Genomic DNA, 56227 nt, shown 5'->3' with positions numbered 1-56227 from the left:
CTGAGATCTCCCGTGTGCTGAAGCCGGGTGCTCGGGCTGTGATGGTGGTAGGGAACTCGACGATAAAGGGGACCTTCGTCGACAATGCTGGGGTGACTCGTCGAGCCGGCGTCTTGCATGGACTCAGTGTTGAGGCAATCAGCGAAAGAGAGCTTCCAGCGGGTAGGCGATACCTTCCCCCGCCCTCAGCTAATGGAGCATCCATGGATAGCAGAATGCGAACTGAGGTCGTTCTGGAGTTGGTTAAGCCGCGCACGATCTGACGCCGACCGCCCCAGCCACAGAGGGTGTCTCCCACTTCATGACCGCAGCTCGCCAGCGCGGCTGCCGGGCGCGGCCAGCCGGGGCGCAGACAGGGGGCAGCCCGCGCCGTGCGCGGGCCTTCATCAGGTAGAGAAATTTCCACGCCCTCCTGTTCGCCTACTCGTGAGGCAGATCAGATCGGAAGTCGCCTCCGGCTCCTACGCCCGCTGAGAGGTCGGCTTCGCCGACGGAGCTGTAACACCCCGGGGTGTTACAGCCATCTGTGACCGGACAGCCCGGACAGCGGTCCTTTGACCTGTCCGGCCCGTTTGTGCAGTTGAGAGGCCTAACCGGACAGCCGGACAGCTGGGACACGCCGCCAGCACGGGTGCTCGTGGGAAGCTGGAAGCGACGGTGTCCGAAGGAGGAATGCGTGCCGAGCCCCAGCCCACGCGGGACGTATCAGGTGATCTCTCAGGCGTTGCGCGAGCGGATTGCCGCTGGGGCCTACCCCGACGGGTTGCCGTCCGAGGCCGAGATCGGGCGCGAGTTCGGGGTGGCCCGTACGACGGTGCGGCGTGCTCTGCATGCCCTCGAAGAATCGGGGGACATCAAGACCGTTGCTGGCGTTGGACGCAGTGTCGCCGGGAGCGCTGGGACCGCACCGTACGAACAGATCATGGCGGACTTGTTGGAGCAGATCCGGAAGGGCGACCTGCCTGCGGGTACGCGCCTTCCGAGCGAAGCGGACCTCGTTGAGAAGTACGGGGTGTCTCGCGGCACGGTTCGCCGCGCCGTGCGTGAACTGGAGACCGCCGGCCACGTCGAGGCGCGGCACGGTGTTGGTCGGTTCGTCAGCTCTCCTTCTTGAACTCCCGATTGTCTCGGAGGCAATGGAAAATGCAACTGGTCAAGTGGGCCCACGACCTTGCTGAGTCGCTGTTGGCCGACAGCCTGCCGCGGCGGTGGGCCCACTCTCAGAGGGTCTACTCCCAGGCATTGACCCTGGCACCGGCGCTGGGTGAGGACGCCGAGTTGTTGGCGGCCGCCGCCATCGTGCACGACGTCGGGTATGCCCGGGCCGCCGTCGATACTGGACAGCACATGATCGACGGGGCCCGGTACTTGCGCGACGAAATGGGGGCTGACCCGCGGCTGTGCAGCATCGTGGCCTTCCACACGTCCTCTCCGTGGGAAGCATCTGAACTTGGGCTGGACGAAGCGCTCACCGAGTTTGGGCCCGCCGAGCCTGAGTTGGTAGACGCGATCACCTATTGCGACCTGACCAGTACTCCGGCCGGAGATCTAGCGGACCCTGCCGAGCGGCTCGCCGAGGTCCTAGAACGGTACGGTCCCGAGCATGTCGTCTTCCGGGCGGTATCCGCGGCCCGGCCCGAACTCATGGCAAGGGTGGCCCGGGTAAAGCGGCGGCGTGCCGAGGTGGTGGAGGCGAAGCTCAACTGATCAACGGCACCTCGTCGTTACGGAACCCCTCTTCGAGGCGTCGACGGGTGGTCGGCGAGACGTCAAGAGAGTCCAGCTCCGCTCTGGGGACCCACCGCACTGCGAAGGACTCCGAACTCACCTTGATCTCGCCACCGAGGGGCCGGGCCCGGAAGCAGAGCGAGAACTCCTGACGCACCTCTCCGTCGGCGAAGGCGATGACGTGTCCGGGGTCGGTGAAGATTCCGACAAGGCCGACCACTTCGACGTGAATCCCTGTCTCCTCCAGAACCTCCCGGGTGACCGTACCGGCGATGTTCTCCCCGACCTCCTGAACGCCCCCCGGCATGCCCCAGCGGCCATTGTCTGAACGTTGCTCCAGGAGGACGTCGCCCGCGTCATTCACGACGAACGCGGTTACCGCGGGCACGATGCTGTTGGCCTTCGGTGCGGCGGGATCGTTGAAGTAGTCGGTGCGGCGACTCATGAGGGCCTTTCGATGGGAACGGCTTCAGACCACACCTTCTCGAAGCTCTGCTGGTACGTCGAGACCAGCTCGGCGCCGGCGACACGGCGGAGGTGGAGCACCGGGGCCATGGGGGCGCTCACGCCGTAGACCTGCGTGTTGATCAGCCACTCGTCGTCGGAGCGGTAGAGGGAGTTGTGGAGGGTTGACCTGTGCATCCGAAACTCGATGCCCGGGACCGAGTACAGCGGACGGTAGAGCTTCATGACCTCGCGCACCTTGTACGCGACGCCCTCACCGATTTCCTCCTCTTCCCCGCGCCGCTGAATCTCTGGACTGTTGGGGTCGCCTACGAGGATCCGGGCCCGTACGCCTGACGACGCCTTCAGCCTTAGTAGCTGGTGCCACCGTGGGTTCTCCGCAAGGAACACGCCTGCGTGGACGAGTACGCCGATCTCCCGTTCAGCGCGGCCGAAGAGCTGCAACCAGAGTTCCGGGGGAACGTAAGAGCGGTGCGGGTACACCTTTAGAACCTCGGCGTCGGCTGCGTCCAGCCGCTGACCGTCGGGAAGGCCGTTCGGCCAGAGATATGTCTCGTCTTCGTGCAGGAATGCGGCGACGGTAAGGCGGTGGCGCCGGTAGGGCGCACGTCCCTGTGTGATCCAGCGCTCGACGGTTTTCGGGTCCACCCCGAGGTGGGTTGCCATGGCGTCGACCGTGATGCCGTGCGTCAACATCGCCGATCGTAAGCGTTCGTTCGCCATCCCAACTCCCGGGGACGTCTGGGGACGTGCATGACCCGCTGAACGCTAGCGAGGACGTCCCAAGTCGTCCAGTGACGTGGTCACTTCGTCCCGCCCCGGAGCGGCAACCTGATGCCACGTCGCAGGGCGACCCGAAACCAGCGAAGGACTTGACAGCCGTAATCGGGCACGCCACTGTGAGAGACATGTTCAAGCATGTATCGCATGTTTGACGGGGCAGCCACGGCTGTCCTGGCCTGCACGACCACTGCCCGGCGGCGGGACTCCCCAGCAAGGTCGCCCGCTGCCGGACTTCTCCCTTCCATCGACCTTCAGGAGAGATCCGTGAGTAGTTCGAGGTTGCGCACGTTTGTGGCGGGCCATGAGGCCCTGAACACGAACGACTTCGTGGAACTGGCCCTCGGCACCCCGGTTGAGCTGTGGCTCGGGGTGGAGGGCGAGAGCGAGATGGAGCGCGAGGCCCGGATGGACGCGGCCCGCGACATCCTCGCCGACAACCCGGACCTGCCAGACGACGTGAGCCGGATCGCCGCTGAGGCGATCGAGGCGTACGCGCCGGAGCTGTTCAACGTCGTCCCGCTGGCCCGTCCCGCCGGCCGCCGCTCGGTGCGCAAGGGGGCGGCGGCATGAGCGAGGACCTGAACTTCCAGGACCGCATGTACCTCGAAAGCCAGGCTGTCTATCAGCGCATCGTCGAGGGCCAGGTGACCGACGTGGAAGCCGAGCTGATGGACGCTCAGCTCCGGGCGTCGCAGGGCGGTGAGGACGCATGAGCGCGCTGGAGACTGGCCTTTCCGCGGCTCACGCGGAGGTGAAGGCGGAGATTGCCCGCACGGACAGCAAGGCTTCGCTGCTGCTGGCGTTCGTCGGCGCGCTGCTGGCCGGCGCGTGGACCGTCGCCAAGGACGTCCCCCTGACCACGCCCACGTGCGTCGCGGGCGGTGCCGGGATGGGGCTGCTGGTCACCGCGGCCGGTCTGCTGCTGCGGTCGGTCCGCCCGAACCTGGGGGGTGGCCGCGGGTTCCCGCTGTGGGCGACGCTCACGGCCGAGGAGATCAGCGCCACCCTGGCCCAGGACCAGGCGGCGGACATCGCGGGCCTGTCCCGTATCGCCGTCGCCAAGTTCACCTGCCTGCGGCGCGCGGTCGACCTGACGTGCGTGGGCGGCGCCCTGCTCATCCTCGCGGCCCTGCTCGCGGCGGGGGGTGCGGCATGACGACGACGCAGACGACCGAGCGGCCGACGGTGCCGCCGCTGACAACGCCGGAACTGTGGCTGTTAGGTGCGGTCGCCGTCCTCGCGGCCGGAGTCGGCGGGCTGGGCCTGGCCTCTTCCTTCGAGGCCGTTTCCGCGGCCGGGGCCCGCTGGGGGTTCGCCTCCCCGTGGATGCTGCCGGTGGGCATCGACACCGCGATCCCGGTGTTCACCGCGGCGTTCCTGCTGCTGATCCGTACGGACATGCCGCTGGGCTGGGTGCGGTTCGTACCGTGGGCGCTGACCGGGGTGACGTGCTGGCTGAACATCGCGGCCGGGCACTCGCTGTCCGCGAAGCTCGCGCACGGCACGATGCCGCTGCTGTGGGTGGTCCTGTCCGAGGTAGCCGCGCACGTTTACGCCTCCCGGATCGGCGCCGTCACCGGGCGCCGGATGGAGAAGATCCGCCGCTCGCGCTGGCTGCTCGCCCCGCTGTCCACGTTCGCCTTGTGGCGCCGCATGACCCTGTGGGAGGTCACCTCCTACACGGACGCCCTGGGACGCGAGCGGGAGCGGCAGCTGGCCCGCGCGCAACTGCGGCAGCAGCACGGCCGCCGGTGGCGCTCTAAGACACCCCGCCCCGAGCGGGTGCTGTTGAAGCTCGGGGAACTGGCCCCGGCCGGCGAGGACATCCCGCCCGCGCCGCCGCAGGATTCGAAGCCGCCGAAGCAGGACGCGCCGAAGCCGCCGCGCAAGCGCACCACCAAGGCCAAGGCCACCAAGGTGCCGCGGACTCCCGCGGAGCTGCTCGCGGAGGCGCGCACGGCCACGGCGGAGTGGACGGACGACGCGATCAACGCGGAGGCGATCCGCACCACGCTGCACTGCTCGGCCGCGAACTCCCGCGTGCTGCGGGACCTACTGCTCAGCGAGCGCGCGGACGGCCGACGCCTGCACCCCATTACCGACACCGGCGAGAGCGGCGAGGGGGCGGCAGCATGAGTACCCCGGCCACCGTCCTACTCTCCGCGCTGGCTCCGGCCGCGGGCTGGGTTGTCCACGCGTGGCGGATGCGCGCCCGCCTCAACACGGCACGGCGCGACCCGCTGACCGGCCTGGTGACCCGCGACGGGTTCACCCGCCGCGCCACCGTCCTGCTCAAGGACCCGCGCGCGGTGGTGGTCCTGGCCGACGTGGACCGCTTCAAGCAGATCAACGACACCCACGGGCATGCCGCCGGGGACGCGCTGTTGAAGGCGACCGCGGACCGCCTCGCCCACCACGTCGGCCGCTCCGGCGTGGCCGGGCGGCTCGGGGGCGATGAGTTCGCCGCCGTCGTCATCGACGACCACGGCACCGCGGGCGATCTGCTCGCCGTGCTCCACGGCGTGCTCGCCCGGCCCGTCGAGGGCCAGGACCCGGCTGTACGGACCACTGTCTCGCTCGGCTGGGTACGCGCCGCGGACTTCCCCGACGACGACCTGTCCGGGCTGCTGCGGCGAGCGGATGAAGCGATGTACGCGGCCAAGCAGGCCCGCGCCGGAATGCGCCGCGCTGGGCTGGGCTGGCTGTTCGCCACCGTCACCGGACGCCGCGCCGGCCGTACCGGGGCCCGCACGAGTGCGCCGGTCGTGGGGGTGGCGGCCTGATGTCCACGGCGTTCAGCAAGTGCTACGACCCCAGCGGCACCCTGTTCGGGGTCCCCACCTTCCCCTGGCGCTTCGCCCCCGACGGCTACGCCACCCGCCGTCAGCTCCGGGACCGCGGGCTGCGACCCGGCGGACAGCCCATCGCCGCGCAGGTGATGCGACGCCACCGGGGCCGGAAGTCCGGGGTGCAGGTCGCCTACCTCTACCGCGTCGACCGTGCCCGACCGGTGCGGCCGATGACCTCCCGCAAGTGGGGTGCGCTCGCTCTGGCGATGCTCGCTCGCCGCACCTGCCCGAATTGCCAAATCACCTACAGCTACTGCATTCCGACCTCGCTCGGGGTGTGCATCCTCTGCGCCTACCCCGCCGAACAGCACGCCGCGTAGCAGCCGCGACGGGTCCGGCCGCCCACCTCTCACAGCGTCGGCCGGACCCGCCCTCCCTCACACCAGAAGTGGAAGGACCCTCAGTGAACCAGCCCGACGACAACGAACTGTTCCACCGGCTCGAAGCCGAGATGACCGCCGACTCCGGCGCTGAGGTGGTCGACCTCGACAAGGCCCGTTCCGCGCGTGACGGGTCGGCCGTCCCGGCTGCCGACCCGCCGCCCGACTCGCGCCCGACCGAGTCGGCCGACTTGGATGATGAGGAGTCGGGCGACTCGGTCGCCCGACCGGTCGACCGGCCCGACCTTCCCGCGCCGGGGATCACCACCTACAAGCGTCGGCCGATCCTGCCGACGTGGCTCACCTCCAAGCCGGGGTTCGTATCGACCGCGCAGCGGGCGACCGGCAACGCCTTCTATGCCACCGCCTTCCACGGCATCCGCACCCCTTGGTACACGCTGCAGCTCACCCTGAACGCGCCGCGCGGTGCGGCCCGTTTCGTACGGGACACCAACCGGTGGGTGTGGGATGCGGAGGGCGCCCCGCTGCGCGCATACGAGGTACGGCGGGAGAACACGGCCGAGTACCTGAAGCTGTCCCGGCAGCGGGACGGACGGGTGCGGCTGCGGGTCCTGGTGTCGGCTGTGGCGCTGGTCTTCGGCGCCGCGTTCGCGCTGACCATGTATGTGATGGCCCCGGCCTGGCTGGGCGTGCTGGCGTCGGCCGCGGTTCTGGCGTGCGGGTTCTGGGGCTCCCCGCAGGACCATCCCGTGATCGGGCCCGCGGTCCTCAAGACCGAGATCCAGAAGCTCACCGGCCCGATCGTGCTGCGCGCGCTGGACAACATCGGCAACGCGAAGCTGTCGGCCGCCATCAAGAAGGGCGGCGACATGAACGGGATGCGCTTCACCTCCGAGATCACCCGGGACGGTCCCGGCTACCGCGCCGACTTGGATCTTCCCTGGGGCGTGACCCCGGAGGACATCATGGAGGCCCGTAAGCCGCTCGCGTCGGGGCTGCGCCGCAAGGTCGGCTGCGTGTGGCCGTCTGCCGACCCGACGGAGCACGAGGGGCGGCTGATCCTGTGGGTGGGCGACAAGCCCATGAACGAGACCACCAAGCCCGCGTGGCCGCTGCTGAAGTCGGGCAGCGTGGACCTGTTCAAGCCGGTCGTGTTCGGCAACGACCAGCGCATGGGCGACGTGGCCGTCACGCTCATGTTCGCGAGCGTGGTGGTCGGCTCCATCCCGCGCATGGGCAAGACGTTCCTGATGCGGCTGTTCCTGCTGATCGCCGCACTGGACCCGCGTGCGGAGCTGTACGCGTTCGACTTCAAGGGCACCGGCGACTTCGGCGCCCTGGAGCCGGTCTGCCACCGCTACCGGGCTGGAGACGAGGACGAAGACATCCTCTACGTCCTCGAATCACTGCGGGAGCTGCGGGCGGAGCTGCGCCGGCGGGCGAAGGTCATCAAGTCCCTGCCGCGCTCACGCTGCCCGGAGTCCAAGGTCACCCCGGAACTGGCCAACGACAAGTCCCTCGGCCTGCACCCGATCGTCGCCGGATTCGACGAGTGCCAAGTCCCTTTCGAGCACGAGAAGTACGGCGCGGAAATCGAAGAGATCAGCACCGACCTGGGCAAACGCGGTCCCGCGCTCGGGATCGTGGCCCTGTTCGGCACCCAGCGCCCCGACGCAAAGTCGCTGCCCACCGGCATCTCAGCGAACGCCGTACTGCGGTTCTGCCTGAAGGTGATGGGCCAGCCCGCCAACGACATGGTCCTCGGCACCTCGATGTACAAGGCCGGATACCGGGCCACGATGTTCTCCCGCACCGACCGTGGCATCTGCTGGATGGCCGGTGAGGGCGACGACCCCCGCATTGTCGCGAGCGCGTTCGTCGACGCCCTCGGCGCCGAGCAGGTCGTCGTCCGCGCCCGCAAGATGCGCGAGGCCTACGGCAACATCACCGGCCACGCCATCGGCGAGACCCCCGAAAGCGGCGAGCCCGCCTTCGACCTGCTCGCCGACATCCTCAAAGTCGTCGCGGCCGACGAGGACAAGGTATGGAACGAGAAGGTCGCCACCCGCCTCGCCACACTCCGGCCGGAGATCTACGGCGGATGGAAGGCCGAGACGGTGACCACCAACCTGCGCCCGCACGGCATCGCCGCGCAGGACGTCTGGGGCACCACCGACAAGGGCAAGGGCACCACCCGCCGCGGCATCGCCCGCGCCGACATCACCACCGCCATCACCCAGCGTGACGGAAAGCGGTCCGGAGACTGACCGCGCACGCCTGCTAGGTCTAGCAGCCTCCGCTGCTAGACCTAGCACCCCCGCTAGCACCCCATACCGGCTCTGATCAGCAACCTCGCACCTAGTGCCCGACCTGCGAGAACGCCGGAAAACCCGCCTGGAAGGCACCCCATGACCCCCCTTCTCCTTGCTTGCGCCTGCCTGCTCATCGTCACTCTTGGTTACGCAAGTCTGTGTGCGGCGAGCCCGTACGGCGACTGCCGCAAGTGCCACGGCTTCGGCTTCGCGACGAAGACCGACCGCAAGGGCCGCACGAAACGCGGCAAGGACTGCCGCCGCTGCAAGGGCCACGGCAAGCGCATACGCGTCGGCCGCCACCTCTACAACCTCTGGCTGCGCGTCGCCCGCGACGGCACCGACACCCTCGCCCCCACCGCTGCCAAGCGGCCCGCCCCGAAGGGATAACCGATGGCCGTCACCGTCTCCCTGGTCGCCCTGTTCGGCCTGGTCCTGTTCTTCCTGCTCCGCTCCAAGACCCTCGGCTACGGCTCCGCGTTCATCGCCGTGATGTTCGGCTTCTACCTCGCCTCCACCGGCGCCTCCGGCCCCGTGACCGAGCTGACTGCCGCCGTTGTCGACGCCCTCGGCAAGATCTAGGAGACCCCCGTGAACGAACAGATCGTGGCCCGCCACTGGCTCGCCATCATCGCCCCCAAGGCCGCGCCCGCCGTAGCGACGTCCACCGTGCTGATCCTGGCCCGCATCTGGAACGCCAACGGCGCCCAACACTCCCTCGGCAACGCCGTGCTGATAACCGCGCTCTCCCTCGCCGCCGCCGCGGCCGGCGTGTGCGCGAGCATCGGCCGCGCCGGAGACCCCGTCATCGCCGGGACCGCGTTCGCCGCCTCCGGCGGGCTCGCCCTCGCAGGCGTCGCCGGATACGCCGACGGCACCTCGCTGCCCCTTCTGCTGTGGGCGCTCGCCACCGCGGTCGCCTACGGGCTCGCCGCACGGTACTGGCGCACCGACCGCCGCGAGCGCGTCGCGTATGAGCGGCACGTGAGTGACCGGCGTGAGGAACGCGCCCACACCGAGCGTGTGGAGACGATCCGCGGCACGACACAGATCGAGGTGGCCCGCACCGGCGCCGCCTACGCCGAACAGCTCGCGCAGGCACTCGTCACCCGCGCCGCGCTGCCCGGCTTCGACCCGAGGGCCCTGGAAGCGGTGGGCCTGCCCGAGCTGCCGACGCACCACCGCGGTGCGTGAACGCGGGCGCGGTGCGCCTGCTGGTCTGGCGCGAGGCACTGCATTTCGACCGCTTCGAAGACCTGCCCTGCGTGCTGTGTGGCAAGTGCACTCCGATGCGCTCGCACGCGGATGAACCCGTCCACAAGGTGTGCGCGGAGCAGTGGAACCACACCCACCCCGCCGCGGCCCGGTACCGGGCCGGAGCCCGCGATCTCGGCACCCGCCGCTTCCACGACGACACCCCCACCCCGAGCAAGCCGACCACCGTGCGGCACCTGTCCCAGCGGCCCGCACCCGAAGCCCAGACCCTGCAACTCCCCAACCCCGAGAGGAAGACCGCATGAGCGCCGCCCTGTGGCCGATCACGGCCCGCATCGTCACCGCCCTGAACACCGCCAACGGCACCGGTGAACACGAGACCGCGATGCGCCTGATGAAGGTGATGGAGGAAGCGGGCGAGGCTACCGCCGCGTACATCGGCATGACCGGCCAGAACCCCCGCAAGGGCACCACCCACACCCGTGACGACGTGGCCGACGAACTGTGCGACGTCATCATCGCCGCCACCGTCGCCCTGCACGCCTTCACCACCACCCCGCCCGCCGCACTGGACACCAAACTGAACGCCGCGGCACGACGCCTGCACGAGAGCGAGCCGTGGCCGACGCAGGCAGACGCCTACGCCACCGCCCCCGACATCACCTGCGAGATCGCCTGGACGGCTGCGATCGCCCGGACGCTCATGGACAAGCCGTCTGACGATGACGCGGACCGTGATTACTGGCTCCGGAAAGCCGCCGTGCTGGACCGCATCGCATTGGACTACGAGGCCGATGGCGTCCACCACCACACGGCCGACATCGCGACCGAAGCCGCCCGGCAGCTCATCGAGATCGACTACGGCGGCGACCCGTACTGGCCGGAGCACCCGGCCATGCTCACCCATCCGCGCGGCTACGTCCGCCAGGAATACGCCCGTTGGGCCAACAACCAGTAGCAACGCCGCGGCGGCGGGACTCCCCAGCAAGGTCGCCCGCCGCCGCGGTTCTCCCTGCCCATCCGAAGACAGAACAGGAACCCCCAGCATGCCGCACACGGACGGCTCTGCCCAGCTCAGCTCAGCGCTCGACGCAGCGTCACGAGGCTGGCACGTCTTCACCCTGATCCCCGGCGACAAGCGCCCCGCCCTCACCGACTGGGAACCCCGCGCCACCACCGACCCGGACCGCATCACCGCCGCATGGTCCGCTGGCGCCTTCAACCTCGGCATCGCCACCGGCCCCTCCCGCCTGGTCGTCATCGACCTGGACCGGCCCAAGCACCCCGACGACACCTCGCCGGCACCCTGGGCCGAACACGGAGTCACCGACGGCGCCGACGTCCTCGCCCTGCTCTGCGAACGCCACCGCCAGCCCTTCCCCGCCGACACGTACACCGTGCGCACGTGGAGCGGAGGCACCCACCTCTACTTCGCCGCCCCCGAGGGCGAACCCCTGCGCAACACCGCCGGGGACAGCGCCCGCGGGCTCGGCTGGAAGGTCGACACCCGCGCCGCCGGCGGACTCGTGGTCGGCGCGGGCAGCACCTTCAACGGACGCCCCTACGAGGTCACCCACGACGCCCCCGCGGCGCCCCTGCCGGGCTGGCTCGCCGAACTCCTGCGCCCCGTCCCGCTGCCCCCACAGAAGCCCATCCGCGTCGCCCTCGCCGGTCGCGGACGGCGCACAGCCTTCCTGCAAGCTGCGGTCAACGGGGAAGTGCAGCGGGTCACCGGTTCCGGCGAGGACCAGCACAACAACGCGCTCTACATCGCCTCCGTCGCCCTCGGCCAGCTCGTTGCCGGAGGAGAGCTGGCCGAAGTCGACGTGACCGGCTGGCTCCTGACCGCCGCACTCCAGGTCGGCCAGGGCGAGCGCGAGGCCTGCCGCACCATCGCCTCCGGGCTGCGGGCCGGAGCCCGGCGCCCCCGGACGGTCGCAGCATGACCGCCAACCCGATCCCGCCCCTGCACCTGTACTCCGTCCCCAGCGACCCGGCGGCGGCCCCGGCACCGCCGCCGAAGCGCGAGCGCCCGCGGACCGCGTGGACGGCGGATCAGCTCATGGCCGCGGACTTCCCCGAGCCGAAATGGGCCGTGCCGGGCATCCTCGCCGAAGGCGTCAGCCTGCTCGCCGGACCGCCCAAGGTCGGCAAGTCCTGGCTGTCCCTCGGACTCGCCCTCGCGGTCGCGGCCGGCGGGCAGGCCTTCGATTCCGTGCCCGTCGAGGGCGGCCCGGTGCTCTACCTCGCATTGGAGGACACCCCGCGCCGTCTCCAGACCCGCATGGGCAAGCTCCTGGGAGGCCAGCCAGCGCCCGCCGGGCTGACCCTCGTGACCGAGTGCCCGCCCTTCCCCCAGGGCGGCACCGAAGCCATCGCACAGTGGCTGGACCGCAACCCCGACGCCCGCATGGTCGTCATCGACGTCTTCGCCAAGATGCGCGGCCAAGCGCCACAGGGGGTGTCTGCGTACGACGCGGACTACGTCTCCGTGGGCTACGCGAAGCGGCTCGCGGATCACTACGGCATCGCCGTCGTCCTGGTCCACCACGTCCGCAAGGCAGGCTCGGACGACTTCCTGACCGAGGTCTCCGGGACCAACGGCATCGCGGGCGCCGCCGACGCCACGCTCGTACTGAAGCGGGCACGCGGGCAGGCGGACGGCATCTTGCACGTCACCGGCCGGGACGTGGATGAGGCCGAGTACGCCCTCAGTTTCCAACCCGCCTCCGGAGCCTGGCACTTGCTGGACGGCCCCGTGACCGACCACATCGTGGGCGACACCCGCGCCGCGATCCTTCGGTACGTCCGAGCCCACCCCGGCGCAAAGCCCAAGGACATGGCAGGCGAGCTGTCTCACGTCGACATCGACACCATCCGCCGTACCTGCGCCCGTATGGCCGAGGCTGGCCAGCTCACCAAGGACGCCGGCGGCCGGTACTACCAGGACACCGAGACCCGGACAGAGGGCGCCCCGGAGGTGTCCGAGCTGTCCGGCTGTCCGGTTACCCCACCTGACCTGCACGGACGACCCGGACAGTCAAAAACGGAGCTGTCCGGACTGTCCGGCCCGATCGATGGCGAAAGGACGGAGCGATGAGCGTCCGCACCGTGGACGAGAAGATGACCATTCCGCAGGTCATCGCTGATCTCAAGGTCGCCCCGTCGACCTTCTACCGGTGGCGCCAACTCGGGAAGGCCCCCCGCGCGATCAAGCTGCCGAACGGTGACGTTCGCATCCGTCGTTCCGAATACGAGCGCTGGCTTGCGGAGCGGGAGGACGCTGCGTGAGCACGACGAACGACACTCCGGCCGGGCGTCCTCGTGGGTCGGCCCGGCCGGGCTACTCCCTCGACATCCGGCTGTGGAAGGTCACGAAGACGGGCCGGAAGTCCCGCCCCTACCGCCTGCGTTGGGTGGTCGCCGGACAGGTACACGGCGACACCTTCGCCACGTCCGCGCTCGCCGACAGCCGGAGGTCGGAGCTGTGGCAGGCCATGCGGCGCGGCGAAGCATTCGACGTTGAATCGGGTCTGCCGGAGTCCGAAGTCCGTGCGGCAGCCGAAGCCGCAGATGCCAAGCCCCCGTTGCGGTGGTTCGAGTTCTGCCGGAAGTACGTTGCCGGACGCTGGCGTACCAGCGCTGCGAAGACACGCGAGAGCATGGCGGACGGGCTTGCTGCTGTGGCCCTTGCCATGGTTCAGCGAGGCGAGGGCGTTCCGGAAGACACGGACCTTCGGCTCGCTTTCCGGTGGGGCATTGTGCCCGCGAGCGCGGGGGAGGACCCGCCGGCGGAGTTGAAGGCCGCGTACGAGTGGCTGACGACATCGGACCGGCCGGTCCTGGACCTGACCGACGCGGAAGTCTTCGAGGACGTGCAGTACCGCCTCAGCTACCGGCTCGATGGCGTACGTGCGGCAGGCGAGACGTACAAGCGGCGCCGCCGCGCCCTCAACACCGCGCTCGAACACGCGGTGGACCGCGGGGAGCTCCCGGAGAATCCGCTTCAGCGGGCTAACAGGAAGCGTGTGGGATCTGACGACGTGGTGGACAGGCGCGTCCTCGTGAACGCCGTACAGGGGCGCCAGTTGCTCACCGCTGTCTCGTATGTCGGGTCATGGGGCCGCAACCGTGGTCGGCGCTTGGTCGCGTTCTATGCGGTGCTGTATTACGCGGGTCTCCGGCCCGCTGAAGCGGTCGGACTCCGTCTCTCGGACTGCCACCTGCCGGGAGCGGGATGGGGCACGCTGACGCTGCGGGAGACGCGTCCGGTCTCCGGCAAGCAGTGGACGGACTCGGGGGAGAGGCACGACCGTCGGGGCCTGAAAGCGCGCGAAGAGGCCGCGGATCGCCCGGTCCCCATACCGCCGGTCCTTGTCGCCACCCTCCGGGCACACCTGGACGAGTTCGGGACCGCCAAGGAGGGGCGGGTGTTCGGGAACGAGCGCGGGGCGGTCGTCGGCTCGTCCACGTACTGGCGCGTGTGGGAGGAAGCGCGGGCATACGCTCTCCCGCCGGACCGCGTCGAATCGCCCCTTGCCGGGCGCCCGTACGACCTGCGACACGCGTGCATCACGCGGTGGCTGAACGCGGGGGTGCCTATCGCTGAGGTGGCCCGGAGAGTCGGCAACTCCCCGGAGGTGATCCACCGTCGCTATCACGGCTGCATCGACGGCCACGAGGAAGCCGCCAATGCCAAGATTGCAAAGGCCCTCGAAGAAGAGGGAGACAACGTGTAGCGATTTGAGCCAGTGCCGGGAGCGGAGGTCACGGCCAGTAAAGGCGAGAGTTCTCTCGCTGAGGCTCCATGTCCTTCGGCGGCTCAACGGTGTAGCCCATCTCCCGGAGCGTCTCGGCTGCGGACTCATGAGCGTCGCGAACCGCAGACTTGAGTTGCAACACCCGCCACTTCCTGAGGTGCCGATCGAGGACAGCCTCCCATCCGTCCGCAACGTCTATGGCGAACTCGCGGACCAGGAGCAATAGCACGTCTTCAAGTGCCGGCCGCAACCGGTGGCCACCTACTGGCAGGTGCATCTCGGATAGGCGGGGTAGCTTCCCTCTCCGCATCATCGCTGCCGGCCGTCCCTTTTTCTTCTCGGCAAGGCGGAGAAGATAGGCCATCTCGTCCCTATGAGCGTGCACCTGCAGGTGGGCGCCAGGAGGATTCTCGGAGTGGCGCAGGTACTCATAGCGAAGTAGTGGATCTTGTACGCCTTCGAAGAAGACGTGTACGTCGGCCCGATCGGCCGCAAGGTACATGTTCGGTCCATCCCAGCAACAGAAGTGCTGAACATGGAGGCTGAGGCACCTTTCGCCGTCGATCTTGACGGGGATGCGCAAACTGCGACCGTCGGCAGCTAGCGGCGCAACCCTGATGCGGTTGCCGACGTTAAGGGCAGAAAAACGCGGGGAGTCCTGGCCAAGGACTCCCCGCGTAAGGTCCGTCAGCGTGTCGGCGAACTCAGCCGCCTTTTCGTCCAGCGTAGCTTCCTCAGCACTCACCGTTGAGAAGGTAGTCGATGCCCTCGATGGTGTGCCAGACGTCGAGTTCGTCGCTGCTCAGACTGTAGTTCTCAGCGCGGTCGCGGAGCTCCTCGAAGGTCATGTGTACCTCTGCGAGCAGGCTTTCCCGTTGAGCTACGAGTTCCGCGGCCGTCGTGCGGATCATGGTCGTCATTGGGGTGCTCCCTCGTGGTGGGCAGAGGCAAAGTGAAGCAGGCACCTCTGACAATCGACGCTAAGGGCTGTCTACCGCTACGCCAAGTGGGCGTTGGTGATGCGATGGGTCTTTCGTGGTGATCTGGGAAGTGCAGGAAGCGCGAGGTGGTGAAAGAGCGGTTCCCCGCCCGGATGAGCCCCCGGAGGATGATCAACGCAGCCGGAGGTGTGTCGGAGGTGTGTCGCGAACAGTGAGAGACAACGAGAAAGAGCGGGAGTCAGTGAGACTGACTCCCGCTCTCTCATGTAGGCATCCGCCCTGGTCAGCTAGTAAATTTACTACCTGAGTGGGCGAGTGCCCCCGGCAGGATTCGAACCTGCGCACACGGCTCCGGAGGCCGTTGCTCTATCCCCTGAGCTACGGGGGCGTGTCGGGCGCGGTGTTCGCGGCGACGGGTAGAACCCTACCAGCTCTTTCGTGGGGGACTGGCATGGGTTTATGCGGGGGCGGGGCGGTGTTCGGGGGAGGGGGAGCGGAGGCGTCCGCGGGGGGCGTCCTTGGGGTGGTTGGGACCCCCGCACGGGGGTGGAAGTGGGGAAAACCCGGACGGCGCGGTGGGCGCGGACCTACTCTCGAGTTGTGCCAGGTGCGTCCGGCCGGGTGCTTGTTGTGGACGACAACAAGGTCATCCGGCAGCTGATCAGGGTCAACCTCGAGCTGGAGGGCATCGAGGTCGTGACCGCGGCCGACGGTGCCGAATGCCTGGACGTCGTGCATCACGTGCGGCCCGATGTGGTGACCCTGGATGTGGTCATGCCTCGGCTCGACGGGTTGCGTACCGCCGCCCGGCTGCGTGCCGACCCACGGACCCGCAATCTTCCCCTCGCCATCGTCAGTGCCTGTACGCAGTACGAGGTCGACAGTGGACTCGACGTCGGCGTTGACGCCTTTCTTGCCAAGCCCTTTGAACCTTCCGAACTCGTGAGGCTCGTAAGGGAGTTGATGGAGCGGCGGGGGAGTGGGGGCGGTGCCTTTGGCGGGGATGCGTTCGGTCCGGAGGAGCTTGGCGCCGAGGAGGTCGGGGCCGAGGAGGCCCAGCGCGCCGGTCATTGAGCGGGTGCCGCGCCGCTGAGTGGTGACGAGGAGTCGGTGGTGGTCGGCCCTCGGTCAGCTGCCCGGTCCGTGTCGGTGATCGGGGTGATCGGCGCTGCTGAGAGTGATGGGAATGCCGTCGCCCGGGATGCGGCCGTCGTGCGGTTCCGCTTCCGGCGGCGGTTCCGGCGGCGGCTCGCCGACATCCCCACACTCCGATCGAGTTGCCTTGCTCCGTACTCCGTCCACGTCGTTACCCCGTACTCCGACCGCGTCGCCCCCGTACTCCGTCCTCGTCGTCGAGGCGTCGGCCGTGGCGGCGGTCACGCGCCGTCCGTCAGTGAGAACACCCTCGCCCTCCCCGCCCCGTCCACATCCCGGACCCTCGCCAAACCGAGTCGCTTACCCACCCCCCTCCTCCCCTACGCTTGTCCCGTGACCCCCGTCGAGCTCTCCCGCACCGTCCTGCGCGCGGTGCGTCGTGCCGTGGACGAGGGAGAGCTGAACGTGGCCGTGCCGGTACGCGCGGTGGTGACCCCGCCGGGGCCGGGTGGGTGTGGGGACTACGCCACGAACATCGCGTTGCAGTTGGCGCGGCCCGCCGGGCGGCCGGCACGGCAGGTCGCCGAGATCCTGCGGCCCCACCTCACCCGCAGCGACGGTGTCGCCGATGTCGCGATCACCGGGCCGGGATTCCTCAACATTCGTCTGGGGGGTGGAGCGGGCGCCTCTCTCGTACGGGAGATCCGGCTCCGGCGTGACGCCTATGGGCACGGCGACGTCCTCGCCGGGCAGACCGTCCCGCTCCGGATCCCGTACGACATCCGGGCCGAGGTCGTCGCCGACGCGCTCGTACGGATCGTGGCCACCCAGGGCGGCCGGGCAGAGGTTCACCACATCCATCCCTCGCACGCCGAGCCCGCAGGTACTGAGCTCTCGCACGCCGAGCCGGCCCGCACCGACCTCTCGCACGCCGACCCCGCAGGTGCTGAGCCCTCGCACGCCGACCCCTCACGCACCAAGGCGCCGCACGCCCACCCCACGCGCCCCCGGTGCACAACCCTCCGCCCCACCCCCGCCCCCGAAGACCCCACCCCCCTCGGCCCCGACGCCGCACGCTGGGCTCTGCTGCTTCCCGCGTCCCACGACCGGCCGCGGGTCAGTGCCGATCATCTGCTTCAGCGGGAGAGCAACCCGCTCTTCCGGGTGCGGTACGCCCACGCCCGCACCAGGGCCCTCACCCGTAACGCCGCCGCGCTCGGCTGCACCGGCGATCCCGGTGACGTACCCGATGGCGTACCCGGCGGCGACGAGCTCGTCGGGGCCCTCGCCGGGTATCCGGCCGTGCTGACGCAGGCGGCCCTGCACCGCGCGCCCGACCGGCTCGCCCGGCACCTCGTCACCACCGCCGACGCCCTCCTCGCCTTCCAGCACACCGTGCTGCCGCTCGGCGACGAGAAACCCTCGGCCGCCCACCGCGCCCGGCTCGCGCTCGCCGAAGCCGCCGGGACGGTGCTGGCCGGCGGCCTGTCCCTGCTCGGTATCAGCGCCCCTGACTATCTGTGACTGTCTGTGAGAGAAAAATGAGCCGTTCCGCACACCCCGCCGGGCCCCGTCACGCCGATGTCCTCCCCGAGGGCCACTACAGCGCCCCGCCCGCCGACCTCAACGCCCTCGACCCCAAGGTCTGGGCGCACACCGTCAGCCGTACGGACGAAGGCGTCGTCAGCGTCGGTGGGATCGAAGTCACCAGGCTCGCCGAGGAGTTCGGCACCCCCGCCTACTTCATCGACGAGGCCGACTTCCGCGAGCGCGCCCGCGCCTGGCGGACCGCCTTCGGGCACGACGCCGACGTCTTCTATGCCGGGAAGGCCTTCCTCTCGCGCGCCGTAGTGCGGTGGCTGCACGAGGAGGGGCTCAACCTCGACGTGTGCTCCGGCGGTGAGCTCGCCACCGCCCTCTCCGCCGGGATGCCCGCCGACCGCATCGCCTTCCACGGCAACAACAAGTCCGAGGAAGAGATCGCCACCGCCGTCGAGGCCGGGGTCGGTCGGATCGTTCTCGACTCCTTTCAGGAGATCGTCCGCGTCGCCCACATCGCGCACTCCCTCGGCAAGCGGCAGCGGGTGCAGATCCGCGTGACCGTGGGGGTCGAGGCGCACACCCACGAGTTCATCGCCACCGCCCACGAGGACCAGAAGTTCGGGATCGCGCTGGCCGACGGGCAGGCCGCGGAGGCGGTGCGGCGGGCGCTCTCGCTCGACGGGCTCGAGCTCGTGGGGATCCACTCGCACATCGGTTCGCAGATCTTCGACATGGCCGGGTTCGAGGTCGCCGCCCGGCGGGTGGTGTCGCTGCTGGCCGCCGTTCGTGACGAGCACGGGGTCGAGCTGCCCGAGATCGACCTCGGTGGTGGTCTCGGCATCGCGTACACGAGTGACGACGATCCCCGTGAGCCGCACGAGATCGCGAAGGCGCTGGGCGAGATCGTCACACGGGAGTGCGAGGCCGCGAGGCTGCGGACGCCTCGGATCTCGGTCGAGCCGGGGCGGGCCATCGTCGGGCCCACCGCCTTCACGCTCTACGAGGTCGGCACCATCAAGCCGCTCGAAGGGCTGCGGACGTACGTCTCCGTCGACGGGGGCATGTCCGACAACATCAGGACCGCGCTGTACGACGCCGAGTACAGCGTCGCCCTCGTCTCACGCACCTCCGACGCCGAGCCCATGCTCGTCCGCGTCGTCGGCAAGCACTGTGAGAGTGGCGACATCGTGGTCAAGGACGCCTTCCTGCCCTCCGACCTGGCCCCCGGCGACCTCATCGCCGTACCCGCCACGGGTGCCTACTGCCGCTCCATGGCCAGCAACTACAACCACGCCCTGCGCCCGCCGGTCGTCGCCGTGCACGACGGCGGGGCCCGGGTGATCGTCCGCCGGGAGACGGAGGAGGACCTCCTGCGTCTCGACGTCGGGTGACCGCCCGATCGGGTCGACGTCGGGTGACCGCCCGATCGGGTCGGAATGGCCGGCTGGTCGTCCTTGGAACGACCGGCCGATCGAGGCCGGTACGACCGGCTGATCGCGGCCGGAACGACCGGCTGATCCAGGTCGGAATGGACGGTCGGCCCAGGTGGAAGATCTCCTGCCGCCGCCTGTCAGAAAAATGAAATAGATGTCTCACGATCCGGACCAGGGATAGAAACTCCCGTCCGGTGAGTGAGACTGGTCCAACCGTAGACGGTATGAGGAAACGAGGTCGGATGATGCGTACGCGTCCGCTGAAGGTGGCGCTGCTGGGCTGTGGGGTTGTCGGCTCAGAGGTGGCGCGCATCATGACGACGCACGCCGACGACCTCGCGGCCAGGATCGGGGCCCCCGTCGAGCTGGCCGGCGTGGCCGTCCGCCGGCCCTCCAGGGTGCGCGAGGGCATCGACCCCGAGCTCGTCACCGCCGATGCCACCGCCCTCGTCAAACGCGGGGACATCGACGTCGTCGTCGAGGTCATCGGCGGTATCGAGCCCGCCCGCTCCCTCATCACCACCGCCTTCGAGCACGGCGCCTCCGTGGTCTCGGCCAACAAGGCGCTCCTCGCTCAGGACGGGGCAGCCCTGCACGCGGCGGCGGAGGCGAACAACAGGGACCTCTACTACGAGGCCGCCGTCGCCGGCGCCATCCCGCTGATCCGGCCGCTGCGCGAGTCCCTCGCCGGTGACAAGATCAACCGCGTGATGGGGATCGTCAACGGGACGACGAACTTCATCCTCGACAAGATGGACTCCACCGGGGCCGGCTATCAGGAAGCCCTCGACGAGGCCACCGCGCTCGGGTACGCCGAAGCCGACCCGACCGCGGACGTCGAGGCGTTCGACGCGGCCGCCAAGGCCGCCATCCTCGCCGGAATCGCCTTCCACACGCGTGTGCGCCTCGACGACGTGTACCGCGAGGGCATGACCGAGGTCACCGCCGCCGACTTCGCCTCGGCGAAGGAGATGGGCTGCACCATCAAGCTGCTCGCCATCTGTGAGCGGGCGGCGGACGGGGGATCGGTGACGGCGCGCGTGCATCCGGCGATGATTCCGCTGAGCCACCCCCTCGCCTCCGTGCGCGGCGCGTACAACGCGGTGTTCGTCGAGTCGGATGCCGCCGGGCAGCTCATGTTCTACGGGCCGGGCGCCGGCGGCGCCCCGACCGCGTCCGCCGTGCTCGGCGACCTCGTCGCCGTCTGCCGCAACAAGCTCAGCGGCGCGACCGGCCCCGGCGACTCCGCGTACACCCAGCTGCCCGTCTCGCCCATGGGCGAGGTCGTGACGCGCTACCACATCAGTCTTGACGTGGCGGACAAACCTGGTGTTCTCGCCCAGGTGGCCACCGTTTTCGCCGAGCACGGCGTATCGATCGATACGGTGCGCCAGCAGGGGAAGGACGGCGAGGCCTCTCTCGTCGTCGTCACCCACCGAGCGTCCGACGCGTCCCTGAACGGGACCGTGGAGGCGCTGCGCAGCCTCGACACCGTGCGGGGTGTCGCCAGCATCATGCGGGTTGAAGGAGAGTAACCAGCAATGACCCACCAGTGGCGCGGAATCATCGAGGAGTACCGGGACCGGCTTCCGGTGTCCGACAGTACGCCGGTCGTGACGCTCCGTGAGGGCGGTACGCCGCTCGTGCCCGCGCAGGTGCTCTCCGAGCGCACGGGCTGCGAGGTCCACCTGAAGGTGGAGGGCGCCAACCCGACCGGGTCCTTCAAGGACCGCGGTATGACCATGGCCATCACCCGGGCCAAGGAGGAGGGCGCGAAGGCGGTCATCTGCGCCTCCACCGGCAACACGTCCGCCTCCGCGGCGGCGTACGCCGTGCGTGCGGGCATGGTGTGCGCCGTGCTCGTCCCGCAGGGCAAGATCGCCATCGGCAAGATGGGCCAGGCCCTCGTGCACGGCGCGAAGATCCTCCAGGTCGACGGCAACTTCGACGACTGCCTGACGCTCGCGCGCTCGCTGTCCGACAACTACCCGGTGGCGCTGGTCAATTCGGTCAACCCGGTGCGCATCGAGGGCCAGAAGACCGCCGCCTTCGAGATCGTGGACATGCTGGGCGACGCGCCCGACATCCACGTCCTGCCGGTGGGCAACGCGGGCAACATCACCGCGTACTGGAAGGGCTACACGGAGTACGCCGCCGACGGCATCGCCGGGCACACCCCGCGCATGTGGGGATTCCAGGCCTCCGGTTCCGCGCCCATCGTGCGCGGCGAGGTCGTCAAGGACCCGTCGACGATCGCCACCGCGATCCGCATCGGCAACCCGGCCTCGTGGAAGTTCGCGCTGGCCGCGCGGGACGAGTCCGGCGGTTTCATCGACGAGGTGACGGACCGTGAGATTCTGCGCGCCTACCGGCTGTTGGCCGCGCAGGAGGGCGTCTTCGTCGAGCCCGCCTCCGCCGCGTCGGTCGCCGGTCTGCTGAAGGCGGCCGAGCAGGGCAAGGTCGACCCCGGCCAGCGGATCGTCTGCACGGTCACTGGAAACGGGCTCAAGGATCCGGACTGGGCCGTTGCGGGCGCCCCGCAGCCGGTTACCGTTCCTGTGGACGCGGCCACGGCGGCGGAGCGGCTCGGACTGGCGTAGGACAAAAGGGCTCGGACCGGCGAACGGCGGGGTGTGCGGGAGTGGCGTAAAGCCGCCTGGCGTACATCCGCCAGAAGCCGTCGGGGCCTGTCAGGGGCCATCCGTGGCAGGCGGAATTCGCCAGAAGTTGGCGAAATCCGGTCGCCGCCAAGGTCATCCCTACCGCAACCCGACAGGGGGTGCACGGGGGGCTTACGACACGCATCGTGCGCCTCCTGTGCGCCCTATGTCGCCACAGAACCTTCCTTCGATAGGCTGTACCGAACCCGCCCGCCGCATATGCCGCGGTGCCGCGCCGTCAGTGCAGTCAGGGCAGTCACTGCGGTCTCCGGGTCTTCCGTACGTATCGCAGTCCCTCTCGCAGTTCATCCGAGTTCATCCGAAGCACGCAGTTCCTCTCGAAGCACATCGAAAATCTCGTACATCACGCAGCTCAAGGAGAGTCATCGAGCGATGGCCGGTCCAGCGTTCCGCGCCGCCGCCGTCCGGGTGCGCGTCCCCGCCACCAGCGCCAACCTCGGGCCGGGCTTCGACGCCTTCGGCCTGTCACTGGGGCTGTACGACGACGTGGTCGTCCGGGTGGCCGACTCCGGGCTGCACATCGACATCGCAGGTGAGGGCAGCGAGACGCTGCCCCGCGACGAGAATCACCTCCTCGTACGCTCCCTGCGCACCGCCTTCGACCTGCTGGGCGGACAACCGCGCGGCCTCGAGATCGTCTGTGCCAATCGCATTCCGCACGGGCGGGGCCTCGGCTCTTCCTCGGCCGCCATCTGCGCCGGAATCGTCGCCGCGCGCGCCGTGACCATAGGCGGCGACAGCAAACTCGACGACACCGCGCTTCTTGAGCTCGCCACCGAGATCGAGGGCCATCCCGACAATGTCGCGGCCTGCCTGCTCGGCGGTTTCACGCTCTCCTGGATGGAGGCCGGAGCCGCGCGGGCGATCAGGATGGACCCTGCCGATTCCATCGTTCCGGTGGTTTTCGTTCCCGGAAAGCCGGTCCTCACCGAGACCGCGCGCGGTCTGCTGCCGCGCACCGTTCCGCACGTCGACGCCGCCGCCAACGCGGGCCGGGCCGCACTGCTCGTCGAGGCCCTCAGCCGGCGCCCCGAGCTGCTGCTGCCCGCCACCGAGGACCGTCTGCACCAGGAGTACCGCGCCCCGGCCATGCCGGAGAGCGCGGCGCTGGTGGAGCGGCTGCGGGCCGACGGCATTCCCGCGGTGATCTCCGGCGCGGGCCCCACCGTCCTCGCGCTGGCCGACAAGGAATCCGCCGACAAGGTCGCTCATCTCGCAGGTCAGGGATGGGCCGCCAATCGGCTGGACCTCGACGAGGCGGGGGCGTGCGTCCTGCCGCTCGCTCCGGCGGGCGTCCATTAAAAGCGCGCGGTTGCCGGATTTGGAGAGGGGGAATGTTTGTTGGATCCGGTAGTGTTAACCTCAAGTCTGCACCCGACCCCACCATGGCGAGGTGCTTCGTGTCCCCGTCCGGGACAACCTTTCTTCCGGGAGCCTCCCAAACTGCTTTGTGCCATGCATTGGGTGCTATGCGCTGAGCAGTGCTGAGCACGCTCCGGAACCGGCGTGACCGTGCCGATGACACCGCAATTCAGTGCCACGGATCCGGAATCGTCATCACCAGATATGTCTTCCGCCTCTTTGGCGGACCACCGCCCCGGCACGGTCCACACAGCAAGGACCAATGCCGGACAGCACAACCGGTCGCCGAGCCAGACAGGCCGACGTCCGCTCCAGGGAAGGACCCTTCGTGAGCGACACCACCGATCTGATGGGCGCACGTGTCGAGGAGACCGCTGCCGCGCCCGCCACGGACGCCTCTGCCGCGCCTGCCTCCGGTGCCGGCTCCCGGCGGCGCCGCGGTACCGGCCTCGAGGGCATGGTGCTGGCCGAGCTGCAGCAGGTCGCGTCCGGCCTCGGTATCAGGGGCACCGCGCGGATGCGCAAGAGCCAGCTGATCGAGGTCATCAAGGAGGCGCAGGCGGGCGGGGGTGCCCCGGCCAAGGCCGAGGCCGCCACCGAGACCAAGCCGAAGCGCCGGGCCACCTCTAAGGCCCGTACCGGCGACGACGCCGCTCCGGCCGCCGAGAAGAAGGCCGCCGAGAAGCCCGCAGCCGAGAAGGCCGTGGCCCAGCAGCAGATCGAGATCCCCGGCCAGCCGGCCAGCGACGACGCCCCCGCGGGCGAGCGTCGCCGTCGCCGTGCCGTGGCCGAGGCCGGCAGCCCCGAGACGGTCACCGCCGAGGCGAAGAGCGAGCCGAAGGCCGCCGCCGTCGAGGCCCCCGCCGAGACCAGGAGCGACGCCGGTGACGGCGTCGACGGTCGGCAGGGCCGTCGGGACCGCCGTGACCGCGGCGAGCGTGGCGAGCGTGGCGACCGCGAGCGTGGCGGCCGTGACCGTGACCGCCGCGGTGGCAAGGGCGACGAGCAGCAGCAGGGCCAGGGCCAGGGCGGCGCCGGCCAGCAGCGCCAGGACCGCCAGGACCGCCAGGACCGTCAGCAGCAGGGCGGCGGCCGTCAGGACCGCCAGGACCGCCAGCAGCGTGACAACGGCCCGCAGGACGACGACGACTTCGAGGGCGGGCGCCGCGGCCGTCGCGGGCGCTACCGCGACCGTCGGGGCCGTCGTGGCCGCGACGAGTTCGCCACCAACGAGCCGCAGCTCGCCGACGACGACGTCCTGATCCCGGTCGCGGGCATCCTGGACATCCTCGACAACTACGCGTTCATCCGTACGTCCGGCTACCTGCCGGGCCCGAACGACGTGTACGTCTCCCTCGCCCAGGTCCGCAAGAACGGCCTGCGCAAGGGTGACCACGTCACGGGTGCGGTCCGTCAGCCCAAGGACGGCGAGCGCCGCGAGAAGTTCAACGCGCTCGTGCGCCTGGACTCGACCAACGGCATGGCCCCCGACTCCGGGCGCGGGCGACCGGAGTTCAACAAGCTGACGCCCCTTTACCCGCAGGACCGCCTCCGTCTGGAGACGGACCCGGGCGTGCTGACGACCCGCATCATCGACCTCGTCGCGCCGATCGGCAAGGGCCAGCGTGGTCTGATCGTGGCCCCGCCGAAGACCGGCAAGACCATGATCATGCAGGCGATCGCCAACGCGATCACGCACAACAACCCCGAGTGCCACCTGATGGTCGTCCTGGTCGACGAGCGTCCGGAAGAGGTCACCGACATGCAGCGGTCGGTGAAGGGCGAGGTCATCTCCTCGACCTTCGACCGCCCGGCCGAGGACCACACCACGGTCGCCGAGCTCGCCATCGAGCGTGCCAAGCGTCTCGTGGAGCTGGGCCACGACGTCGTCGTCCTGCTCGACTCGATCACGCGTCTGGGCCGTGCGTACAACCTCGCCGCCCCGGCCTCCGGCCGCATCCTGTCCGGTGGTGTCGACTCGACGGCCCTCTACCCGCCGAAGCGCTTCTTCGGTGCCGCGCGCAACATCGAGGACGGCGGCTCGCTGACCATCCTCGCGACCGCGCTCGTCGACACCGGGTCCCGCATGGACGAGGTGATCTTCGAGGAGTTCAAGGGCACCGGCAACGCGGAGCTCAAGCTCGACCGGAAGCTCGCCGACAAGCGCATCTTCCCGGCGGTGGACGTCGACGCGTCCGGTACCCGTAAGGAAGAGATCCTGCTCGGCAGCGACGAGCTCGCCATCACCTGGAAGCTGCGCCGCGTGCTGCACGCGCTCGACCAGCAGCAGGCGATCGAGCTGCTGCTCGACAAGATGAAGCAGACGAAGTCGAACGCCGAGTTCCTGCTGCAGATTCAGAAGACGACGCCGATGCCGGGCAACGACTGACGGCATCCGCACAGCTGAGGGCCGCTCCCCGTGATGGGGGCGGCCCTTTGTGCTGCCTGGGACACATGTACGATCGCGCTCTCTTTCAACATGTGAGTCTCAGGGGGGACTTGAGTGGATACGTCCATGTCCGGGCGCGGTCGTCACAGACGCCGGATACGCATTGCGGTGCCCGTCGTGGCGGCGGCCCTGGCGGCGGCCGTCGGGGGTGCGCTCCTGATGTCGTCGGCGAACGCCGCCACCGCGCAGCCGGCTCCGGTCGCCAAGACGACCGGCACCTCGCCCAGCCTGGCCACGCTGCAGAAGCGGATCGCCGGGGCCATGGCGAGTGACGGCACGGCCGGACAGCCGACGACGGCCTCCCCGAGCACGAGCGCCGGCGCGAGCACGGGTACAGGTACGGGTACGGGTACGGGCAGGACCGCGACCACCGGTACGAGCACGGGCACGAGCGCGAACACGAGCGGCGCCTCCGTCGACCCGAAGATCATCGGCGGCACCACGACCACCATCACCACCGCCCCGTGGATGGCCCAGCTCTGGTACCTCGACGACAAGGGCACCAGCGCCACCAGTGACGACTTCGGCTTCTTCTGCGGCGGCTCCGTCGTCTCGCCGACGAAGATCCTGACCGCCTCGCACTGCGTCAAGGACGAGCACGGCAAGAGCTACGACTGGGCAGCCCACGGCGCCGTCGTGACCGGTACCTCCCAGCTTCCCTCGGCAGGCGGCGCCGATCTGCACGGCGGCACCGCCACCGCCGTCCTGCGGCAGTGGAACCACCCCTCGTACAGCGCGTCGACCATCGACAACGACATAGCGGTTCTCACGCTGGACGGGCCCGTCAAGGCCAAGCCGATCCGGATGACGACGTCGGGCGACACCGCCTCGTACGCCTCCGGCACCAAGGCGACGCTCTACGGCTGGGGCCGCACCACCTCCACCACCCAGGACATCTCCGAGACCCTGAAGACGGCCACGCTGCCCATCAAGTCCGACGCCACGTGCGGCGGGTACTACGGCGGCGAGTTCATCAAGGGCCACATGGTCTGCGCGGGCAACCCCGCGACCGGCAGCGACGCCGGCACCACCTCCGCCTGCAACGGCGACTCCGGCGGCCCGCTGATCGTGGGCGGCCGCATCGTGGGCGTCGTCTCCTGGGGCGTGAGGGACTGCGTCGCGAAGGGCGCGTACAGCGTCTTCACCAAGGTCAGCGCGTACGTCGGTGCCGCCTATCCGCGCATCGACGACACGAACCTGAGCGGTGACCACAAAGCCGACCTGTTCGTCCGCAACTCCTCCACCAAGACGCTGTACGAGAAGGACTCCAAGGGCACCTCGTTCGGCGCCCGGCAGTCGTGGGGCGGCTGGAGCGCGTCGAACGTCGTCCTGCAGGCCGACCTCGACCGGGACGGCTACCAGGACGTCGTCGAGCGCCACACGTCCAACGGCGACATCCACTGGTGGCACTACCTGCCGTCCACGGGCAAGTGGGCCGACACCAAGCTCTTCAGCAACTGGAAGACCCGCACCCGCGTCGTCGCCCCGGGCGACGTCACCGGTGACGCCCTGCCCGACCTGCTCTCGGTCGACTCCGGCGGCGTCCTGTGGATCTACCCGGGCAAGGGCAACGGCACCTTCTCGGCCCGCGTCAAGGTGAGCTCCGGCTGGAACCAGTACAACTCCCTGCGTGCCCACGGCGACTTCACTGGCGACGGCAAGGCCGACCTGATCGCGCGCAGCAAGACCGGCTCGTACGTCTATCTCTTCAAGGGCACCGGCAAGGCGGGCTCCGGCGCGTTCTCCAGCCGGATCAAGGTACGCACCTGGGCCGGCTACAACGCCTTCGACGCGGTGGGCGACGTGACCGGCGACGGCAAGGCCGACTTCCTGGCCCGTACGCCCGCCGGCACGCTCTACCTGTACCCAGGTACCGGCAAGGCGACCAGCGAGATCTTCGCCACAGCCATCAAGATCGGCACTGATTTCAAGCAGTACGACATCTTCGGCTGAAGTCGCAGGTGAGCGGGGTTTCCCCGAACTCGCCCGTCACGCACTGTGCCCATCGCGCCACGCGGTGGGCACAGTGCGTTGTGCAACCCTTTCCCGAGTTTCCCCGTCTGACCGTACGGAGTGACCATGAGGCAGTACATGGCGCACCGGACCGGGCTTGGCCCTGAAAGCAGGGGGTAACCGACCGCAACGAGGACAAGAGGAGCACATGCCTGCCGAGAGCATGCCGGAACCCGGTACACCGGGCGAGCCCGGAACGAGCGCCCCGCGTCGCCGCGCGGGGGGCAGCCGCCGCAAGCCGCGCAGCACGCGCAGCACGCGCAGCAAGGCCCTGCTCATCACGGCCTGGACCGCGGCGGGCATCGTGGTGCTGGGGGGCACCGGCGCCGGGTACCTGTACTTCAAGCTCAACGGCAACATCAAGACCGTCGACATCAACCAGGCCCTCGGTACCAACCGGCCGTTGAAGGCCGACAACGGCTCCGAGAACATCCTCGTCCTGGGCTCCGACACCCGCTCCGGCAGCAACAAGGAACTCGGCGGCGGCACCGACGACGGCAGCGCCCGCTCGGACACGGCGATGATCGTGCACATATACGAGGGCCACAAGAAGGCCAGCGTGGTCTCCATACCCCGCGACACCCTCGTCCCGCGCCCCTCCTGCACCGATGCCAAGGGCGTCACCCACGCCGCCGCGACCGGCGTGATGTTCAACTCCGCGTACTCCACCGGCGGGGCCGCCTGCGCGGTGAAGACCGTCGAGTCCATGTCCGGTATCCGCATGGACCACTACATCGAGGTCGACTTCAGCGGCTTCCAGAAGCTCATCGACGACCTCGGCGGTGTCCGGGTGACCACCACCAAGAACATCAAGGACCCCGACAGTCATCTGAACCTGACCGCCGGCACGCACACCCTCGACGGACAGCAGGCGCTCGGCCTCGTCCGCACCCGGCACGGCGTCGGCGACGGCTCCGACCTCGGCCGCATCCAGCTCCAGCAGGCGTTCATCAAGGCCCTGGTCAACCAGGTCAAGCACATCGGCGTGCTGTCCAGCCCCACGAAGCTGTACGACCTCGCCGACACCGCGACCAAGACCGTCACCACCGACTCCGACCTCGGCACGGTCAAGAACCTCGCGTCCTTCGCCAACGGCCTCAAGGGCATCAGTTCGTCGAACATGAACATGGTGACGATGCCGGTCCAGTACGACAGCGCGGACGCCAACCGCGTCCTCGTCGACAAGGCCAAGGCGCGGCTGGTGTGGACCGCCCTGAAGAACGACCGGACGATCCCGAAGGCGGCCACGAAGGGCACTGCCACGGGCGCCGCCAAGGGCGTCGTCAGCTCGGGCTGAGCCGGTACGCAGGCCACGCCGAGGCCCGTACGGGGACCCTATGAGGCCCGTACGGGCCTCCGTACGCAGGCTCGGGAATAGATCATCCATGCCCCCGGTTTTGGGGGATGGCGCCAGTCCTGGCAGACTGGTACGTCGGCTCCGGTTCACGCACCCGCATCCCGCGGCGGCGACCCGGCGCCCTCCCGAAACTAGGAGACACCTTGAAGCGCGACATCCACCCCGAGTACGTCGAGACGCAGGTCAGCTGCACCTGTGGCGCGTCGTTCACCACCCGTAGCACGATCTCCAGCGGCTCCATCCGCGCCGAGGTCTGCTCCGAGTGCCACCCGTTCTACACGGGCAAGCAGAAGATCCTCGACACCGGTGGCCGCGTGGCCCGCTTCGAGGCCCGCTTCGGCAAGGCTGCCGCTGCGAACAAGTAGCGAGCCCACAGCGCCGGTCTTCGGCGTCCCCGGCACGGGGGCGCCGGGACCGGCGCTTTGCGGTGCAGCCCCCATTCGTCTTACCTACGTCCTCAAGCCCATGATGGAGCTGGGGACAGTCCATTGGAGCCGGAGATGTTCGAGGCGGTCGAGGAACTCATCGGCGAGCACGCCGATCTGGAGAAGAAGCTCGCTGACCCGTCGGTCCACGCCGACCAGGCCAACGCGCGCAAGCTGAACAAGCGCTACGCCGAGCTGACCCCGATCGTCGCGACGTACCGCTCCTGGAAGCAGACCGGGGACGACATCGGCACGGCGAAGGAGCTCGCCGCCGACGACCCCGACTTCGCGGCCGAGGTCAAGGAGCTGGAGAAGCAGCGCGAGGAGCTCACCGAGAAGCTCCGCCTGCTGCTGGTCCCGCGCGACCCCAGCGACGACAAGGACGTCATCCTCGAGATCAAGGCGGGCGCGGGCGGCGACGAGTCGGCCCTGTTCGCCGGCGACCTGCTGCGCATGTACCTGCGCTACGCCGAGCGCGTCGGCTGGAAGACCGAGATCATCGACTCCACCGAGTCCGAGCTGGGCGGCTACAAGGACGTCCAGGTCGCCGTGAAGACCAAGGGCGGCCAGGGTGCCACCGAGCCCGGTCAGGGTGTCTGGGCGCGTCTGAAGTACGAGGGCGGGGTGCACCGCGTGCAGCGGGTGCCCTCGACCGAGTCGCAGGGCCGTATCCACACCTCCGCGGCCGGTGTGCTGGTCACGCCCGAGGCCGAGGAGGTCGACGTCGAGATCCACGCGAACGACCTGCGCATCGACGTCTACCGCTCGTCGGGCCCCGGCGGCCAGTCCGTCAACACGACCGACTCCGCGGTGCGCATCACGCACATTCCGACCGGAGTCGTCGCTTCCTGCCAGAACGAGAAGAGCCAGCTGCAGAACAAGGAGCAGGCGATGCGTATCCTGCGCTCCAGGCTCCTCGCCGCGGCGCAGGAGGAAGCGGAGCGTGAGGCCGCTGACGCCCGCCGCAGCCAGGTCCGCACCGTCGACCGCTCCGAGAAGATCCGCACGTACAACTTCCCGGAGAACCGCATCTCGGACCACCGCGTCGGATTCAAGGCGTACAACTTGGACCAGGTGCTCGACGGGGACCTCGACGCGATGATCCAGGCGTGCGTCGACGCCGACTCGGCCGCGAAGCTCGCGGCCGCGTGAGGCGGAACGGCGGACGGCCGAACGGCGGAACGGCCGTACGGCCGAACGCAGCTTTGTGAGGCCGTAGTTGTAAGCCCTGCTCGTCAAGCCGTACGACAACAGCTCAGCCCCGGAGGACCAGCGTGAACCTGCTGCTCGCGGAAGTGGCCCAGGCCACCCAGCGGCTGGCCGACGCCGGCGTGCCCTCGCCGCGCAACGACGCGGAGGAGCTCGCCGCCTTCGTGCACGGCGTGAAGCGGGGCGAGCTGCACACCGTCAAGGACGTGGACTTCGACGCCCGCTACTGGGAGGTGACCGCGCGCCGCGAGGCCCGCGAGCCGCTCCAGCACATCACCGGACACGCCTACTTCCGCTATCTGGAACTCCAGGTGGGCCCCGGGGTCTTCGTCCCGCGTCCGGAGACGGAGTCCGTCGTCGGCTGGGCCATAGACGCCGTCCGCGCGATGGATGTCGTCGAGCCGCTGATCGTCGACCTGTGCACCGGTTCGGGCGCCATCGCGCTCGCGCTCGCGCAGGAGGTCCCGCGCTCCCGCGTACACGCCGTGGAGCTGTCCGAGGACGCCCTCCAATGGACGCGCAAGAACGTCGAGGGCTCCAGGGTCGACCTGCGTCAGGGAGACGCCCTGGAGGCCTTCAGGGACCTCGACGGCCAGGTGGACCTGGTGATCTCCAACCCGCCGTACATCCCGCTCACGGAATGGGAGTACGTGGCGCCGGAGGCCCGGGACTACGATCCCGAACTCGCCCTGTTCTCCGGCGAGGACGGACTCGACCTCATCCGTGGTATCGAGCGCACCGCGCACCGGCTGCTGCGCCCGGGCGGCGTCGTCGTCATCGAGCACGCCGACACCCAGGGCGGCCAGGTGCCGTGGATCTTCACCGAGGAGCGGGGCTGGGCCGACGCGGCCGACCACCCGGACCTCAACAACCGGCCGCGGTTCGCGACCGCCCGCAAGGCGATGCCGTGAGCACGCGCATCGTGATCCCCAGCCAGCAGTACGTGTACGAGGAGGCCCGCTAAATGGCACGGCGATACGACACCAACGACGCGACCGACCGCATCACCGGTCTGCGTGAGGCAGCGTCCGCCGTCCGCCGTGGCGAGCTGGTGGTCCTCCCGACGGACACGGTGTACGGCATCGGCGCCGACGCGTTCACCTCGGAGGCCGTCGCCGACCTGCTCGAGGCCAAGGGCCGGGGCCGCAACATGCCCACCCCTGTCCTCATCGGTTCCCCGAACACCCTGCACGGCCTCGTCACGGACTTCTCCGAGATGGCCTGGGAGCTCGTCGACGCGTTCTGGCCGGGTGCGCTCACCCTCGTCGCCAAGCACCAGCCGTCCCTCCAGTGGGACTTGGGCGACACCCGGGGCACGGTGGCCATCCGGATGCCGCTGCACCCGGTCGCCATCGAGCTGCTGACGGAGGTCGGCCCGATGGCCGTCTCCTCCGCGAACCTGACGGGCCACCCGGCGCCGGAGGACTGTGACGCCGCGCAGGAGATGCTCGGTGACTCCGTCTCCGTGTACCTGGACGGCGGTCCGACCCCCGGCAACGTTCCCTCCTCGATCGTCGACGTCACCGGCAAGGTGCCGGTCCTGCTGCGCGCGGGTGCCCTGTCGGCGGAGGAGCTCCGGAAGGTCGTACCCGACCTCGAGGTGGCGAATTGACAGCCCCTGACGCGGGGCGTGGCATAGGCACGGGGATCACGGGGACCAATGGGTCCCCCAGGGGGTCCTTCCGCATCCTCCACGTCAGCACCGGCAACGTGTGCCGCTCGCCGATCACCGAGCGGCTGACCCGCCATGCCCTCGCGGACCGGCTGGGCGACCCCCTGTGGGGCGGCCTGATCGTCGAGAGCGCCGGCACCTGGGGGCACGAGGGCGCCCCCATGGAGGCCAACGCCGAGACGGTCCTCGCGGACTTCGGCGCGGACCCCTCCGGCTTCGTCGGCCGCGAGCTCCTCGACGACCACGTCATCAGGGCCGACCTGGTCCTCACCGCGACCCGCGACCACCGCGCCCAGGTCATCTCCATGGGCCACTCCGCGGGCCTGCGCACTTTCACCCTGAAGGAGTTCACCAGGCTGGTCCGCGCCATAGACCCGGCGACCCTCCCTCCCTTGGAGGACGGAGTGGTCGAACGCGCCCGCGCCCTGGTGCGGGCCGCCGCCGCTCTACGCGGGTGGCTCCTGGCCCCCACGGCGGAGGCGGACGAGGTCTTCGACCCGTACGGCGCGCCCCTGCCGTTCTTCCGTTCGATCGGCGACGAGATCAACGAGGCACTGGACCCGGTGGTGACGGCGCTCACCGGGGTGCGGGCGCGCGCCTAGGCCGGTGTGGGCGTTTTCTCGCGGGACGCCCGATAGGCCGTAATACCGGGCGTCCCACCGGTCCCGGTTCTACATTGGACGTAGCGCACCCCGCCGAGGCCCGGAGTCCACCATGCCGGTCACACAAACGCTGGAAGCGGATGTTCTGCGTCTGCAGGACCCGGAGCTTGCCGAGATCCTGATAGGGGAGCTGGCGCGGCAGTCGACGACGCTCCAGCTGATCGCGGCCGAGAACTTCACCTCGAAGGCGGTGCTGACCGCCCTCGGGTCGCCGCTGGCGAACAAGTACGCCGAGGGCTATCCCGGCGCCCGCCACCACGGCGGCTGCGAGATCGTCGACGTCGCCGAGCGCCTCGCCGTGGAGCGCGCCAAGGCCCTTTTCGGCGCCGAGCACGCCAACGTGCAGTCCCACTCCGGATCTTCGGCCGTCCTCGCCGCGTACGCCGCCCTGCTGCGGCCGGGGGACACCGTCCTGGCCATGGGGCTGCCGTTCGGCGGCCACCTCACGCACGGGTCGCCCGCGAACTTCTCCGGCCGCTGGTTCGACTTCGTCGGGTACAGGGTGGAGGCGGAGAGCGGGCTCATCGACTACGAGCAGGTGCGGGCACTGGCCCGTACGCACCGGCCGAAGGCCATCGTCTGCGGGTCGATCTCCTACCCCCGGCACATCGACTACGCGCTGTTCCGGGCGATCGCCGACGAGGTCGGCGCCTATCTCATCGCCGACGCCGCCCACCCCATCGGCCTGGTCGCCGGGGGAGCGGCGCCCAGTCCGGTGCCGTACGCCGATGTCGTGTGCGCCACCACGCACAAGGTCCTGCGCGGCCCCCGCGGCGGCATGATCCTCTGCGGAGGCGAGCTGGCCGAGCGGGTCGACCGGGCCGTCTTCCCGTTCACCCAGGGGGGCGCCCAGATGCACACCATCGCCGCCAAGGCCGTCGCGTTCGGCGAGGCCGCGACGCCCGCCTTCATGGCGTACGCGCATCAGGTGGTCGCCAACGCGAAGGTGCTGGCCGAGGGACTGGCCGCGGAGGGGCTCGCCCTCACCACCGGGGGGACCGACACCCACATGCTCACCGCGGACACCGCTCCGCTCGGTCTCGAGGGACGCAGCGCACGCGGCCGTCTCGCCGCCGCCGGAATGGTCCTCGACACCTGCGCGCTGCCCCACGGCGACGCCCGCGGCCTGCGCCTGGGCACGGCCGCGCTGACCACACAGGGGATGGGCGAGGCGGAGATGGCGCAGGTCGCGAAGTTGTTCGCGGCGGTGCTGCGCGACGAGGCCGACAGCAAGCGGGTGCGTGAAGAAGTACGGGATCTGGCCGGGAGATTTCCGCCCTATCCGGACGAGTGAAGGGTACACGCACACGTGTGCACAGCCACTCGTGCAACCATCGTCGCTACCCGGAAGTCCCCAACCATATGCGCGCATCGCTAGGGTGTGGGGCTGAGATGGCCAGCGAGACCTGTGGGGAAGCCCGTGCGTGAATATCTGCTGACGCTCTGCATCACGGCCGCGGTGACGTATCTGCTGACAGGGCCGGTACGGAAGTTCGCGATCGTGGCCGGAGCCATGCCGCAGATCCGGGCACGGGACGTGCACCGGGAACCCACACCGCGGCTCGGCGGCATCGCGATGTTCTTCGGTCTGTGTGCCGGTCTGCTGGTCGCCGACCATCTGCGCAACCTCAACGCGGTCTTCTCGGACTCCAACGAGCCCCGCGCGCTGCTCTCCGGCGCCGCGCTGATCTGGCTGATCGGTGTCCTGGACGACAAGTTCGAGATCGACGCCCTGATCAAGCTGGGCGGCCAGATGATCGCCGCGGGTGTGATGGTCATGCAGGGTCTGACGATCCTGTGGCTGCCCATCCCCGGCGTCGGCCTGGTCGCGCTGACCCAGTGGCAGGGCACCCTGCTCACCGTGGCACTGGTCGTCATCACGATCAACGCGGTGAACTTCGTCGACGGCCTCGACGGTCTCGCCGCCGGCATGGTGTGCATCGCCTCCGCCGCGTTCTTCCTGTACGCGTACCGCATCTGGTACAGCTACGGCATCGAGGCCGCCGCCCCGGCGACCCTCTTCGCGTCGATCCTCATGGGCATGTGTCTGGGCTTCCTGCCGCACAACATGCACCCCGCCCGGATCTTCATGGGCGACTCCGGCTCGATGCTGATCGGCCTGGTGCTGGCCGCCGGCGCGATCTCCATCACCGGGCAGATCGACCCGGACGCGATGAACCTGTTCTCCGGTTCGGAGCGCAACACCGTGCACCAGACGGTGCCGGTCTACATCCCGCTGCTGCTGCCGCTGACGATCATCGCGGTCCCGGCCGCCGACCTGGTGCTCGCCATCGTGCGGCGCACCTGGCGCGGCCAGTCGCCCTTCGCCGCCGACCGCGGCCACCTGCACCACCGCCTCCTGGAGGTCGGCCACTCGCACAGCCGGGCCGTCCTGATCATGTACTTCTGGTCGGCGCTGATCGCCTTCGGAGCGCTCGCCTTCTCGGTGAACTCGGCGTCCATGTGGATCGTGCTCGGCATCGCGGCGCTCAGCGCGGTGGGCCTCGTACTGCTCCTGCTGCCGCGCTTCACGCCGCGTGCCCCGCGCTGGGCCGAGCACCTGCTGCCGCCGCGCTACCGCCGCCGTCGCAGGGTCGCCCTGGCGGCCGAGGCGGAGGCGGCCGTGGCCTGCGTCGCGTACGAGGAGCCGGCGTCCCACGAGAAGGCGGCCCAGGAGCGGGAAGAGGGCGTGCGTGAACACCGTTCCCCGGTCACCACGGGTGTCTCAGGAGTCAACGGAGCGACGGCAATTGGTGCCCGCGCGCGCTTCCTGGAAGGGCGCAAAGCCGAATCTTCACGCTGACGCAAAGTAAGAATCGCGCAAGAAGGATCACCGGCAAACCGCGTCAATACCAGACAAGTTACCCTCGATATTGCACAAACGCGCAGGTTCATTCTCATGTGTGACAGCAAGCACACCTTCTAGGTAAAGACCGCATCAAATAGTTTGTGATACGGTTCACGAGAACCCGGGATAGAGCCGAAGGACCGTCGTGAGACGGGCCCTTGGCGTGAGGTTCTCTCTCAGCCCGGGACTACGCTCGTCCATGACGACACCCTGCCCCCTTAGCAAGCGGAGCTGCCGCCATGCCGTCCAATGACGCCCGGATCCTCCTTCAGGCCACTGTGCCCACAGTTGCCGTCGGCGCGATTGCCGCCGCTGTCAGCGGCGTGGTCGCCGGTGGCAAGGGAGCGATCGGGGCGGTCGTCGCGACGCTGGTCGTGATCCTGTTCATGGGCATCGGCCTCTATGTACTGCAGCGCACTGCCAAATCGCTTCCGCATCTGTTCCAGGCGATGGGCCTGATGCTGTACGCGGCACAGATTCTCCTGCTGTTCATCTTCATGGCCGCGTTCAAGCACACGACGCTGTTCAATCCCAAGGCCTTTGCGATCACCCTGCTCGCCACCACCCTCGCGTGGATCGGTGCACAGACGCGCGCCTACATGAAGGCCAAGATCCTTTATGTCGAACCCGACTCGTCGAAGGGCGACAAGCCCGAAAAGACGGGGCACTCGTCATGAGGGGTAGGGCCGGGATAAATGCGGGTGAGAGAGCCTGCTATCGTCCGATGCCAACTGCGGCATCGCGGGCGCGGGCATCTGAGCTGACGCCTGCTCAATCGCGAGGCTTGATGCCCCACAGCCGCCCCCACATCCGTTACACCAGTCCAGTGCCGAACCGCGGCTGCGCGCCGCGCCGACACAACGAGGTTGCCGTACCTATGCGCCACGCTGAAGGAGCCCGCGGTGAGTGCTGACCCGACGCAGGTGCTCGCCTTCGAGACCGACTGCCACATCTTCGACGGCTGTGGCTTCCCGGCTCCCGGCCTGCACTCGTTCCTGTTCGAACCCATCTGGGGTGACGCGAACAGCAACTTGTACTTCAACAAGACGATGCTGTTGGCGCTGCTCGGCTCGATCATTGTCGTCGGCTTCTTCTGGGCCGCCTTCCGCAAGCCGAAGGTGGTCCCGGGCAAGCTCCAGATGGTCGCCGAGACCGGATACGACTTCGTCCGGCGCGGCATCGTCTACGAGACGATCGGCAAGAAGGAGGGCGAGAAGTACGTTCCGCTCATCGTCTCGCTGTTCTTCTTCGTCTGGATGATGAACCTCTGGTCGATCGTTCCGCTCGCCCAGTTCCCGGTCACCTCGATCATCTCGTACCCCTTGGTGCTCGCGGCGATCGTCTACATCCTGTGGGTCTCGCTCACGTTCAAGCGGCACGGCTTCGTCGGAGCCTTCAAGAACTTCACGGGCTACGACAAGTCGCTCGGCCCGGTGCTGCCGCTGGCCATGACGATCGAGTTCTTCTCGAACCTGATCGTCCGTCCGTTCACGCACGCGGTCCGACTCTTCGCGAACATGTTCGCGGGGCACACTCTGCTGCTGCTCTTCACCATCGCCAGCTGGTACCTGCTGAACGGCATCGGGATCGCCTACGCGGGCGTCTCGTTCATCATGGTCATCGTCATGACGGCCTTCGAGCTGTTCATTCAGGCTCTGCAGGCGTACGTGTTCGTGCTTCTGACCTGCACCTTCATCCAGGGCGCGCTCGCCGAGCACCACTGAGTGGTCGCCCGCTCCCACCCCGCACACGTCCGGTGGCCAACCCCCACCGGTCCTTGAAAGAGAAGGAAGAACTGGCATGACCACCCTTGCCGCTGTCACCGGTGACCTGAAGGCTCTCGGCTCCATCGGTTACGGCCTCGCCGCGATCGGCCCCGGCGTCGGCGTCGGCATCATCTTCGGTAACGGCACTCAGGCTCTGGCCCGTCAGCCCGAGGCTGCCGGTCTGATCCGCGCCAACCAGATCCTGGGCTTCGCGTTCTGTGAGGCGCTTGCTCTCATCGGTCTGGTCATGCCGTTCGTTTACGGCTCCTGATCTCAGGCTCGACCAGCCCATTTAGACGAAAGGCACTGATGTGAACCCCCTGGTTCAGCTCGCGGCGGAGACGGAGAACCCTCTGGTTCCGCCGATCCCCGAGCTCGTCATCGGTCTGCTCGCCTTCGTCATCGTCTTCGGCTTCCTCGCCAAGAAGCTCCTCCCGACCATCAACAAGGTTCTGGAAGAGCGTCGCGAGGCCATCGAGGGCGGTATCGAGAAGGCCGAGGCCGCTCAGACCGAGGCCCAGAGCGTGCTGGAGCAGTACAAGGCCCAGCTCGCCGAGGCACGGCACGAGGCCGCGCGTCTGCGCCAGGAGGCGCAGGAGCAGGGCGCCACGCTCATCGCCGAGATGCGCGCGGAAGGCCAGCGGCAGCGCGAGGAGATCATCGCCGCCGGTCACTCGCAGCTCGAGGCCGACCGCAAGGCCGCCGCGCAGGCGCTGCGTCAGGACGTGGGCAAGCTCGCCACCGACCTGGCCGGCAAGCTCGTCGGTGAGTCCCTCGAGGACCACGCCCGGCAGAGCCGTGTCATCGACCGCTTCCTCGACGATCTCGAGGAGAAGGCCGAGGCGACTCGATGACCGCACACGGAGCAAGCCGCGAGGCCCTCGCTGCAGCCCGTGAGCGTCTCGACGCGCTGACGGACTCGACGTCCGTGGACGCGGTCCAGCTCGCCGACGAGCTGGCCTCCGTCACCACGCTGCTCAGCCGCGAGGTGTCGCTGCGTCGGGTCCTGACCGACCCGGCGCAGCCCGGCGAGGCCAAGGCCGAGCTGGTCCAGCGCCTGCTCGGCGGTCAGGTCGGCGGGCCGACCGCGGACCTGGTGGCCGGCCTGGTGCGCTCGCGCTGGTCGCAGTCGCGTGACCTGGTGGACGCGCTGGAGGAGCTGGCGAGCATCGCCGACCTCACGGCCGCCCAGCGGGCGAACGCGCTCGACGACGTCGAGGACGAGCTGTTCCGCTTCGGCCGGATCGTCTCCTCGAACACCGAGCTGCGCGCCGCGCTGACCGACCGCACCGCCTCGAAGGCGGCCAAGAGCGAGCTGCTGCACAGCCTGCTCGGCGGCCGGGCCAACCCGACCACCGAACGCCTGGTGACGCGCCTTGTGACCGCGCCCCGGGGACGTAGCCTGGAAGCGGGACTCGAGTCCCTGTCCAAGCTCGCCGCCGAGCGCCGTAACCGCATGGTCGCCGTCGTCACCTCGGCGGTCCCGCTGAGCGACGCACAGAAGCAGCGCCTCGGCGCCGCCCTGGCGAAGCTCTACGGCCGCCCGATGCACCTCAACCTCGACGTGGACCCCGAGGTCCTCGGCGGGATCCGGGTGCAGGTCGGCGACGAGGTCATCGACGGCGCCGTCGCGGACCGGCTCGAGGACGCGCGCCGCCGCATCGTCGGCCAGTAGCAACTCAATACGCGTTACCACTTAGTACTTACGGCCCTGGTTGGGCCGTGCAGAGGATTCCTGGGGGCTGACCCCAGACCCCCCAAGAAAACTTCGGGCCCAACAAGGAGAGCAGGGAACCCAGATGGCGGAGCTCACGATCCGGCCGGAGGAGATCCGGGACGCGCTGGAGAACTTTGTCCAGTCGTACAAGCCGGACGCGGCCTCGCGCGAGGAGGTCGGTACGGTCACCGTCGCCGGCGACGGTATCGCCAAGATCGAGGGTCTTCCCTCGGCGATGGCGAACGAGCTGCTGAAGTTCGAGGACGGAACCCTCGGTCTCGCGCTGAACCTGGAAGAGCGCGAGATCGGTGCGGTCGTCCTCGGCGAGTTCAGCGGTATCGAGGAGGGCCAGCCGGTGCAGCGCACCGGTGAGGTGCTGTCCGTCGCCGTGGGCGAGGGCTACCTCGGCCGCGTCGTCGACCCGCTCGGCAACCCGATCGACGGCCTCGGCGAGATCGAGACCACCGGCCGCCGCGCCCTCGAGCTGCAGGCCCCGGGCGTCATGGTCCGCAAGTCGGTGCACGAGCCGATGGAGACCGGCTACAAGGCCGTCGACGCGATGACCCCGATCGGCCGTGGCCAGCGTCAGCTGGTCATCGGCGACCGTCAGACCGGCAAGACCGCGCTGGCTGTCGACACGATCATCAACCAGCGCGACAACTGGCGCTCGGGCGACACCAAGAAGCAGGTCCGCTGCATCTACGTCGCCATCGGCCAGAAGGGTTCGACCATCGCCTCCGTGCGTGGCGCCCTCGAAGAGGCCGGCGCGCTGGAGTACACGACCATCGTCGCCGCCCCGGCGTCCGACCCGGCCGGCTTCAAGTACCTTGCGCCGTACACCGGTTCGGCCATCGGTCAGCACTGGATGTACGAGGGCAAGCACGTCCTCATCATCTTCGACGACCTCTCGAAGCAGGCCGACGCCTACCGCGCCGTGTCCCTGCTGCTGCGCCGTCCGCCGGGGCGCGAGGCCTACCCCGGTGACGTCTTCTACCTGCACTCCCGTCTGCTGGAGCGCTGCGCGAAGCTCTCCGACGAGATGGGCGCCGGTTCGATGACGGGTCTGCCGATCGTCGAGACCAAGGCGAACGACGTGTCGGCGTTCATCCCGACCAACGTCATCTCCATCACCGACGGCCAGTGCTTCCTGGAGTCCGACCTGTTCAACGCCGGCCAGCGTCCGGCCCTGAACGTCGGTATCTCGGTCTCCCGCGTCGGTGGCTCCGCCCAGCACAAGGCCATGCGCCAGGTCTCCGGCCGGCTCCGCCTCGACCTCGCCCAGTACCGTGAGCTGGAGGCGTTCGCCGCCTTCGGTTCGGACCTGGACGCCGCGTCGAAGTCGCAGCTGGAGCGCGGTCAGCGGCTGGTCGAGCTGCTCAAGCAGCCTCAGTACCAGCCGATGGCCACCGAGGACCAGGTCGTCTCCGTGTGGGCCGGTACCACCGGCAAGATGGACGACGTACCGGTCGCCGACATCCGCCGCTTCGAGACGGAGCTCCTGGAGTACCTGCACCGCAAGGAGCAGGGCCTCATGACCTCCATCAAGGAGGGCGCGAAGATGTCGGACGACACCCTCACCGCCATCGCGGACGCCATCGCGGACTTCAAGAAGCAGTTCGAGACCTCGGACGGCAAGCTTCTCGGCGAAGACGTTCCGGCCGCGGCCAAGTGACGTAAGGAAGGGACCTGACTCATGGGAGCCCAGCTCCGGGTCTACAAGCGTCGCATCCGATCCGTCACCGCGACCAAGAAGATCACCAAGGCGATGGAGATGATCGCCGCCTCGCGTGTCGTCAAGGCGCAGCGCAAGGTGGCGGCCTCCGCGCCGTACGCGACCGAGCTCACCCGCGCGGTCACGGCGGTCGGCACCGGCTCGAACACCAAGCACCCGCTGACCACGGAGGCGGAGACGGCGACCCGTTCCGCGGTGCTGCTCCTCACGAGCGACCGCGGACTGGCCGGCGCCTTCAACTCCAACGCCATCAAGGCCGCCGAGCAGCTGACGGCGCGCCTCGAGGCGGAGGGCAAGGAGGTCGACACGTACATCGTCGGCCGCCGCGGTCTGGCCCACTACAACTTCCGCGAGCGCGCGGTCGTGCAGTCGTGGTCGGGCTTCACCGACGAGCCCACCTACGCGGACGCCAAGAAGGTCGCGGCGCCGCTGATCGAGGCCATCGAGACGGCGACGGCGGACGGCGGCGTGGATGAACTCCACATCGTCTACACCGAGTTCGTCTCGATGATGACGCAGACGGCGGTCGACGGCCGCCTGCTGCCGCTGCGCCTCGAAGAGGTCGCGGAGGAGGCGCCCAAGGGCGAGATTCTTCCGCTGTACGAGTTCGAGCCGTCGGCGGAGGACGTCCTTGACGCCCTGCTGCCCCGGTACGTCGAGAGCCGTATCTACAACGCGCTGCTCCAGTCGGCTGCCTCCAAGCACGCCGCCACGCGCCGCGCGATGAAGTCGGCGACCGACAACGCGGGAGACCTGATCACCACGCTCTCCCGTCTTGCCAATGCGGCCCGCCAGGCCGAAATCACCCAGGAAATCAGCGAGATCGTCGGTGGCTCCGCAGCCCTTGCCGACGCGACCGCGGGGAGTGACAAGTAATGACGACGACTTCTGAGACGGCCGTTGCCACGGGCCGCGTCGCCCGGGTCATCGGCCCGGTCGTCGACGTGGAGTTCCCCGTCGACGCGATGCCGGACATCTACAACGCCCTTCACGTCGAGGTGGCCGACCCGGCCAACGCCGGCGAGAAGAAGACGCTGACCCTGGAAGTCGCCCAGCACCTGGGTGACGGCCTGGTCCGCACGATCTCCATGCAGCCCACCGACGGTCTGGTCCGCCAGGCCGCGGTCACCGACACGGGCACGGGTATCACCGTTCCGGTCGGCGACTTCACCAAGGGCAAGGTGTTCAACACCCTCGGTGAGGTGCTGAACTCCGACGAGAAGTACGAGGGCGAGCGCTGGTCCATCCACCGCAAGGCCCCGCGCTTCGACGAGCTCGAGTCGAAGACCGAGATGTTCGAGACCGGCGTCAAGGTCATCGACCTTCTCACCCCGTACGTCAAGGGTGGAAAGATCGGTCTGTTCGGCGGTGCCGGTGTCGGCAAGACGGTGCTCATCCAGGAGATGATCTACCGCGTCGCCAACAACCACGACGGTGTCTCCGTGTTCGCCGGTGTCGGTGAGCGCACCCGTGAGGGCAACGACCTCATCGAGGAGATGTCGGACTCGGGCGTCATCGACAAGACCGCGCTTGTCTTCGGTCAGATGGACGAGCCCCCGGGCACCCGTCTGCGCGTGGCCCTCGCGGGTCTGACGATGGCGGAGTACTTCCGTGACGTCCAGAACCAGGACGTGCTGTTCTTCATCGACAACATCTTCCGCTTCACGCAGGCCGGTTCCGAGGTCTCGACCCTGCTCGGCCGTATGCCCTCCGCGGTGGGCTACCAGCCGAACCTGGCCGACGAGATGGGTCTCCTCCAGGAGCGCATCACCTCGACCCGTGGTCACTCGATCACCTCGATGCAGGCGATCTACGTCCCCGCGGACGACCTGACCGACCCGGCCCCGGCCACCACGTTCGCCCACCTCGACGCGACGACGGTTCTCTCCCGTCCGATCTCCGAGAAGGGCATCTACCCGGCCGTGGACCCGCTGGACTCCACGTCCCGCATCCTGGACCCGCGCTACATCGCGGCGGATCACTACGCCGCCGCGATGCGGGTCAAGTCGGTCCTGCAGAAGTACAAGGACCTCCAGGACATCATCGCGATCCTCGGTATCGACGAGCTCGGCGAGGAGGACAAGCTCACTGTCCACCGCGCCCGTCGCGTGGAGCGCTTCCTGTCCCAGAACACCCACGTCGCCAAGCAGTTCACCGGCGTCGACGGGTCGGACGTCCCGCTGGACGAGTCGATCGCGGCCTTCAACGCGATCATCGACGGCGAGTACGACCACTTCCCGGAGCAGGCGTTCTTCCTGTGCGGTGGCATTGAGGACCTCAAGGCCAACGCCAAGGAGCTCGGCGTCTCCTGAACCTCGCGTACCTGAGGGACTCCGGTTCCTGAGGAACTCGTGTTCGTAAGGGAGGGGGACGGGACCGCACCTCGCGGGGCGCGTCCCGTCCCCCTCCGTACGCCCATTAGACTTTGACCCAACACCCGGCGGCCATGCCGGGTGGTGACCCGAGGAGCCCACCTTGGCTGCTGAGCTGCACGTCGAGCTCGTCGCCGCGGACCGCAGTGTCTGGTCCGGCGAGGCCACCCTGGTCGTCGCGCGTACCACGTCCGGCGACATCGGCGTCATGCCCGGTCACCAGCCGCTTCTCGGTGTGCTGGAGTCGGGCCCGGTGACCATCCGTACGAGTGATGGTGGAACGGTCGTCGCCGCGGTGCACGGCGGTTTCATCTCGTTCGCCGACAACAAGCTGTCCCTGCTGGCCGAGATCGCCGAGCTGTCGGACGAGATCGACGTCCAGCGCGTGGAGCGGGAGCTCGAGCGCGCGAAGGCGGAGGGCGATGCCTCCGCCGAGCGCCGCGCGGACGTCCGTCTGCGGGCGGTGTCGGCGCGCTGAGTCGCCGCGCTGTGTGATGCTTTGCCTCAGCCGCGGCGGGGACCGGATCACTCCGGCCCCCGCCGCGGCTGAGGCAAATGCGGAGGTTTTTTCTTTTCCGTTACCTAGGAGACGAGGAGGTCGGTGTCGATGGTCCTCGCTCTGACTGTGTGCGGATTGGTAGTGGCGCTCGTGGTGGTGGGGCTGTTCGTCTTCGGCCTCCGCCGCCGGCTGATCCAGCGCTCCGGGGGCACCTTTGACTGCAGCCTGCGCTGGGACGTCCCGGAGAAGGGCGACCCCAACGGAAAAGGCTGGGGCTACGGCGTCGCCCGCTACAACGGCGACCGCATCGAGTGGTATCGCGTCTTCTCGTACTCCCCCCGCCCGCGCCGCGTCCTGGAACGCTCGGCGATCGAGGTCGCGGGCCGCCGCACCCCGGACGGCGAGGAGGAACTCGCCCTGCTCTCCGACGCGATCATCCTGGCCTGCGTGCACCGGGGCACCCGCCTGGAACTGGCGATGAGCGAGGACGCGCTGACCGGTTTCCTCGCGTGGCTGGAGGCGGCCCCGCCCGGACAGCGAGTGAACGTGGCCTGAAAGGCCGCATTCACTCGCTGCGTGGGGGTCCCCCCGGACGAAGTCCGGGGGGCGTCAATGTGGCCCGGCGGCTATCCGAGCCCGCTGGTGAGGGCGCTCACCAGTTCGCCGTTGCTGGTGTCTCCGCTGAACTCCCAGAAGAACGCACCGCCCAGGCCCTGGCTCTTGGCCCAGGCCATCTTCGTACCGATGGTCGCCGGGGTGTCGTAGGACCACCAGTTGCTGCCGCAGTGCGCGTACGCCGTTCCGGCGATCGTGCCGGTGGCCGGGCAGGACGTCTTCAGCACCTTGTAGTCCTCGATGCCCTGCTCGTACGTTCCCGCCGCCGGACCCGTGGCCGTGCCGCCCGGTGCGTCCTGGGTGACGCCCGTCCAGCCGCGGCCGTAGAAGCCGATGCCGATCAGCAGCTTGCTCGCGGGCACACCCTTCGCCTTGAACTTCGCGATCGCGTCGGCCGTGGTGAAGCCGGGCGTCGGGATGCCGCTGTAGGAGGTGAGCGGGGAGTGCGGGGCGGTCGGGCCCTGCGCGTTGAACGCTCCGAAGAAGTCGTACGACATCACGTTGTACCAGTCGACGTACTGCGAGGCGCCCGCGTAGTCGGCGGCGTCGATCTTGCCGCCGGAGGTGCCGTCGGCGGTGGTGGCCGCGGTGACCAGGTTGCCCGTGCCGAACTTGGCGCGCAGGGCCTGCATCAGGTTCTTGTAGGCCGCGGCGCCGCTGGTGTCGCAGGACAGACCGCAGGCGTTCGGGTACTCCCAGTCGATGTCGATGCCGTCGAAGACGTCGGCCCAGCGCGGGTCCTCGACCAGGTTGTAGCAGGACTGCGCGAAGGCGGCCGGGTTGGCGGCGGCCTGGGCGAAGCCTCCGGACCAGGTCCAGCCGCCGAAGGACCAGAGGATCTTGATGTTCGGGTACTTGGCCTTCAGCTCGCGCAGCTGGTTGAAGTTGCCGCGCAGCGGCTGGTCCCAGGTGTCGGCGACGCCGCTGACCGACTGGTCGGCGGTGAAGGCCTTGTCGTAGTCCGCGTAGGAGTCGCCGATCGCGCACTGGCCGTTGGTGACGTTGCCGAAGGCGTAGTTGATGTGCGTGATCTTCGCCGCCGAGCCCGAGGTCACCAGGTTCTTGACGTTGTAGTTGCGGCCGTAGATGCCCCACTCGGTGAAGTAGCCGAGCTTGACGGCGTTGCCGGTCGGGGGCGGGGTCGTACCGCCGCCCGTGGTGTGCACGGCGACCGCGCCGCTCACCGGACCGGTCTGGTCGGCGGTGTCACGGGCCTGGACGGTGTACGAGTAGTCGGTGCCGGCGCTCAGACCGGTGTCCGTGTACGAGGTCGTGGTCACGGTGGCGACCTTGGTGCCGCCGCGCAGGACGTCGTAGTTCTTGACGCCCTTGTCGTCGGTGGCCGCGCTCCAGGAGAGCTTCACCGAGGTGTCGGTGATCGCGGAGGCGGTGGGGGTGCCGGGCGCGCTCGGCGGGTTGTCGCCGGGAACGGTGGTGCCGCCATCGCAACTGCCGCCGTTGAGTGTGCAGTTGGTCGGAGAACCCGTGCCGGCGCCGTTGAAGCCGAAGGAGACGGAGGCGCCTGCGGCGAGGGTGCCGTTGTAGGACTTGTTCTTGGCGGTCCAGTGGGTGCCGGAGGAGGTGACGTCCGCGTCCCAGGCCGAGGTGACGGACGTACCGGAGGGGAAGTCCCAGTCGATGGTCCAGGAACTGATGCTGGTGGTACCGGTGTTGGTGACCGTCCACTTGCCTTCGAAGCCGGTACCCCAGTCCTGGGTCTTGGTGTACGTGGCGGTGGCGGAGGTGGCTGCCGAGGCGGGGCTCGCGAGCCCGACGAGGGCGGCGAGCGGAAGCAGCAGAGTGGTGAGCCCTGCCACGGTTCGCTGTCGGACTCTGGTTCTGAAGCGCATGATGCCTCTCCTCGGGGGTGTCGTGGGCATGGCTAAGCGCAGTGCGGCGAGAATAGAAAGGTCTGGACCATAGGTCAATAGGTCTGGACCAGTGCACCCCCGGGGTGAGTCAGACCCCCAACTCCTGCGCCAGCACGGCCGCTTGAACTCTGCTCCGCAGCTCCAGCTTCCCCAGCAGACGGCTGACGTGGGTCTTCACGGTCGCCTCCGCCATGTCCAGCCGGCCCGCGATCTCGGCGTTGGAGAGCCCCTCACCCAGGCAGGACAGCACCTCCCGCTCCCGGCGCGTCAGCGCGTCGAGCACGGCCGGGTCGGCGCTCGGCTCCCGTACCGGCTTCGCGGCGAACTCGGCGATCAGCCGACGTGTCACGGCCGGGGCGATCAGCCCCTCGCCGCTCGCCACCGTCCGCACCGCCACCAGCAGATCCCTCGCCTCCGTGTTCTTCAGCAGAAAGCCGGAAGCGCCCGCGCGCAGCGCCCCGAAGACGTACTCGTCGAGGTCGAAGGTGGTGAGCACGAGCACGTCGGCGAGCCGCTCGGCGACGACCTGACGGGTGGCGGACACCCCGTCGAGCCGGGGCATCTGTACATCCATCAGGACCAGGTCCGGGCGGAGTTCGCGGGCGAGCGCGACCGCCTGCTCGCCGTCCGCGGCCTCGCCGACCACCTCGATGTCGGGCGCGCTGCGCAGAATGAGGACGAGCCCGGCCCGTACGGCGGACTGGTCCTCGGCGACGAGCACACGGATCATTCGGGTTCTCCTTGGACGAGAGGCAGGGTGGCGCGTACGGCCCAGATCTTGCCGTCCCTGCCGTCCCTGCCGCCCTTGCTGTTCCTGCCGTTCCTGCTGTCGGGGGAGGGCTCGGGCCCCGCCTCGAAGCTGCCGCCCAGCAGGTCGGCCCGCTCCCGCATACCCACGAGACCGGCGCCGGAACCGGGGGCGCGGGGGCCGCTCGGATCGCCGTACGCACTGGTCACCGCGATGGCGAGCGAGCCGTCCCGCTGGGTGAGCGTCACCGTGACGTGGCCCTCGGGCGCGTGCTTGAGGGCGTTGGTCAGCGACTCCTGGACGATGCGGTACGCGGCGAGTTCGACCGGGGCGGGCACCTTGCCGTGCTCGGTGGTGAGCGTGACGTCGAGTCCGTTGGTGCGGGCGCCGGCCACCAGGGCGCCGAGTCCGTCGAGGGTGGGGGCCGCCGCCGGTTCGCGGTCGCCGCTGCCGTCGCGCAGGATCCCGATCAGCCGGCGCATCTCGGCGAGCCCCTCGACGCTGTTCTCACGGATGACGGTGAGTGCGTCCTTGGACGTCTTCGGGTCGTCGATGGAGAGCGCGGCCGTGGAGTGGATCGCGATCGCGGAGAGATGGTTGGCCACCATGTCGTGCAACTCCCTTGCCATCCTGGCCCGTTCGGCGGTGACGGCCTGGGCGCGGTCCATCTCGGCGAGCAGGGCCGTCTGCTCGGCGCGCAGCCGTTCGGCGACGGCGGTGTCGCGGTGGTTGCGGACGATCCAGCCGGTGGCGGCGGGGGTGAACGTCACCAGGCCGGTGAACGCCCCGATCAGCAGCCCCTCCGGCTTGTGCCAGGCCGCGACCGGCCACACGGTCGCGATCACCGTGATCAGCCCGGTGATCCAGGGGATGCGGCGGGCCGCGCCGGGGGAGCCGTACAGGACGGCCGCGTAGACCAGGTCCGTGAACATCACGACCGTGGCCAGGCTGCCGCGGGTCAGCAGGTCGGCGACGAGCGCGAGTGTGCCGACGAGCAGGGCGGTGCGCGGGAGTGTCCGGCGCGGCAGCTCGCAGCAGGCGATCAGGGCCAGCGGCACCAGGACGGCCCAGCCCTGGTCCGCGCGGGACATCGGATCGTCCGGCGTACGGCTGTAGAGACCGACGCTCCACAGGAAGAGCCCGCCGAGCAGTCCGCCGATCGCGATGCCCACGTCGTCGCGGTGGGGGCGGGGCAGTCGCCTGGCCATGACTCCATCCATGGCTCCATCCAACACGGCGCACCGGCTCACCGCCCGATGCCCGGGAAGGGTCCGGAACTGCATCTTTCGATGTACTGGGACTTCGTCACCGCCGACGACGATCCGAGCCGCCCCGGACGCGAGCCTGGAGGGGTGACCGAGAGGAGTGAACCGTGATCGTCGGGTTGATCGTCGCGTGCGAGGCCGGCTTCTGGGTGCTGCTGGCCGCCGGCCTCGCCGTCCGCTATCTGCTGAGGCTGCGCCGCACGAGCGTGGCCCTGCTGCTGTGCGAACCCCTGCTGGAGGTGGCGCTCTTCGTGGTGACGGCGACCGACCTCAGGAACGGCGCCGAGCCGAGCTGGGAACACGGCCTGGCCGCGCTCTACATCGGCTTCACCGTCGCGTACGGCCACTACACCATCCGCTGGTTGGACGGCCACGCCGCCCACCGCCTGGCCGGTGGGCCGCCCCCGCCGAAGCCCCCGCGTTTCGGCCTGCCCCGGGCCGCCCACGAGGGCCGTCTCTGGCTCCGCACCCTGCTCGCGGCGACCGTCGCGTGCGCCCTCCTCCAGGGCGCGATCTGGTTCGTCGGAGCCGGCGACACCTCGTCGCTGCGTGCCTTCCAGTGGGTGGCGCTACGGGCGGTGGGGCTCCACGGCCTGATCGCCCTGACGTATCTGCTCCGGCCCAAACGGGCCCCGGTCACCCAGGGCCGGTCCGGCGGCTAGCGTTCGCCCCCCGGTACCCACAGCACGTCCCCGGTCTCCTTGTTGGCGGTGCGGGCCAGGATGAACAGCAGGTCGGAGAGGCGGTTGAGGTAGGTCGCGGTGAGCGGGTTCATCACGTCCGCGTGCGCCTCCAGGGCCGCCCATGTCGAACGCTCGGCGCGGCGCACGACCGTGCACGCCTGGTGCAGCAGCGCCGCGCCCGGAGTGCCGCCGGGCAGGATGAAGGAGCGCAGCTTCTCCAGCTCGTCGTTGAAGCGGTCGCAGTCCGCCTCCAGCTTGTCGATGTAGAACTGCTCGACACGCAGGGGCGGGAACTTCGGGTCCTCGACCACCGGGGTCGACAGGTCCGCGCCGACGTCGAAGAGGTCGTTCTGCACCCGGGTGAGGACCGCGACGACCTCCTCGTCCAGGCGGCCCAGCGCGATCGCCGTCCCGATCACCGCGTTCGCCTCGTTGGCGTCCGCGTAGGCCGAGATCCGGGGATCGGTCTTGGCGACCCGGCTCATGTCCCCGAGAGCGGTGGTGCCCTGGTCGCCGGTCCTGGTGTAGATGCGCGTCAGATTGACCATGGGGCCAGCGTAGTTATGCTCCGGCCTTCCGGAAGACACGTGTGCCCACCGTCACGGAGAGCGTCGCGAAGCCGAGGGCGACCAGGACGCCGTACAGCATGTGGGCCGTGGCGTACGAGCCCACGTACGCGTCCCGCACCGCGTCCACCAGATAGCGGAACGGCATGAAGTGCGAGAGCACGTCCAGCCAGCCGGGAGCCAGTGTCATCGGAAGCATCAGGCCGGACAGCAGCATGGCCGGCATCGTCAGGGCGTTGATGGCGGGGCCGAACTCCTGCGGGGTGCGGACGTTCATGGCCAGGGCGTAGGAGAGGGAGGCGAGGGAGAGGGTGAGCAGGGCGACGAACGCGAAGCCGATCAGGATGCCGGCGAGTGGCGCGCGCAGCCCCATCGCCAGTGCCGCCAGGACCAGCAGCACGGCCTGGAAGACGAAGACGGCGGCGTCGCGCAGGACCCTGCCGAGCAGCAGCGCGAGCCGGCTCACGGGGGTGACCCGCATCCGTTCCACGATCCCGTGGCTTTTCTCGATGATGATGGTGAAACCAGCGAACGCGGCTCCGAACAGCCCGAGTTGGAGCAGCAGGCCGGGGACCAGGACCTGCCAGGAGCTGCCCCGCGAGCCGAGCGGCAGGCCGGTCAGGAGCGGGCCGAAGAAGAGCAGGTACAGCAGCGGCATCAGGACGCCGAAGAGCATCGCGAAGCGGGAGCGGAGGGTCTGGCGGGCGTAGCGCCCGAAGATCAGCGCGGTGTCGTGGAGAAGCATCGGTTCCTGGGTCCTCTACGTCCTATACGGCCACGGGGGCGGAGTCGGTGGATGCCGGGCCGCGCCCGGTGATCGCGAGGAACGTGTCCTGGAGCGACGCGTCGGACGCCCCGCCGTGCGCCAGCTTCAGCGCGCTCGGTGTGCCGTCGGCCACGACCACTCCCCGGTCGACGACCACGAGCCGGTCGGAGAGGGCGTCCGCCTCGTCGAGATAGTGCGTGGTGAGGAAGACCGTGGTGCCGTGCTCGTCGCGCAGTCGGCGGACCAGGTCCCACAGGTCCGCCCGGCTGGCCGGATCCAGGCCGGTCGTCGGCTCGTCCAGGAACAGCACCCGCGGGCGGTGCGTGAGCGCCATCGCGATGTCCAGGCGGCGGCGCTGCCCGCCGGAGAGCGCGGCCGTCCTGCGGTCGAGCAGCCCGGTCAGGCCGAGGTCGTGCGCCAGCTCCTCGGCCCGTTCCTGGGCCTGAGCCCTCGGCAGGCGGTACAGCCGACCCTGGGTGACCAGCTCCTCCCGCACGCTCACCTGTGGGTCGACGCCTCCCGACTGCGCCACATAGCCGCTGGCACGGCGCACCCCGGCCGGGTCGGTGGCCAGATCGCAGCCCGCGACGGTGGCCGCGCCGCCGGTGGGCTTCAGCAGGGTGGTGAGCATGCGCAGCGTGGTCGTCTTGCCCGCGCCGTTCGGGCCGAGGAAGCCGAGGATCTCGCCGGGCCGCACGGTGAGGTCGATGGAGCGGACGGCCTCCACGGGGCCGCGCTTCGTCCGGAAGGTACGCGCCAGACCGGCCGTACTGATGATTGCCATGCGCCCAGAGAAACAGAGTCCATGCAAATGTGCAATGACCCCAAGAATTCTCTGTCTCCAAAATCTCACTGTCCCCCAGTTTTCCATGTCACCAAGGTTTCATCGGCTCCAGCGAAGCTACGATGCGGACATGGCTGAAGGGCTCAGGGAGCGGAAGAAGCGGCAGACCCGGCAGTACATCTCGGATGTCGCCACCGGTCTGTTCCTGGAGCGCGGCTTCGACGCGGTGACGGTCGCGGAGGTCGCGGACGCGGCGGACGTCTCCGTCAACACCGTCTACAACTACTTCCCGACCAAGGAGGACCTCTTCCTCGACCGCTCCCGGGGCGTCGTCGACCGGCTCGCCCGCTGGGTGCGCGGCCGGGAGAAGGGGGAGTCGGCCGCCGTCGCCGTGCTGCGTGAACTGCGAGACGAAGTCGCGGCGGTCTCGCCCCGGGTCGGCCTGATGGTCGGATACGCGCGCTTCATGCGGGTCATCCACGAGGCTCCCGCGCTCCGCTCACGGCTGTGGGCGATCGGTCAGGAGGTGCTCGACAACCTGGAGGAGGCGCTGCGCGAGGAGACCGGCGCGTCCGCCGGCGACCCGCTGCCCGGTCTGATCGCGGGACAGGTCAACTGGGTCCACCAGACGGTCATGGCCGTCATCGGGCGGGAGATGATGGCCGGCCGCAATCCGGACGAAGTATCACGTGAGGTACTTCTTCTCCTCGACGACATGGAGGAGTTGTTGAGCGAGAAGGTGCTCAACTACGCGGTCCGCGACGAGGGGTGAGCCATCCGGTGTGATGTCCGTCAGATGAGACGTGACGCGCATTACTTACCGGTCACACAGGCCCTCACGAGCGCTAGTGTCCGCCCGAGAAGCAGATATAGGCAGCGCGTCAGGGGAGTCGCACAGTGGCAGGGAAGCTCGCCGTCATCGGAGCCGGGCTCATGGGGTCCGGTATCGCCCAGGTGTCCGCGCAGGCGGGCTGGGACGTCGTTCTGCGTGACGTCACCGACGAGGCGCTCGCACGAGGCCTCGACGGCATCAAGGCCTCGTACGACAAGTTCGTGAGCAAGGGCAGGCTGGAGGCGCACGACGCCGATGCCGCGCTCGGCCGGATCACCGCGACCACCGATCTCGACGCCGCCGCGGACGCGGACATCGTCGTCGAGGCCGTCTTCGAGAAGCTCGAGGTCAAGCACGACATCTTCCGTGCGCTCGACAAGATCGTGCGGGACGACACCGTGCTCGCCTCGAACACCTCCGCCATCCCGATCACCAAGATCGCCGCGGCCACCGAGCGCCCGGAGCGGGTCGTCGGCGTCCACTTCTTCTCACCCGTACCGATGATGCAGCTGTGCGAACTGGTGCGCGGCTACAAGACGAGCGACGAAACCCTCGCCACCGCACGGGAGTTCGCCGAGTCCGTCGGCAAGACCTGCATCGTCGTCAACCGTGACGTGGCCGGCTTCGTGACGACCCGTCTCATCTCGGCGCTCGTCGTCGAGGCCACCAAGCTGTACGAGTCCGGCGTGGCCACCGCCGAGGACATCGACCTCGCCTGCAAACTGGGCTTCGGTCATGCCATGGGCCCGCTCGCCACGGCCGACCTCACGGGTGTCGACATCCTTCTGCACGCCACCGGCAACATCTACACCGAGACCCAGGACGAGAAGTTCGCCCCGCCGGAGCTGATGCGCCGGATGGTTGACGCCGGTGACATCGGGCGCAAGAGCGGGCAGGGCTTCTACAAGCACTGAATCAGGCGAGTCATCCAGCATCACCCGTCACGGAAACCGCACGTGCCTCTGGGGTGTCACCCCATGAGGTGAATTCGGTATCGGTTCGCTTACAGACGGCAACCTCTGCGGCCTCAAGCCAGTCAGACGGTGCACACGCAAAACGCAGACCGAAACTGACGCAGAGAGACTGACGCAGAGTACGAGACGCACTCTCGGGGAGCGCATATGTACATCAGGGGCGACCACGCCGAGCTGGTCGTCGGGGGCCGCCTCGACGTACGCAGCGCGGCGGACGCCCGTACGGTCCTGCACTCGGCCGTCGACGACGGAGTCGGCGACCTGGTGCTGGACCTGTCCGAGCTGGACTCCTGGGATGCCACCGGCCTCGGTGTCATCATGGGGGCCCACCGAAGGGCCGGGCGGTGCGGCCGGCGGCTCGTGCTGCGCCGCGTACCACCACAGATGCAGCGCCTGCTGGTGGCCACCCGGCTGCACCGGATCCTCGCGATCGAGGGCGGCATCGGCGTCGAGTCACTGCCCCGGGTGTGACCCGGCGTACGCCTCCTGAGCGGCGTACGAAACGCACCTCGCGCACAATCCTCACGAGACTGTGACGTCTCGGACGGCGCGGTACCCCGGCCTGTCGGAGATACTGTGCGAAGGTTTAGGGTTCGGCTGCCCGCCACCCGAAACCCTACGAGCGGGCACCGGACCAGAAGCGACAGCGCGGTGTGCAGCAAGGCCGGGAGGGGCCTGGGTCCTTGTCACCGGACTCCTGGCGACAAGATCCGCACACGACGCTTTTGGGGGGCTTGGAACATGGACCCGATCAACCGGGGACCCGAAGAGTACGGCCATGACGACGACGGCCAGGCGCCTCGCTCGCGCCCGCCGCGTGATGCGCTCACCGCCGACCTGGGTCAGCACACACCCGCACTCGCCCGTACCGTCCAACTCGTCTCGGGTGACTTCCTGCTCACGGTCAACCCCGTCGACGGCAGCGAGATAGAGGCCTGCCCGCCGGGAGAGCGACCGCAGCGGCCCACGAAGTTCAGCGCCGCCGAGCGTGCCGATCTGGCCCGCGCCGCCCTGCCGCCCGTACCGCCGGGCCCCGCCCAGCCGCGACTGCCGCTCCTGGAACGCCAGGAGGAGCGCGAGCGGCTCGTCCGCCTGCTGGCGCGCGGGCGTTCCGTACGCCTCACCGGCCCCGCCGGCTCCGGCCGCACCAGCCTGCTCGACGCCGTCGCCGACGACTGCGCGGACCTCGCCCCCGACGGCGTCGTCCGCCTCTCCGGATACCGGCGCGCGGCGACCGACCTGCTCTACGACCTGTTCGCCGCCGTCTACAACGCGCCCCTGTACCGTCCCGAACGGGACGAACTGCTCGAACTCGTCCACGGGATCGGCGCGGTCGTCGTCCTCGACGACGTGGAGATCGGCGGCACCGCGCTCGACGAACTCCTCGACGCCACTCCCGAGTGCGCCTTCGTCATCGCCGCGACCCCCGACGTGCCCGCCCCCTCCACCGACTCCCTCCTCGAAGAGGTCTTCCTCGGCGGACTCGACCGCAGCGGCGGCCTCGAGCTCCTGGAGCGGGCCGTCGGACGCGTGCTGACCGAGGAAGAGGCGAACTGGGCGGGCGACCTCTGGTTCGAGTCCGAGGGCCTGCCGCTGCGCTTCATGCAGGCCGGCGCCCTGCTGCGACAGCGCGACCAGTTGCAGGCCAAGGAGGACGCCTTCGACGACTTCGGCGTCTTCCAGGACGCCCCGGTCGACCTGCCGGTCGACGCGCCCTTCGAGGCCGCCGACGGCCACGACGTACCGCTGCCCTCGCTCGCCGAGGGGGCCGCGCCCGCCGCGCTGCTCGCCTCCCGCCTGAGCGGGTCGGCCCGTGCCACCCTGCGCTTCGCCATCGCGCTCGGCGGTGAGGTGCCGCACCAGACGCATCTGCCCGCCCTCGTGGACGACACCCACGCCGACGCCGCGCTCGCCGAACTGGCGGGCTGCGCGCTGGTCTCCCCGGTCGGCTCCCGCTACCGGCTCGCCGCCGGTGTGCAGGCCCAGCTGGAGGCCGCCGGATACGCCGACGTGCTGGAGGAGCAGGCCCGCACCGCGGCCCAGCACTACACCTGGTGGGCCGGACACCCCTCGGTCACCCCGGAACGGGTCTGCGCCGAGGCCGACGCCGTGCTCGCCGCCCTCACCGTCCTGGTCCCGCTCACCACGCCCCCGGCCGACGAGCAGGACGAGAACGCCGCCGTGCAACTGGCCCGCACGGCCGCGCCCGCCTTCGCCGCGGGACTGAACTGGAACGCCTGGGAGCGCGCGCTGCGCTCCGGCGCGGAGGCCTCCCGGCTCTCCGGCGAGGTCGGCGAACAGGCCTACTTCCACCACGAGTTGGGCATCCTCGCGCTCTGCGGCGGTCAGCTGGACCGGGCCCGCGCCGAGCTGGAGTCCTCCATCGGACTGCGCGGCGCCCTCGCCGACAAGCGTGGCACCGTCGCGGGCCGCCGGGCCCTCGCGCTGGTCGCCGACCGCTCCGGGACCGTACTGCCCGGCGGGCGCACGGCGGCGGGCGAGGAAGTGCCCGACGCGCGGCACGAGGAGTCGGCATCGCCGCCCGGCGGCGTACCGGCCGCGTTCGTGCTCTCCGCTCCGGTCGGGGAGCCCTCGACGCTGGTCACCAACCGGGCCGAACCGGGACCGATGTCGAAGCGTGCGGGCGTGGGCGTGGGCAGCCGTCTGGTGGCCGGCACCCGGCGCAACCTGGTGGCCGCGGGCGCGGGCGCGCTGCTCGTCGCGGTGCTCGGCACCGTGGTGACCCTCGGCGCGACCTCGAACAACAACACCGACAACCCGTCCGAGAAGGTCGGCGTCAACCCCTCGGTGAGCCAGGGCGGCCAGGACGACAGCCTCGGCGCCGACAAGGCGAAGAAGGGCGGCGGGGGCGGCAACGACGCGGGCGTGGTGACC

60 protein-coding genes and 1 tRNA gene (2 of these 61 cut by a window edge) are annotated in these 56227 nt (G+C 69.3%); 50 read left to right on the top strand and 11 right to left on the bottom strand.

Going from position 1 to position 56227, the window contains the following annotated elements; genetic code table 11:
• From ACIQTP_RS41160 to ACIQTP_RS41150, 3 genes are all read left to right on the top strand, one after another.
• On the top strand, positions 1–263 hold the final stretch of the coding sequence (locus ACIQTP_RS41160; protein WP_403409776.1) for a hypothetical protein. Its footprint begins 877 nt before the window's first position; the window shows 263 of its 1140 coding nt (coding positions 878–1140); its start codon lies off the left edge, out of view; the stop codon is at positions 261–263.
• A 413-nt stretch (positions 264–676) separates the two neighbouring features.
• Positions 677–1114 carry a GntR family transcriptional regulator gene (locus tag ACIQTP_RS41155; RefSeq protein WP_403409773.1) on the top strand — a complete coding sequence of 146 codons (438 nt, stop codon included), beginning with the start codon at positions 677–679 and terminating at the stop codon, positions 1112–1114.
• A 29-nt stretch (positions 1115–1143) separates the two neighbouring features.
• On the top strand, positions 1144–1707 hold the full coding sequence (locus tag ACIQTP_RS41150; protein ID WP_403409770.1) for an HD domain-containing protein: 564 nt from the start codon (positions 1144–1146) through the stop codon (positions 1705–1707).
• Here ACIQTP_RS41150 and ACIQTP_RS41145 read toward each other — a convergent pair.
• Both ACIQTP_RS41145 and ACIQTP_RS41140 read right to left on the bottom strand, forming a co-directional pair.
• Complete coding sequence (locus ACIQTP_RS41145; protein WP_403409767.1) at positions 1700–2173, bottom strand: NUDIX domain-containing protein; 474 nt, start codon at positions 2171–2173, stop codon at positions 1700–1702. The two genes, ACIQTP_RS41150 and ACIQTP_RS41145, sit on opposite strands and share 8 nt — an antisense overlap.
• Positions 2170–2916: a helix-turn-helix domain-containing protein gene (locus ACIQTP_RS41140; protein WP_403409764.1), complete on the bottom strand. Its 747-nt coding sequence runs from the start codon at positions 2914–2916 to the stop codon at positions 2170–2172. The genes ACIQTP_RS41145 and ACIQTP_RS41140 overlap by 4 nt, the downstream gene beginning before the upstream one ends.
• A 324-nt stretch (positions 2917–3240) precedes the next feature.
• On the opposite strand from ACIQTP_RS41140, the gene ACIQTP_RS41135 reads away from it, so the two are divergent.
• The 16 genes from ACIQTP_RS41135 (at position 3241) to ACIQTP_RS41060 (ending at position 14432) form a co-directional block, all read left to right on the top strand.
• Entirely contained in the window at positions 3241–3546 is a 306-nt protein-coding gene (locus tag ACIQTP_RS41135) for a hypothetical protein (RefSeq protein WP_403409761.1), read from the top strand.
• A complete protein-coding gene (locus tag ACIQTP_RS41130) occupies positions 3543–3689 on the top strand; it encodes a hypothetical protein (protein ID WP_179436436.1) in 147 nt (48 codons plus the stop codon). Before ACIQTP_RS41135 ends, ACIQTP_RS41130 begins: the two co-directional genes overlap by 4 nt.
• Complete coding sequence (locus ACIQTP_RS41125; RefSeq protein WP_403409758.1) at positions 3686–4132, top strand: Pycsar system effector family protein; 447 nt, start codon at positions 3686–3688, stop codon at positions 4130–4132. Before ACIQTP_RS41130 ends, ACIQTP_RS41125 begins: the two co-directional genes overlap by 4 nt.
• Positions 4129–5112, top strand: coding sequence for a DUF2637 domain-containing protein (locus ACIQTP_RS41120; RefSeq protein WP_403409755.1), 984 nt, complete (start codon positions 4129–4131; stop codon positions 5110–5112). Before ACIQTP_RS41125 ends, ACIQTP_RS41120 begins: the two co-directional genes overlap by 4 nt.
• Complete coding sequence (locus ACIQTP_RS41115; RefSeq protein ID WP_403409752.1) at positions 5109–5759, top strand: GGDEF domain-containing protein; 651 nt, start codon at positions 5109–5111, stop codon at positions 5757–5759. Before ACIQTP_RS41120 ends, ACIQTP_RS41115 begins: the two co-directional genes overlap by 4 nt.
• Positions 5759–6145, top strand: a complete 387-nt coding sequence (locus ACIQTP_RS41110; protein WP_403409749.1) for an RRQRL motif-containing zinc-binding protein — start codon at positions 5759–5761, stop codon at positions 6143–6145. Before ACIQTP_RS41115 ends, ACIQTP_RS41110 begins: the two co-directional genes overlap by 1 nt.
• An 83-nt stretch (positions 6146–6228) precedes the next feature.
• The gene (locus ACIQTP_RS41105; protein WP_403409746.1) at positions 6229–8433 is read left to right on the top strand and encodes a cell division protein FtsK; all 2205 of its coding nucleotides are present in this window, start codon (positions 6229–6231) and stop codon (positions 8431–8433) included.
• A gap of 141 nt (positions 8434–8574) precedes the next feature.
• Positions 8575–8868 (top strand): hypothetical protein, encoded by a 294-nt coding sequence (locus ACIQTP_RS41100; RefSeq protein ID WP_403409743.1) that lies wholly within the window; start codon positions 8575–8577, stop codon positions 8866–8868.
• 3 nt (positions 8869–8871) lie between these two features.
• Positions 8872–9060 carry a hypothetical protein gene (locus tag ACIQTP_RS41095; RefSeq protein WP_101400670.1) on the top strand — a complete coding sequence of 63 codons (189 nt, stop codon included), beginning with the start codon at positions 8872–8874 and terminating at the stop codon, positions 9058–9060.
• A gap of 9 nt (positions 9061–9069) precedes the next feature.
• On the top strand, positions 9070–9672 hold the full coding sequence (locus ACIQTP_RS41090) for a hypothetical protein (RefSeq protein WP_403409740.1): 603 nt from the start codon (positions 9070–9072) through the stop codon (positions 9670–9672).
• Positions 9669–9998 (top strand): hypothetical protein, encoded by a 330-nt coding sequence (locus ACIQTP_RS41085; RefSeq protein WP_403409737.1) that lies wholly within the window; start codon positions 9669–9671, stop codon positions 9996–9998. Before ACIQTP_RS41090 ends, ACIQTP_RS41085 begins: the two co-directional genes overlap by 4 nt.
• The gene (locus ACIQTP_RS41080) at positions 9995–10651 is read left to right on the top strand and encodes a MazG-like family protein (RefSeq protein WP_403409734.1); all 657 of its coding nucleotides are present in this window, start codon (positions 9995–9997) and stop codon (positions 10649–10651) included. Before ACIQTP_RS41085 ends, ACIQTP_RS41080 begins: the two co-directional genes overlap by 4 nt.
• A gap of 88 nt (positions 10652–10739) precedes the next feature.
• Complete coding sequence (locus ACIQTP_RS41075) at positions 10740–11639, top strand: bifunctional DNA primase/polymerase (protein WP_403409732.1); 900 nt, start codon at positions 10740–10742, stop codon at positions 11637–11639.
• The gene (locus tag ACIQTP_RS41070) at positions 11636–12793 is read left to right on the top strand and encodes an AAA family ATPase (RefSeq protein ID WP_403409729.1); all 1158 of its coding nucleotides are present in this window, start codon (positions 11636–11638) and stop codon (positions 12791–12793) included. Before ACIQTP_RS41075 ends, ACIQTP_RS41070 begins: the two co-directional genes overlap by 4 nt.
• Entirely contained in the window at positions 12790–12984 is a 195-nt protein-coding gene (locus ACIQTP_RS41065) for an AlpA family transcriptional regulator (protein ID WP_266431443.1), read from the top strand. The genes ACIQTP_RS41070 and ACIQTP_RS41065 overlap by 4 nt, the downstream gene beginning before the upstream one ends.
• Positions 12981–14432, top strand: coding sequence for a tyrosine-type recombinase/integrase (locus ACIQTP_RS41060; RefSeq protein ID WP_403409725.1), 1452 nt, complete (start codon positions 12981–12983; stop codon positions 14430–14432). The genes ACIQTP_RS41065 and ACIQTP_RS41060 overlap by 4 nt, the downstream gene beginning before the upstream one ends.
• 28 nt (positions 14433–14460) lie before the next feature.
• On the opposite strand, the gene ACIQTP_RS41055 is transcribed toward ACIQTP_RS41060, so the two are convergent.
• From ACIQTP_RS41055 to ACIQTP_RS41045, 3 genes are all read right to left on the bottom strand, one after another.
• Positions 14461–15198, bottom strand: a complete 738-nt coding sequence (locus ACIQTP_RS41055) for a hypothetical protein (protein WP_403409723.1) — start codon at positions 15196–15198, stop codon at positions 14461–14463.
• Positions 15188–15373: a hypothetical protein gene (locus ACIQTP_RS41050; protein WP_403409720.1), complete on the bottom strand. Its 186-nt coding sequence runs from the start codon at positions 15371–15373 to the stop codon at positions 15188–15190. Before ACIQTP_RS41050 ends, ACIQTP_RS41055 begins: the two co-directional genes overlap by 11 nt.
• 337 nt (positions 15374–15710) lie before the next feature.
• Positions 15711–15782: transfer RNA gene (locus tag ACIQTP_RS41045), tRNA-Arg, on the bottom strand.
• Between the two features lie 158 nt (positions 15783–15940).
• On the opposite strand from ACIQTP_RS41045, the gene ACIQTP_RS41040 reads away from it, so the two are divergent.
• The 26 genes from ACIQTP_RS41040 (at position 15941) to ACIQTP_RS40915 (ending at position 44783) form a co-directional block, all read left to right on the top strand.
• Entirely contained in the window at positions 15941–16468 is a 528-nt protein-coding gene (locus tag ACIQTP_RS41040; protein WP_403409717.1) for a response regulator, read from the top strand.
• Positions 16469–16882: 414 nt separating this feature from the next.
• Entirely contained in the window at positions 16883–18013 is a 1131-nt protein-coding gene (nrtL, locus tag ACIQTP_RS41035) for an ArgS-related anticodon-binding protein NrtL (RefSeq protein ID WP_403409714.1), read from the top strand.
• Positions 18014–18030: 17 nt separating this feature from the next.
• Positions 18031–19422: a diaminopimelate decarboxylase gene (lysA, locus tag ACIQTP_RS41030; protein ID WP_403409712.1), complete on the top strand. Its 1392-nt coding sequence runs from the start codon at positions 18031–18033 to the stop codon at positions 19420–19422.
• Positions 19423–19709: 287 nt separating this feature from the next.
• Positions 19710–20999 carry a homoserine dehydrogenase gene (locus ACIQTP_RS41025; protein WP_403409826.1) on the top strand — a complete coding sequence of 430 codons (1290 nt, stop codon included), beginning with the start codon at positions 19710–19712 and terminating at the stop codon, positions 20997–20999.
• 6 nt (positions 21000–21005) lie between these two features.
• Positions 21006–22064 carry a threonine synthase gene (gene thrC, locus ACIQTP_RS41020; protein ID WP_403409709.1) on the top strand — a complete coding sequence of 353 codons (1059 nt, stop codon included), beginning with the start codon at positions 21006–21008 and terminating at the stop codon, positions 22062–22064.
• Positions 22065–22517: 453 nt separating this feature from the next.
• Positions 22518–23447 (top strand): homoserine kinase, encoded by a 930-nt coding sequence (thrB, locus tag ACIQTP_RS41015; RefSeq protein ID WP_067368997.1) that lies wholly within the window; start codon positions 22518–22520, stop codon positions 23445–23447.
• A gap of 388 nt (positions 23448–23835) precedes the next feature.
• Positions 23836–25896 (top strand): transcription termination factor Rho, encoded by a 2061-nt coding sequence (gene rho / locus ACIQTP_RS41010; RefSeq protein WP_403409706.1) that lies wholly within the window; start codon positions 23836–23838, stop codon positions 25894–25896.
• A gap of 126 nt (positions 25897–26022) precedes the next feature.
• A complete protein-coding gene (locus ACIQTP_RS41005) occupies positions 26023–27909 on the top strand; it encodes a trypsin-like serine protease (protein WP_403409703.1) in 1887 nt (628 codons plus the stop codon).
• Between the two features lie 208 nt (positions 27910–28117).
• Complete coding sequence (locus ACIQTP_RS41000; protein ID WP_403409701.1) at positions 28118–29266, top strand: LCP family protein; 1149 nt, start codon at positions 28118–28120, stop codon at positions 29264–29266.
• 203 nt (positions 29267–29469) lie between these two features.
• Positions 29470–29691 carry a 50S ribosomal protein L31 gene (gene rpmE, locus ACIQTP_RS40995; protein ID WP_402035805.1) on the top strand — a complete coding sequence of 74 codons (222 nt, stop codon included), beginning with the start codon at positions 29470–29472 and terminating at the stop codon, positions 29689–29691.
• Positions 29692–29826: 135 nt separating this feature from the next.
• Positions 29827–30903 (top strand): peptide chain release factor 1, encoded by a 1077-nt coding sequence (prfA, locus tag ACIQTP_RS40990; RefSeq protein WP_266628644.1) that lies wholly within the window; start codon positions 29827–29829, stop codon positions 30901–30903.
• A 122-nt stretch (positions 30904–31025) separates the two neighbouring features.
• Positions 31026–31871 (top strand): peptide chain release factor N(5)-glutamine methyltransferase, encoded by an 846-nt coding sequence (gene prmC / locus ACIQTP_RS40985; protein WP_054233232.1) that lies wholly within the window; start codon positions 31026–31028, stop codon positions 31869–31871.
• Positions 31872–31924: 53 nt separating this feature from the next.
• Positions 31925–32572: an L-threonylcarbamoyladenylate synthase gene (locus tag ACIQTP_RS40980; RefSeq protein WP_054233231.1), complete on the top strand. Its 648-nt coding sequence runs from the start codon at positions 31925–31927 to the stop codon at positions 32570–32572.
• On the top strand, positions 32569–33234 hold the full coding sequence (locus ACIQTP_RS40975; RefSeq protein ID WP_054233230.1) for a low molecular weight phosphatase family protein: 666 nt from the start codon (positions 32569–32571) through the stop codon (positions 33232–33234). The genes ACIQTP_RS40980 and ACIQTP_RS40975 overlap by 4 nt, the downstream gene beginning before the upstream one ends.
• A 112-nt stretch (positions 33235–33346) precedes the next feature.
• Positions 33347–34588, top strand: a complete 1242-nt coding sequence (gene glyA, locus ACIQTP_RS40970; protein ID WP_403409695.1) for a serine hydroxymethyltransferase — start codon at positions 33347–33349, stop codon at positions 34586–34588.
• Positions 34589–34714: 126 nt separating this feature from the next.
• Complete coding sequence (locus tag ACIQTP_RS40965) at positions 34715–36097, top strand: MraY family glycosyltransferase (protein ID WP_403409692.1); 1383 nt, start codon at positions 34715–34717, stop codon at positions 36095–36097.
• 284 nt (positions 36098–36381) lie between these two features.
• Positions 36382–36819 carry a hypothetical protein gene (locus ACIQTP_RS40960; RefSeq protein ID WP_402035814.1) on the top strand — a complete coding sequence of 146 codons (438 nt, stop codon included), beginning with the start codon at positions 36382–36384 and terminating at the stop codon, positions 36817–36819.
• 210 nt (positions 36820–37029) lie between these two features.
• Complete coding sequence (atpB, locus tag ACIQTP_RS40955; protein WP_402036068.1) at positions 37030–37866, top strand: F0F1 ATP synthase subunit A; 837 nt, start codon at positions 37030–37032, stop codon at positions 37864–37866.
• Between the two features lie 76 nt (positions 37867–37942).
• Entirely contained in the window at positions 37943–38179 is a 237-nt protein-coding gene (locus ACIQTP_RS40950; protein WP_402035817.1) for a F0F1 ATP synthase subunit C, read from the top strand.
• Between the two features lie 40 nt (positions 38180–38219).
• On the top strand, positions 38220–38762 hold the full coding sequence (locus ACIQTP_RS40945) for a F0F1 ATP synthase subunit B (protein ID WP_403409688.1): 543 nt from the start codon (positions 38220–38222) through the stop codon (positions 38760–38762).
• Positions 38759–39583 (top strand): F0F1 ATP synthase subunit delta, encoded by an 825-nt coding sequence (locus tag ACIQTP_RS40940; protein WP_403409685.1) that lies wholly within the window; start codon positions 38759–38761, stop codon positions 39581–39583. Before ACIQTP_RS40945 ends, ACIQTP_RS40940 begins: the two co-directional genes overlap by 4 nt.
• A gap of 124 nt (positions 39584–39707) precedes the next feature.
• A complete protein-coding gene (gene atpA, locus ACIQTP_RS40935) occupies positions 39708–41297 on the top strand; it encodes a F0F1 ATP synthase subunit alpha (protein WP_101400693.1) in 1590 nt (529 codons plus the stop codon).
• A gap of 21 nt (positions 41298–41318) precedes the next feature.
• Complete coding sequence (locus tag ACIQTP_RS40930; protein ID WP_403409683.1) at positions 41319–42233, top strand: F0F1 ATP synthase subunit gamma; 915 nt, start codon at positions 41319–41321, stop codon at positions 42231–42233.
• A complete protein-coding gene (gene atpD, locus ACIQTP_RS40925; RefSeq protein WP_054233221.1) occupies positions 42233–43669 on the top strand; it encodes a F0F1 ATP synthase subunit beta in 1437 nt (478 codons plus the stop codon). Before ACIQTP_RS40930 ends, atpD begins: the two co-directional genes overlap by 1 nt.
• A 163-nt stretch (positions 43670–43832) precedes the next feature.
• Positions 43833–44207, top strand: coding sequence for a F0F1 ATP synthase subunit epsilon (locus ACIQTP_RS40920; protein ID WP_168530269.1), 375 nt, complete (start codon positions 43833–43835; stop codon positions 44205–44207).
• A 129-nt stretch (positions 44208–44336) separates the two neighbouring features.
• The gene (locus ACIQTP_RS40915; RefSeq protein WP_402035830.1) at positions 44337–44783 is read left to right on the top strand and encodes a DUF2550 domain-containing protein; all 447 of its coding nucleotides are present in this window, start codon (positions 44337–44339) and stop codon (positions 44781–44783) included.
• Between the two features lie 71 nt (positions 44784–44854).
• Here the strand turns inward: ACIQTP_RS40915 and ACIQTP_RS40910 are convergent, their stop codons facing one another.
• From ACIQTP_RS40910 to ACIQTP_RS40900, 3 genes are all read right to left on the bottom strand, one after another.
• Positions 44855–46693: a glycosyl hydrolase family 18 protein gene (locus ACIQTP_RS40910; RefSeq protein ID WP_403409678.1), complete on the bottom strand. Its 1839-nt coding sequence runs from the start codon at positions 46691–46693 to the stop codon at positions 44855–44857.
• Between the two features lie 109 nt (positions 46694–46802).
• A complete protein-coding gene (locus ACIQTP_RS40905; RefSeq protein WP_101400696.1) occupies positions 46803–47444 on the bottom strand; it encodes a response regulator transcription factor in 642 nt (213 codons plus the stop codon).
• Positions 47441–48670, bottom strand: a complete 1230-nt coding sequence (locus tag ACIQTP_RS40900; RefSeq protein ID WP_403409675.1) for a sensor histidine kinase — start codon at positions 48668–48670, stop codon at positions 47441–47443. Before ACIQTP_RS40900 ends, ACIQTP_RS40905 begins: the two co-directional genes overlap by 4 nt.
• A 164-nt stretch (positions 48671–48834) precedes the next feature.
• On the opposite strand from ACIQTP_RS40900, the gene ACIQTP_RS40895 reads away from it, so the two are divergent.
• The gene (locus ACIQTP_RS40895; RefSeq protein ID WP_403409672.1) at positions 48835–49389 is read left to right on the top strand and encodes a hypothetical protein; all 555 of its coding nucleotides are present in this window, start codon (positions 48835–48837) and stop codon (positions 49387–49389) included.
• Here the strand turns inward: ACIQTP_RS40895 and ACIQTP_RS40890 are convergent.
• Genes ACIQTP_RS40890 through ACIQTP_RS40880 form a run of 3 tightly spaced genes read right to left on the bottom strand, consistent with a single transcriptional unit; the run spans position 49386 to position 51526 of the window.
• Positions 49386–49958 (bottom strand): cob(I)yrinic acid a,c-diamide adenosyltransferase, encoded by a 573-nt coding sequence (locus ACIQTP_RS40890; protein WP_403409669.1) that lies wholly within the window; start codon positions 49956–49958, stop codon positions 49386–49388. The genes ACIQTP_RS40895 and ACIQTP_RS40890 overlap by 4 nt on opposite strands.
• Before the next feature lie 13 nt (positions 49959–49971).
• Complete coding sequence (locus tag ACIQTP_RS40885) at positions 49972–50721, bottom strand: ABC transporter permease (RefSeq protein WP_402035843.1); 750 nt, start codon at positions 50719–50721, stop codon at positions 49972–49974.
• A gap of 22 nt (positions 50722–50743) precedes the next feature.
• Positions 50744–51526: an ABC transporter ATP-binding protein gene (locus ACIQTP_RS40880; protein ID WP_403409666.1), complete on the bottom strand. Its 783-nt coding sequence runs from the start codon at positions 51524–51526 to the stop codon at positions 50744–50746.
• A gap of 130 nt (positions 51527–51656) precedes the next feature.
• Here ACIQTP_RS40880 and ACIQTP_RS40875 point away from each other — a divergent pair, with 130 nt between their 5' ends.
• The 4 genes from ACIQTP_RS40875 to ACIQTP_RS40860 all read left to right on the top strand — a co-directional run.
• Complete coding sequence (locus ACIQTP_RS40875) at positions 51657–52298, top strand: TetR/AcrR family transcriptional regulator (RefSeq protein ID WP_403409664.1); 642 nt, start codon at positions 51657–51659, stop codon at positions 52296–52298.
• Positions 52299–52423: 125 nt separating this feature from the next.
• Positions 52424–53272, top strand: coding sequence for a 3-hydroxybutyryl-CoA dehydrogenase (locus ACIQTP_RS40870; RefSeq protein WP_391399772.1), 849 nt, complete (start codon positions 52424–52426; stop codon positions 53270–53272).
• A 207-nt stretch (positions 53273–53479) separates the two neighbouring features.
• On the top strand, positions 53480–53803 hold the full coding sequence (locus ACIQTP_RS40865) for an STAS domain-containing protein (protein ID WP_030596935.1): 324 nt from the start codon (positions 53480–53482) through the stop codon (positions 53801–53803).
• Between the two features lie 270 nt (positions 53804–54073).
• On the top strand, positions 54074–56227 hold the 5' portion of the coding sequence (locus ACIQTP_RS40860; RefSeq protein WP_403409660.1) for an ATP-binding protein. It continues 420 nt past the right edge of the window; the window shows 2154 of its 2574 coding nt (coding positions 1–2154); it begins with the start codon at positions 54074–54076; its stop codon lies off the right edge, out of view.

Source organism: Streptomyces sp. NPDC090798 (assembly GCF_044768965.1).
Classification (GTDB): Bacteria; Actinomycetota; Actinomycetes; order Streptomycetales; family Streptomycetaceae; genus Streptomyces.
Note: the sequence above shows the minus strand (reverse complement) of the source record. Positions and strands in the feature narration are given on the sequence as shown.

Excerpts from the sequence above, each read along its gene's own strand:
- ACIQTP_RS41025 (WP_403409826.1), top strand. The coding sequence starts at position 19,710 with ATGCGTACGCGTCCGCTGAAGGTGGCGCTGCTGGGCTGTGGGGTTGTC.
- thrB (WP_067368997.1), top strand. The coding sequence starts at position 22,518 with ATGGCCGGTCCAGCGTTCCGCGCCGCCGCCGTCCGGGTGCGCGTCCCC.
- thrC (WP_403409709.1), top strand. The coding sequence starts at position 21,006 with ATGACCCACCAGTGGCGCGGAATCATCGAGGAGTACCGGGACCGGCTT.
- atpA (WP_101400693.1), top strand. The coding sequence starts at position 39,708 with ATGGCGGAGCTCACGATCCGGCCGGAGGAGATCCGGGACGCGCTGGAG.
- glyA (WP_403409695.1), top strand. The coding sequence starts at position 33,347 with ATGCCGGTCACACAAACGCTGGAAGCGGATGTTCTGCGTCTGCAGGAC.
- ACIQTP_RS41100 (WP_403409743.1), top strand. The coding sequence starts at position 8,575 with ATGACCCCCCTTCTCCTTGCTTGCGCCTGCCTGCTCATCGTCACTCTT.
- ACIQTP_RS41130 (WP_179436436.1), top strand. The coding sequence starts at position 3,543 with ATGAGCGAGGACCTGAACTTCCAGGACCGCATGTACCTCGAAAGCCAG.
- ACIQTP_RS41140 (WP_403409764.1), bottom strand. The coding sequence starts at position 2,916 with ATGGCGAACGAACGCTTACGATCGGCGATGTTGACGCACGGCATCACG.
- ACIQTP_RS40910 (WP_403409678.1), bottom strand. The coding sequence starts at position 46,693 with ATGCGCTTCAGAACCAGAGTCCGACAGCGAACCGTGGCAGGGCTCACC.
- ACIQTP_RS40875 (WP_403409664.1), top strand. The coding sequence starts at position 51,657 with ATGGCTGAAGGGCTCAGGGAGCGGAAGAAGCGGCAGACCCGGCAGTAC.
- ACIQTP_RS40940 (WP_403409685.1), top strand. The coding sequence starts at position 38,759 with ATGACCGCACACGGAGCAAGCCGCGAGGCCCTCGCTGCAGCCCGTGAG.
- ACIQTP_RS41070 (WP_403409729.1), top strand. The coding sequence starts at position 11,636 with ATGACCGCCAACCCGATCCCGCCCCTGCACCTGTACTCCGTCCCCAGC.
- ACIQTP_RS41005 (WP_403409703.1), top strand. The coding sequence starts at position 26,023 with ATGTCCGGGCGCGGTCGTCACAGACGCCGGATACGCATTGCGGTGCCC.
- ACIQTP_RS40885 (WP_402035843.1), bottom strand. The coding sequence starts at position 50,721 with ATGCTTCTCCACGACACCGCGCTGATCTTCGGGCGCTACGCCCGCCAG.
- ACIQTP_RS41000 (WP_403409701.1), top strand. The coding sequence starts at position 28,118 with ATGCCTGCCGAGAGCATGCCGGAACCCGGTACACCGGGCGAGCCCGGA.
- ACIQTP_RS40900 (WP_403409675.1), bottom strand. The coding sequence starts at position 48,670 with ATGGCCAGGCGACTGCCCCGCCCCCACCGCGACGACGTGGGCATCGCG.
- ACIQTP_RS41150 (WP_403409770.1), top strand. The coding sequence starts at position 1,144 with ATGCAACTGGTCAAGTGGGCCCACGACCTTGCTGAGTCGCTGTTGGCC.
- ACIQTP_RS41075 (WP_403409732.1), top strand. The coding sequence starts at position 10,740 with ATGCCGCACACGGACGGCTCTGCCCAGCTCAGCTCAGCGCTCGACGCA.
- ACIQTP_RS41050 (WP_403409720.1), bottom strand. The coding sequence starts at position 15,373 with ATGACGACCATGATCCGCACGACGGCCGCGGAACTCGTAGCTCAACGG.
- ACIQTP_RS41080 (WP_403409734.1), top strand. The coding sequence starts at position 9,995 with ATGAGCGCCGCCCTGTGGCCGATCACGGCCCGCATCGTCACCGCCCTG.
- prfA (WP_266628644.1), top strand. The coding sequence starts at position 29,827 with ATGTTCGAGGCGGTCGAGGAACTCATCGGCGAGCACGCCGATCTGGAG.
- ACIQTP_RS40950 (WP_402035817.1), top strand. The coding sequence starts at position 37,943 with ATGACCACCCTTGCCGCTGTCACCGGTGACCTGAAGGCTCTCGGCTCC.
- atpD (WP_054233221.1), top strand. The coding sequence starts at position 42,233 with ATGACGACGACTTCTGAGACGGCCGTTGCCACGGGCCGCGTCGCCCGG.
- ACIQTP_RS41120 (WP_403409755.1), top strand. The coding sequence starts at position 4,129 with ATGACGACGACGCAGACGACCGAGCGGCCGACGGTGCCGCCGCTGACA.
- ACIQTP_RS40865 (WP_030596935.1), top strand. The coding sequence starts at position 53,480 with ATGTACATCAGGGGCGACCACGCCGAGCTGGTCGTCGGGGGCCGCCTC.
- ACIQTP_RS40890 (WP_403409669.1), bottom strand. The coding sequence starts at position 49,958 with ATGGTCAATCTGACGCGCATCTACACCAGGACCGGCGACCAGGGCACC.
- ACIQTP_RS41065 (WP_266431443.1), top strand. The coding sequence starts at position 12,790 with ATGAGCGTCCGCACCGTGGACGAGAAGATGACCATTCCGCAGGTCATC.
- lysA (WP_403409712.1), top strand. The coding sequence starts at position 18,031 with ATGAGCCGTTCCGCACACCCCGCCGGGCCCCGTCACGCCGATGTCCTC.
- ACIQTP_RS40980 (WP_054233231.1), top strand. The coding sequence starts at position 31,925 with ATGGCACGGCGATACGACACCAACGACGCGACCGACCGCATCACCGGT.
- ACIQTP_RS40960 (WP_402035814.1), top strand. The coding sequence starts at position 36,382 with ATGCCGTCCAATGACGCCCGGATCCTCCTTCAGGCCACTGTGCCCACA.
- ACIQTP_RS40880 (WP_403409666.1), bottom strand. The coding sequence starts at position 51,526 with ATGGCAATCATCAGTACGGCCGGTCTGGCGCGTACCTTCCGGACGAAG.
- ACIQTP_RS41110 (WP_403409749.1), top strand. The coding sequence starts at position 5,759 with ATGTCCACGGCGTTCAGCAAGTGCTACGACCCCAGCGGCACCCTGTTC.
- ACIQTP_RS40930 (WP_403409683.1), top strand. The coding sequence starts at position 41,319 with ATGGGAGCCCAGCTCCGGGTCTACAAGCGTCGCATCCGATCCGTCACC.
- ACIQTP_RS41145 (WP_403409767.1), bottom strand. The coding sequence starts at position 2,173 with ATGAGTCGCCGCACCGACTACTTCAACGATCCCGCCGCACCGAAGGCC.
- ACIQTP_RS41095 (WP_101400670.1), top strand. The coding sequence starts at position 8,872 with ATGGCCGTCACCGTCTCCCTGGTCGCCCTGTTCGGCCTGGTCCTGTTC.
- ACIQTP_RS41125 (WP_403409758.1), top strand. The coding sequence starts at position 3,686 with ATGAGCGCGCTGGAGACTGGCCTTTCCGCGGCTCACGCGGAGGTGAAG.
- ACIQTP_RS40905 (WP_101400696.1), bottom strand. The coding sequence starts at position 47,444 with ATGATCCGTGTGCTCGTCGCCGAGGACCAGTCCGCCGTACGGGCCGGG.
- ACIQTP_RS41115 (WP_403409752.1), top strand. The coding sequence starts at position 5,109 with ATGAGTACCCCGGCCACCGTCCTACTCTCCGCGCTGGCTCCGGCCGCG.
- ACIQTP_RS40915 (WP_402035830.1), top strand. The coding sequence starts at position 44,337 with ATGGTCCTCGCTCTGACTGTGTGCGGATTGGTAGTGGCGCTCGTGGTG.